Below are 54,711 nucleotides of genomic sequence, written 5' to 3' on the forward strand. Positions count from 1 at the left end.
CGCGCCCCCGTAATGGATTTGCTTCTTCTCGCACCCTTGACGTAATGTTGCATTCATCGACGCGGGGTGGAGCAGCTCGGTAGCTCGCTGGGCTCATAACCCAGAGGTCGCAGGTTCAAATCCTGTCCCCGCTACTGAAGGCCGAGGGCCGGAATCCGAAAGGGTTCCGGCCCTCGGTCGCGTTCGCGGGTGCAGGCCCGTGCAAAGAAACAGGCCCCGGCGTCCAGCCGGGGCCTTCTCCTTTATGTGAGGTGGGTCACGCCTTCGCGCAGTCCGGGCAGAGGCCGCGGTAGGTGACTTCGACGTCCGAGACGGTGAAGCCGAAGCGTTCCGTGTCGGGGAGGTCGGCCAGGGGGTTGCCGGAGGGGTGGACGTCGCGGATGGCACCGCAGCCCGCGCAGACCAGGTGGTGGTGCGGCCGGTGCGCGTTCGGGTCGTAGCGCTTGGCGCGCTTGTCCGTCGACACCTCCAGCACCTCGCCGAGCGACACGAGCTCGCCCAGCGTGTTGTAGACGGTCGCTCGGGAGATCTCCGGCAGCTTCGCGACCGCGCGGGCATGGACCTCGTCGGCCGTGAGGTGAACGTGCTCGCCGTCCAGGACCTCGGCCACGACACGACGCTGCGCGGTCATCCGCCATCCGCGTCCGCGCAGCCGTTCAAGAAGGTCACTCATGAGACCAGCCTAACAGCAAGGGGGACCAGGTCCCGACCCGGTGTGAAGTTAGATGCTTATTTGACTTAGACAATGTCCATTGTAGGATCGGGAACGGCTTTGGCCAAGGGACAGGACAAGCAAGTGAAGGCGCAGGAGGCCCACGTGACTCAGGGACCGCTTACGACGGAGGCCGGTGCCCCGGTCGCCGACAACCAGAACAGCGAGACCGCGGGCATCGGCGGCCCCGTACTCGTGCAGGACCAGCTCCTGCTGGAGAAGCTCGCGCACTTCAACCGCGAGCGCATCCCGGAGCGGGTCGTGCACGCCCGCGGCGCCGGCGCCTACGGCACCTTCACGGTGACCGCCGACGTCACCCCGTACACGCGCGCCGCCTTCCTCTCCGAGGTCGGCAAGCAGACCGAGGTGTTCCTGCGCTTCTCGACGGTGGCCGGCAACCTCGGTGCCGCGGACGCCGTACGCGACCCGCGCGGCTTCGCGGTGAAGTTCTACACCGAGGAGGGCAACTACGACCTCGTCGGCAACAACACCCCGGTGTTCTTCATCCGTGACGCGATCAAGTTCCCGGACTTCATCCACACCCAGAAGCGCGACCCGTACACGGGCAGCCAGGAGGCGGACAACGTCTGGGACTTCTGGAGCCTGAGCCCGGAGTCCACGCACCAGGTGACCTGGCTGTTCGGCGACCGCGGCATCCCGGCGTCGTACCGTCACATGGACGGCTTCGGTTCGCACACCTTCCAGTGGAACAACGAGGCCGGCGAGGTCTTCTGGGTCAAGTACCATTTCAAGACCGACCAGGGCATCAAGAACCTGACCGCCGAGGAGGCCGAGATCCTCGCGGGCAAGGACCCCGACTCGCACCAGCGCGACCTGCGCGAGGCCATCGAGCGGGGCGAGTTCCCGAGCTGGACCGTGGGCGTGCAGATCATGCCGGCGGCGGACGCGGCGACGTACCGCTTCAACCCGTTCGACCTGACCAAGGTGTGGCCGCACGCGGACTACCCGGTGATCGAGATCGGCAGGCTGGAGCTCAACCGCAACCCGCGGAACATCTTTGCGGAGGTGGAGCAGAGCATCTTCTCGCCCGCGCACTTCGTGCCGGGTATCGGGCCCTCGCCGGACAAGATGCTCCAGGGCCGGCTGTTCGCGTACGGGGACGCGCACCGCTACCGCGTCGGCATCAACGCCGACCACCTGCCGGTGAACCGCCCGCACGCCACCGAGGCGCGCACCAACTCCCGTGACGGCTACCTGTACGACGGCCGGCACGGCGGCGCGAAGAACTACGAGCCCAACAGCTTCGGCGGCCCGCAGCAGACCGGCCGTGCGCTGTGGGAGCCGGTCGCCGTCACCGGGGGCACCGGCAACCACGTCGCCCCCGTGCACGCCGAGGACGACGACTTCGTGCAGGCCGGCAACCTGTACCGGCTGATGGCGGAGGACGAGAAGGAGCGCCTGGTCGCCAACCTGGCCGGGGCCATGGCCGGTGTCTCGCGCGAGGACATCCTGGAGCGGGCGATCGGCAACTTCCGCAAGGCGGACGAGGACTTCGGCAAGCGGCTGGAGGTCGCGGTCCAGGCCCGTCGCGGCTGACACCAGCGCTGGATCGCCTGCCGAGGCGCGGGCCGGACCTCCCTGTGGGGGTCCGGCCCGCTGTCGTGTCCGGGGACGGGGACGGGGTGATCAGGGGACGGGTGACCAGGGGACGGAGGGTCGGGGGACGGAGGGTCGGGGGAACGGGGATCAGGCGGGGATCCGCTGCCGCGCGGGGGCCCAGCAGCGGATGATGTCGCGGACCGAGACGATGCCGGCCGGACCGCCCTGGTCCAGGACGATCAGGTGGCGGAAGCCGCCATGGGTCATGGCGGTCGCCGCCTCCTCCAGGGTCCAGGACGGCGCGGCGAACACGACGTCGGTGGTGGTGTGGTCGTGGGCGCGTTCCGTGTCGGGGTCCTGGCCGAGGCCGAGGGAGTTGAGGACGTCGCGTTCGGTGAGGATGCCGAGCCCGCCGGCGTCGGGGTCGAGGACCACGGCCGCGCCCACCTTGCGGGCGGACATGAGAGCGGCGGCCTGGCGAAGGGTGTGGTGGGGGCCGATGGTGAGGACCATCGTGCTCATGGCGTCACGGACGAGCATGGAAGAGAGCCACCTCCTGGGGGTCTCCCACCCCTTTGTTCATTGCTTCACAAGTTCACAAGGGGTGGGACTCTCAGAGTGGCAGGCAAAGAACGGGTCAACAAGGGGGCGTGCACGGGCCTTTGAGGGCGCGTGAGGCAGTACGTCGCGTATCAGTCGCGCCGGTTGAGATACCCCAGCAGCTCGTCGTGGAGGAGACCGTTCGACGCGGCCGCGTTGCCGCTGTGCGGGCCCGGACGGCCGTCGAGGCCGGTGAAGGTGCCGCCGGCCTCCGTCACCACGATGGCGTTGGCCGCCATGTCCCACAGGGACAGCTCCGGTTCCGCGCAGATGTCCACGGAGCCTTCGGCGACCATCATGTACGGCCAGAAGTCGCCGTACGCGCGCGTGCGCCAGACCTCGCGGGTGAGGTCCAGGAAGCCGTCCAGGCGGCCCTGCTCCTCCCAGCCGGAGAGGGAGGAGTACGCGAAGGAGGCGTCGGCGAGGCGCGAGACGCCGGAGACGTGGATGCGGGTGGCGGAGGAGAGGCTGCGGCCCGTGTACGCGCCGTGGCCCTTCGCGGCCCACCAGCGGCGGCCGAGGGCGGGGGCGGAGACGACGCCGACGACGGGGTGGTAGCCGCCCTCGCCGGCCTCCATCAGGGCGATGAGGGTGGCCCAGACCGGGACGCCGCGTACGTAGTTCTTGGTGCCGTCGATGGGGTCGATCACCCAGCGGCGGGGGCCGGTGCCCTCGATGCCGTACTCCTCGCCGAGGATGGCGTCCCTCGGGCGGGCGCGCTGGAGCTGGCCGCGGATCAGTTCCTCGGCAGCCTTGTCCGCCTCGCTCACCGGGGTCATGTCCGGTTTGGTCTCGACCTTGAGGTCGAGGGCCTTGAAGCGGTCCATGGTCGCGGCGTCTGCCGCGTCCGCGAGGACGTGGGCGAGGCGGAGGTCGTCGAGGTAGTCCGGCATGGGACGAACCTATCTGGCGGTGGTGGTACGGGGCCACTGCGGCCGGAGTGTGGACAGCGGGGGTGGGTGGGGCCGGCCGGGGGTGGGGTGCGCAGCCCGGCGCGACGGGGTGCCGTTGCGCCCACCCGTGCCGCCCCGCGGCACGACTGCCCGCAACGGCGGGGCTGCAACGCCCCGAGGGGCGCGGGGAACTGCGCGACCAGCCACCCACGCCCCGCACCCGGCGCGTCACCGCAAGCCCCACTCGCCACCGCTCGCCCCGCACCCGGCACCTCACCGCAAGCCCCCACTCGCCACCGCTCGCCCCGCACCGCATGCGCCCCCGCACCGTTTCGCGCCCCCTTGACACTGTCCCAAACCCCGTCAAATCTGGGCCGAGAGCCGGACCCGGGGAGGCGAGGATGCCTGCAGCGCGGGAGTCTCTGCTGGAGGCCGCGTACGCGGCACTGACGCGTCGGCCGTGGTCCGCGGTGCGGATGGTGGACGTGGCGGCGGCCGCCGGAGTGTCCCGGCAGACGCTGTACAACGAGTTCGGCAGCAAGGACGGACTGGCGAGGGCCCTGCTGCGGCGGGAGGCCGACGGCTACCTCGCCGGTGTCGAGCGCGCGCTCGCCACCGCCCCCGGCACCCGCGAGAAGCTGACCGCGGCCGCCGAGTGGACCACCGCGCTGGCCCGCGAGAACGCGCTGGTCCGGGCCATGCTCACCGGCTGCTGGAGCGAGCGGCTGCCCGCGCCCGCGCTCACCGCCGTGCCCTCCGCCTCGGCCCTGCCCGCCCAGCGCCGGGCGGACGGCCCGCTGCCCTCACCCGGCGACTTCGTGACGCTGGTCCGCGACCGCGCCGTCGCCGCCCTCACCGGCCCCGGCGGTCACCACCGCACCCAGCAGGAGGCCGACGACCTGGCCCGCTCCTGCGAGCTCGCCGTCCGCCTCGCCCTGTCCTGTGTCGCCGCGCCGCCCGGCGAGGGAGGCGTCGCCGACCTGGTGCGTGGCGCCCTGCACGCCGTATGACCGGGTCCCTCAGTGCGACGACCCCGACAGCTGCAGCCCGATGACCCCCGCGATGACCAGGCTGATCGAGACGATCTTCAGGACGGAGACCACGTCGCCCAGGAACGCCATGCCGTAGATCGCCGTGCCCGCCGCGCCGATGCCCGTCCACACCGCGTACGCCGGGCCGACGTCGAGCTTCCGCAGGGACAGGGTCAGCAGGCCGAAGCTGCCCAGGGCGAAGACGGCGAAGGCGATGGTCGGCCAGAGCCGGGTGAAGCCGTGCGACAGCTTCAGACAGACGGCGAAGCCGGTTTCGAGCAGCCCTGCCACGATGACCAGCAGCCACGCCATGTGCTGTCCTCCCGTAACTCCGCGTCCCGCGATGCTGTGTGACCGCTTGTCAGGCTGTGCTCGCTCTTGGGGTCCGGCTTTTGTGATTATGCCCTCGCCGGAGCGTTGTGGAGTCGCACAACGCGGAGCTCAGTCGCCTTCCTTGCGCTCGCGGGTGGCCAGCAGCCTGCGCAGCGAGTACAGCCGCGCGGGATCGGCGTGGCCCTCGGCCACCCAGGCGTCCAGCGCGCAGTCCGGCTCGTCGTGGCTGCACGCGCGGGGGCATCCCTCGGTGCCGGGCTCCAGGTCCGGGAAGGCGTGGATGACCCGTGACGGATCGACGTGGGCGAGGCCGAAGGACCGTACGCCCGGAGTGTCGATCACCCAGCCCTCGGCGCCGGCCAGGGGCAGGGCGAGGGCCGAGGTGGTGGTGTGCCGGCCGCGGCCCGTGACCGCGTTGACATGGCCGGTCAGGCGCCTGCGCTCCTCCGGGACCAGCGCGTTCACCAGGGTCGTCTTGCCGACGCCCGAGTGGCCCACGAAGGCCGTGATCTTGCCGTCCAGATGCTCGCGCACCCGGTCGGCCGCGCCGCCGGACTCCAGTTCCTCGCGGCTGGTGACGACATAGGGGATGTCGAGCGCGCCGTACAGCTCCAGCAGCTTGTCCGGCGGGGCGAGGTCCGACTTGGTCATCACCAGCAGCGGGGTGAGGCCGCCGTCGAACGCCGCCACCAGGCAGCGGTCGATCAGCCGGGGGCGGGGCTCCGGGTCGGCGAGGGCGGTGACGATCGCCAGCTGGTCGGCGTTGGCGACGACCACCCGCTCGAACGGGTCGTCGTCGTCGGCCGTGCGGCGCAGCACCGAGGTGCGCCCCTCGATGCGCACGATCCGCGCGAGGGTGTCCTTCTTGCCGGACAGATCGCCCACCAGCGCCACCCGGTCGCCGACCACGGCGGCCTTTCGGCCCAGCTCGCGGGCCTTCATGGCCGTCACGGGCCGGTCGTCGACCAGGCAGGTCAGCCGGCCCCGGTCGACGGTGAGGACCATGCCCTCGGCGGCGTCCTCGTGCTTGGGCCGGATGTTGGTCCGCGGCCGGTTGCCCTTGCGGTTGGGGCGCTGGCGGATGTCGTCCTCGTCGGTGTGCTTGCCGTAGCGGCGCATGGTCTTTCCCCGCGTCCCTACGCCCCGAGCATCCCGGTCCACAGTTCGGGGAAGTCCGGCATCGTCTTCGCCGTCGTCGCCACGTTCTCGATCTGCACGCCCTCCACCGCCAGGCCGATGATCGCGCCCGCGGTCGCCATCCGGTGGTCCTCGTACGTGTGGAAGACGCCGCCGTGCAGCGGGCGCGGGCGGATGTGCAGGCCGTCGGCGGTCTCGGTGACATCGCCGCCGAGCTCGTTGATCTCCTTGGTGAGCGCGGCCAGCCGGTCCGTCTCGTGCAGCCGCAGATGGGCCACGCCCCGCAGGGTGGAGGGGGAGTCGGCGAGCGCCGCGACCGCCGCGATGCCGGGGGTCAGCTCGCCCACCTCGCCGAGGTCCACGTCGATGCCGTGCACGGCACCCGAACCGGTGAACACCAGACCGTAGTCGGTCAGCTCGCAGGAGCCGCCCATCTCGGTGAAGATCTCGCGCAGCCGGTCACCCGGCTGGGTGGTGCGGGCCGGCCAGTCCGGGATCAGCACCTTGCCGCCGGTCACCAGCGCCGCCGCCAGGAACGGCTGGGCGTTGGACAGGTCCGGCTCGATGACCAGGTCGCGGCCGAGCAGCGCGCCGGGCGTGACGCGCCAGACGTTGGGCTCACCGCCGGACTCGGGCGTGTCGACCTGGGCGCCGACCGCGCGCAGCATGTCCACCGTCATCCGGATGTGCGGCATCGACGGCAGGGTGGAGCCGGTGTGCCGCACCTCGACGCCCTGGTTGTACCGCGGGCCGGACAGCAGCAGGGCGGAGACGAACTGCGACGAGGAGGAGGCGTCGATCTCCACCGGACCGCCGTCCAGGGCACCGCCGCCGTGCACGGTGAGCGGCAGCGCGCCCCGGCCGTCGTCGTCGATCCGGGCGCCGAGGACCCGCAGGGCGTCGATGACGCCGTTCAGCGGGCGCTCGTACGACCTCGGGTCGCCGTCGAAACGGATGGGGCCGTCGGCCAGCGCCGCGACCGGCGGCAGGAACCGCATGACCGTGCCGGCGTTGCCGACGTCCACCGTGGCCGGGCCGTGCAGCGCGGCCGGGATGACCCGCCAGAACTCACCGGTGCCGTCGGGGCCGACGCCCTCCTCGATGCCCACGCCCATCGCGCGCAGCGCGCCCGCCATCAGCAGGGTGTCGCGCGAGCGCAGGGGGCGGCGCAGCCAGCCGGGCTCGCTCGCCAGAGCGGCCAGCACCAGGGCGCGGTTGGTGACGGATTTGGACCCCGGCACGTGGACCGTCGCGTCGACGGCCGCGCTCGCGGTGGGGGCGGGCCAGAGGGCGGTTTGTGCGGGGGTTAGGGACATGGGTCCACTCTATAAGGCGGGCGTTCGGTGGGTCGTCCTGCGTCACACCGTCAGCAGCCACCTGCCGCCGCCCATCAGCGAGCACAGCGACACCGCGTGGAAGAGGAAGAGCCAGAGAGCCGCCGGGGTGTGCGTCAGACGGGCCAGCTGGTCGGCGTCCGAGTCGCCCGCTCCGCCTCCGGCGCGCTTCGACTGGAGTTCGAAGGCCGGGCGCACTCCGCCGAGGAGCAGGAACCAGACCGCCGCGTAGGCGAAGGCCGCCTGGATCTGGGGCCCGGCCAGCCAGGAGACGAGGACGAACACCGCTCCCGTGAGCACCACGGTCAGGACGCCGTAGGCGTTGCGGATCATCACCAGCATCGCCAGCAGCAGGGCCGTCGCCAGCCACAGCAGCAGCGTGATGCGGCCGGAGGCGAGCAGGGCGGCGCCGCCGAGGCCCATCAGGGAAGGGGCGGTGTAGCCGGCCGCCGCCGTGAGGATCATGCCCAGGCCGTACGGCTTGCCCCGGCTGACGGTGAGGCCGCTGGTGTCGGAGTGCAGCCGTATGCCGGTCAGCCGGCGGCCGGTGAGCAGCGCGACCAGGCCGTGGCCGCCCTCGTGGGCGATGGTGATCGCGTTGCGGGCCACGCGCCAGAGGCCGGACGGGACGACCACCGCGAGGGCGGCGACGCCGGTCGCGATCACCACCCACAGGTCCGGGTCGGACTGGGTGCCGACCAGCTCGTCCCAGAGCGAGGTCGCTGTGCTGCTGTCCATGTTTCCGGGCTGCTCCCTGTGTCGCGGCGGAGTCTGGCAGTGTGGCACGTATGTGCGGACGGTATGCAGCGAGTCGTAGGCCCGAGGATCTCGCCGGGATCTTCGAGGTGGAGAAGTGGGAGCCGGAGGAGACGCTGGCGCCCGACTACAACGTGGCGCCGACCAAAGAGGTCTACGCCGTCCTCGACCGCCCCCTGAAGGACGCGGAGGACCCGCGTCCGGTTCGCCAGCTGCGCAAGCTCAAGTGGGGGCTCGTGCCCTCCTGGGCCAAGACGCCCGAGGGCGGCGCCCGGATGATCAACGCGCGCGCGGAGACCGTGCACGAGAAGCCCGCCTTCCGCCGCGCCTTCGCCGCCCGGCGCTGCATCCTGCCCGCCGACGGCTACTACGAGTGGGTCACCGGCAAGCAGGAGCGGGAACTGGAGGTCGAGGGCAGGAAGAAGCGGCCGCGCAAGCAGCCCTACTTCGTCCTTCCCGCCGACGGGTCGGTGTTCGCCATGGCCGGGCTCTACGAGTTCTGGCGCGACCGCACGCTGCCCGACGACCACCCGCAGGCATGGTGGGTGACCTGCTCGGTCATCACCACCGAGGCCGAGACGAGCCCCCTGGCCGTGGCCCCCGCCGAGGGCCCGCACGCCCTCGCCGAGATCCACCCGCGGATGCCGCTGATGCTCACCCCGGACCGCTGGGACGCCTGGCTCGACCCCGCCCGCACCGACCCCGACGCCCTGCGGGAGCTCCTCGCGCCCCCGCCGGCCGGCCTGATGCGCGCCTACCCGGTGTCCACCGCCGTCAGCAACGTCCGCAACAACGGCCCGGAGCTGCTGAAGGAGCTGGAGGGACCGGAAGAGGGCACACTCTTCTGACGTGACCCAAGAGATCACCGAGATCATCGGCACCGACGCCGGGGACGCCCGCGTCACCTGGCACAGGGCGAGGAAGCCCCGGCTCGTCCTCGCCGCCGGCCATGGCGCGGGCGGCGGGATCGAGGCACGCGACCTCCGGGCGCTGGCCGCCGCCCTGCCCGCGCACGGCGTGAGCGTCGCCCTGGTGGAGCAGCCCTGGCGGGTGGCCGGCAAGAAGGTCGCCCCCGCCCCGAAGACCCTGGACGCCGGCTGGCGGGGCATCTGGCCCGCGGTGAGCAGGGCCGGCCTGCCGGTGATCTCCGGTGGCCGCTCCGCCGGGGCCCGCGTCGCCTGCCGTACCGCCACCGAACTCGGCGCCGCCGCCGTGCTCGCCCTCGGCTTCCCGCTGCACCCGCCCGGCAAGCCCGAGAAGTCCCGCGCCGAGGAACTGCTCGGCGCCGGGGTGCCCACCCTGGTCGTGCAGGGCGGCAACGATCCGTTCGGCAAGCCCGCGGAGTTCCCCGAGGGCGCTCATGAGCTGGTCGAGGTTCCCTACGGCGATCATGGTTTCGCCGTGCCCAAGCGGGCGCCCCTCACCCAGGAGGAGGCGCTGACCGTGATCACCGACGCGGTCGTCGAGTGGAGCCGGTCACTGGGCTGAACGCGCGGGAATGCGGACGCCCCGGCCTTGGTTGAGCCGGACAGATGTGCAGGAGCAGCCCGGCACGTCACCGTCGTAGGAGAGGAAGTCCGCCGCATGGGTTCGACCTTCTGCCCGCCCGCCTCCCGCCACCACGCCGTGGACGGGCTGCGCCCGGCAGAGTCCGATTCGAGCCGCAGCAGCCGCGCCGACCTGGACTGGACGGTGCTGCCCGCGGCCAGGACCGCTCCTATTCGGGCGGCGGCGGGTGGGGACAGTCGTCTATTCTCCGATTCCAGTGGGGCCGGTCTCGGTCCCGCCCGGGATCTTGAGGAGGTGGGTCCGGTCACTGGGACCGACGCAGGGACCGACAACGGCCAGGCGGAGCTGCCCGAGGGCCAGGGCATGAGCGCGGAGACGAGCGACGAGTCGGCCGCGGAGCGCAGCGCGCGCTTCGAGCGGGACGCGCTCGAGTTCCTCGACCAGATGTACTCGGCCGCGCTGCGCATGACGCGCAACCCGGCCGACGCCGAGGACCTGGTGCAGGAGACGTACGCCAAGGCGTACGCGTCCTTCCACCAGTTCCGTGAGGGCACCAACCTCAAGGCGTGGCTGTACCGGATCCTCACCAACACCTTCATCAACTCGTACCGCAAGAAGCAGCGCGAACCGCAGCGCAGCGCGGCCGAGGAGATCGAGGACTGGCAGCTCGCCCGCGCCGAGTCGCACATGTCGACGGGTCTGCGCTCCGCGGAGTCGCAGGCGCTCGACCACCTGCCCGACTCGGACGTGAAGGAAGCACTTCAGGCGATCCCCGAGGAATTCCGCATCGCCGTCTATCTCGCGGACGTAGAGGGCTTTGCGTACAAGGAGATCGCGGACATCATGGGGACACCCATCGGTACGGTGATGTCCCGGCTGCACCGGGGCCGCCGTCAACTGCGCGGCATGCTGGAGGACTACGCCCGTGAGCGCGGGCTGGTCCCGGCCGGCGCCGGAGAGTCGAACGAAGCGAAAGGCTCGGGCTCATGAGCTGCGGAGAGCCGCACGAGACGGACTGCAGTGAGGTCCTCGATCATCTCTACGAGTTCCTCGACCGTGAGATGCCCGACACCGACTGCACCAAGTTCGAGCAGCACTTCCGGGAGTGCTCGCCGTGTCTGGAGAAGTACGGCCTGGAGCAGGCCGTGAAGAAGCTGGTCAAGCGGTGCTGCGGGCATGACGACGTGCCCACCGACCTGCGCGCCAAGGTGCTGGGGCGGCTCGATCTGATCCGTTCCGGGCAGGCCGTGCCCGAGCACGACGTCACCGCCACCCCGCAGGAGTCCTGACCGCGGGTCGGCCCCGCGGTCACCCGAATGTGCTAATCCGAGGGCCTTCCGCCCTCGGACGCCCCCTTCCCCACCTAGGCTCCGAGCCGGGTTCAGGCATGGTCATGCCCGGGGAGGGGCGTCATGGAGGCGATTCCGGGACGGGCGCGCGCCTACGTCGGCTGTGCCGTCCTCGTCGCTCTGAGCGCTCTGCTGCCGCTGCCGGCCGTGCGCACGCCCTGGTGGGCGGTGGCCCTGCTCGCCGTGCTCTACGCCGCCGGGGAGCGGATCGCCCGCCGGTCCTTCGCCGGCACCTTCTACCCCGTGCTGCTCGCCGGGGCCTTTCTGCTGCCGCCGCCGGCCGCCGCGCTCGTCGCGGTGCCCGGAGCGCTGCTGTCGCACGCCGAGCAGCGGCCGGTGGCGCTGCGCCGGATCTGGCGGGCCGCCCGGCTGGTAATCGCCGTGTGGGCCGCGGCCCGCGTGCACTGGGCGCTGGGCGGCCGGGACGCCGTCGTCGGCTCCGACCTGCCCTACGCGCTGGTGCCCGCCGGGGCCGCCGTCGTCGTCTTCTGCCTGGTGCTGACCGTCCTGGACGGCGGCATGCGGGTGCTGGCCGAACTGGTGCCGCCGCGCCGGGCCTGGCGTGGGCTGTTCGCGCGCTCCCTGGCGCCCCTCGGGGTGCACGGACTGGCCGGGCTGATGATGGCCGTGCTGTGGCGCAGCCCCTACGGGCCGGTCGCCGCGCTGCTGGTGCTGCTGCCGATGTGCGTGTCCTGGTGGGTGTTCGCCCAGTACCACCGGGAACGGGCCGCCCATCAGGCGACCATCCGCGCCCTCGTGCAGGCCGTCGACATCAAGGACGGCTACACCCGCGGGCACAGCGAGCGCGTCGGCCAGGCGTCGATGATGATCGCCCGCGAGCTCGGCATGGACGACGAGCGCGTGGAGATGCTCCGGTTCGCCGGGATCCTGCACGACGTCGGCAAGCTCGGCGTGCCCACCCGGCTGCTGCGCAAGGACGGGCCGCTCACCCCCGAGGAACGCCGGGTGATCGAGCTGCACCCCGAGTACGGCCACGAGATCGTGCGCGGCATCTCCTTCCTCGGCGAGGCCCGGGCCGCCGTGCTCCACCACCACGAGCGCATCGACGGCAGCGGCTACCCCTACGGGCTCGTCGGCAGCCAGATCCCGGAACCCGCACGGGTCGTCGCCGTCGCCGACGCCTTCGACGCGATGACCTCCACCCGCTCCTACCGCCGGGCCCGCCCCGTGGAGGCCGCCCTGGCCGAGCTGGAGCGGTGCGCCGGCGCCCAGTTCGACCCCCGGATGGTCGCGGCCCTGTGCCGGGCGCTGCGCCGGGAGGGCTGGCATCCGGCGGTCACCGCCGACGAGCCGCAGCCGCCGCGGCCCCGGGCGCCCGCCGGGGGACGGACGGGGGCCCACCGGTGAACCCCCGGCGCCCGCCCGCCCTGCTCGTGTCCGTGCACGGCGGTGCCGCCGTCCTCGCCGCGGTCTGCCTGGCCGTCACCCTCCGGGACGGGCTCGTCGAGCGGCCGGCCGCGGTCGCCTTCGGGGCGCTGATCGTGCTGGGGGAGCTGGCCCGGTGGACCGGCGCCCGGGTGCGCGAGCCCGCACCGCTCGGGGCCGCCGGGGCGCTGTCGTACGCGCTGCTCGGGGAGAACGCCGACCGGCCCACCACGCACGGGGTCGCCCAGGTCGTCAGCGTCGTCCTCGCCGCCGTACTGCTCGGCGCGGTGCCGCACATCGCGCGCGGACGCGGGCCGACCGCCGACCAGCTGGCCCGCCGGGTGCTCACCGTGGGATTCGCCGCCGTGTGCTTCCAGCCCCTGTACAACCAGGGCGTGTTCGACGGCTGGAGCGGCCCCGCCCATGTGCTGCTGCTCCTCGGACTGCTCGCCCTGACCGCGCTGTGCGACGCGGTGCTCGCGGCCGCGCTGGCCCGTTCCCGCACCGGCTGGCCCTTCGCCCCGCTGCTGCGCGACGAGCTGCGGGCCATGCCGGGCGTCGGCTCCGCCGTCGTCGCCACCGGCGTGGTGATGGCCCTCGCGGTCGCCGTCGCCGGCCTGTGGGCGCTGCCCGTGCTCAGCCTGCCGCTGCTGCTCACCCAGCTGTCGCTGCGCCGCTACGCCGCGGTGCGGACCACGTACCGGCAGACCATCGCCTCCCTCGCCCGGGCCACCGAGATAGCCGGGTACACCCCCGTCGGCCACGCCCACCGGGTCGCGGCGCTCAGCGTGGCCGTCGGACGGGACCTGGGCCTGTCGGGGCCGGAGCTGACGGTCCTGGAGCACGCCGCCCTGATGCACGACATCGGCCAGCTCAGCCTGGTCGACCCGGTCCCGGGCGGCGCCACCGCCTGTCTCCCCGCGGCCGAGCAGCGCCGCATCGCGCTGCTCGGCGGGGCCGTCGTCCGGCAGACCGGGGTGGACGCGGCCGTCGCCGTGGTCGTCGAGCGGCAGGCCGACCCCTATCGGGAGCAGCCGCTCGCCGCGCGGATCGTGCGGGCGGTCAACGCCTACGAGGAGAAGGCCCAGGGCGCCGGTCCTGGCGGGCCGCTGACGGCGCTGGAGGAGCTGCGGCTCGGGACGGCCGGGGACTATGCGCCGGATGTGGTCGAAGCGCTGGGCCGGGCGCTGGCCAGGGACTGTCTGACCCTGCCCGTGACGGGGTAACCCATGGGTAATGAGCGCCCTTGTGGCCGTACGTGGTTGGATGCGAAGGAGAGAGAGTGTCCGGGGGCACTGGCCGGCCCACCGCACGGAACTGGCAGGCGGGAATCGTGAGGATCTTCGGCAAGGGACGGCACCGGCCCTCCGCCTCCTGGCGGCAGGCCACCGACCGCGCGTTCACGCTGATCGGCGACGGCCGCTACGAGGACGCGGGAGCGCTGCTGACACGCGCGGCCGATCTGGAGCCGTGGCTGTCGGAGTCCTGGTTCAACCTCGCCCTGCTGCACAAGTTCCGGCACGACTGGGAGCAGGCCCGAACGGCCGGGCTGCGGGCGGTGGCCCTGCTGGACCGGGAGACCGGGGCACCCGACTGGTGGAACGTGGGCATCGCGGCGACGGCCCTGCAGGACTGGCCGCTGGCCCGGCGCGCCTGGCAGGCGTACGGGCTCCATGTGCCGGGAGGCGCCGCCGACTCCGGTGAGCCCGTCGGGATGGACCTGGGCAGCGCGGCGGTGCGCCTGTCGCCGGAGGGCGAGGCCGAGGTCGTGTGGGGGCGCAGGCTCGATCCGGCCCGGCTCGAAGTCCTCTCGATCCCGCTGCCGTCCTCGGGGCGGCGCTGGGGTGAGGTCGTGCTGCACGACGGGGTTCCGCACGGGGAGCGGACCACGTCGTCCGGGCACGCCTATCCCGTCTTCGACGAGATCGAGCTGTGGGCGCCCTCGCCGGTGCCGACCTGGGTGGTCCTGCTGGAGGCGGCGACCGAGGCGGACCGGGACGCGCTGGAGCAGCTCGCGGCGGACGCCGGGTTCGCCGCGGAGGACTGGTCGTCCTCGGTGCGGCTGCTGTGCCGGATGTGCTCGGAGTCGCGGATGCCGGCGGACGAGGGGGACGGGGAGCATCTGGATCCGCATGATCACAGCGAGCCGGGGCATCCCGGTCCGCTGGGGCACCGGACGGACGGGCAGCTGTGGGTGCCGGAGCGGGAGTGCGGCGTGGCCGCGCCGGCTTCGCTGGTACGGGGGCTGCTGGACGGGTGGGTCGCCGACAGCCCGGACTCCAGGGACTGGCGGGATCTCGAAGAGGTTTGCTGAGCGAGCCCGACAGCACCTTTAGGCTGTACTCGCATCATTTTCTCCAGCTTGCAGGAAGGCGTACGTCGGTCATGGCGCAGCAGGACACCGATCAGCAGCACGGCGGCGTGCTCCCCGTGGACGACGAGGGCTTCGTCATCGACACCGAGGACACCGAGGCGCGGGAGAAGGCGTGGCGTGAGGCGGGGACCTCGCGGCCGATCACGGTCGTCGGGAACCCGGTGCTGCACAAGGAGTGCGAGGACGTCACCGAGTTCGGCGAGGAGCTGCGGCAGCTGGTCGCGGACATGTTCGCCAGCCAGCGCACCGCCGAGGGCGTCGGGCTCGCCGCCAACCAGATCGGCGTGGACAAGAAGGTCTTCGTCTACGACTGCCCGGACGACGAGGGCGTGCGGCACGTGGGCGTGGTCTGCAACCCCAAGCTGGTCGAACTGCCCGCGGACAGGCGCCGATTGGACGACAGCAACGAGGGCTGCCTGTCGGTGCCGACGGCGTACATGCCGCTCGCGCGTCCGGACTACGCCGAGGTGACCGGGCAGGACGAGCAGGGCAACCCGATCAAGGTGCGCGGCACCGGCTACTTCGCCCGCTGCCTGCAGCACGAGACGGACCACCTGTACGGCTACCTCTACATCGACCGCCTCTCCAAGCGCGACCGCAAGGACGCGCTGCGGCAGATGGCCGAGAACGAGCCCCGCTACCCGGTGGTCGCCAACGACTGATCCCAGGAGCCCCAACGGACGGCGCCCGTCCGGGAGTTGATCCCGGGCGGGCGCCGTCCGTCTTCTCCCGTTCGTCTGTCCTTCGCACGTCCGATCCCATAGCACCGGATCCTGATCCACAACAGTCACACATGGGGTGCGTCACGGCATGCCGGGGTAGTGAATGGAGCAAATCCGTTCCCAGAACGGTCAGTTGTGGTGCTGAATGGGAAGTGCGGGGATACGCAACGGCGCACGCCCGGCACAGCGGGAGGGGTGTGCGCGCTCTGGTCGGCTGAGAGGGGTTTGTTCGTGTCTTCTTTCCCACACGGCACCACATCGACGACGGCGCTCGCGGTACCACCATCACTCTCTCTGCCGGTGATCGAGGCAGCCTTTCCCCGGCAACTGCACCCGTATTGGCCCCGGCTGCAGGAGAAGACCCGCACCTGGCTGCTGGAAAAACGGCTCATGCCCGCCGACAAGGTGGAGGAATATGCCGACGGCCTGTGCTACACCGATCTCATGGCCGGGTACTACACCGGCGCGCCCGACGCGGTCATGCAGGCGATAGGGGACTACAGCGCGTGGTTCTTCGTCTGGGACGACCGGCACGACCGTGACATCGTCCACGGCCGGCCCGCCGCCTGGGAGCGGCTGCGGCAGCGCCTGCATGTGGCTCTGGACTCCCCGGCGGCCCATCTGCATCACCCGGACCCGCTGGTCGCGGGGTTCGCCGACAGCGTCCAGCGGCTGTACTCGTTCCTGCCGCAGACCTGGAACGCGCGCTTCGCCCGGCACTTCCACGCGGTGATCGAGGCATACGACCGGGAATTCCACAACCGCACCACCGGAACCGTTCCCACGGTCGAGGAATACCTCGCCCTGCGCCGGCTCACCTTCGCCCACTGGATCTGGACCGATCTGCTGGAGCCGAGCGCGGAACTCGAACTCCCGGACCACGTGCGGAAACACCCCGCATACCGGCGGGCGGCACTGCTCAGCCAGGAATTCGCCGCCTGGTACAACGACCTCTGCTCCTTGCCCAAGGAAATAGCGGGCGACGAGGTCCACAATCTCGGAATCAGTCTCATCACCCATGAGGGGCTGACGCTCGAAGAAGCGGTCGTGGAACTGCGGCGGCGCGTGCTGGAGTGCATCGACGAATTCGTCGTCGCCGAACGTGAGGCGCAGCGCTTCGCCGACCGCCTCGCCGACGGCACCGTACGGGGAAAGGAACTGAGCACTGCCGTACGCGCTTGCCTGGGAAATATGCGGAACTGGTTCAGTTCCGTGTACTGGTTCCACCACGAGTCCGGCCGGTACCGGGTCGACAGCTGGGACGACCGCACCACACCCCCGTACGTCAACAACGAAGCGGTAGGTGAGAAATGACCGTCGAGTCCGTGAAGCCCGCGGAGACCGAAGTCCCCGAACTGCTCGACCCGCCCCTCGCCGGGGGCGGGGTCCCGCTCCTCGGCCACGGCTGGCAGCTGGTCCGCGACCCCTTGAGCTTCATGTCCCGGCTGCGCGAGCACGGTGACATCGTGCGGCTGAGGCTCGGGCCCAAGACGGTCTACGCCGTCACCACCCCGGACCTCACCGGCGCCCTCGCCCTCAACCCCCACTTCAAGATCGACGGTCCCCTGTGGGAGTCCCTGGAGGGCCTGCTCGGCAAGGAGGGCGTGGCCACCGCCAACGGACCGCGCCACCGCAGGCAGCGGCGCACCATCCAGCCCGCCTTCCGGCTGGACGCGATACCCAACTACGGCCCGATCATGGAGGAGGAGGCGCACGCCCTCACCGAGCGCTGGCAGCCGGGCGGCACGATCGACTGCACCCCCGAGTCGTTCCGGGTGGCCGTGCGCATCGCCGCCCGCTGTCTGCTGCGCGGCGACTACATGGACGAGCGCGCCGAGCGGCTGTGCAACGCCCTCGCGGTCGTCTTCCAGGGCATGTACCGGCGGATGGTGGTGCCGCTCGGCCCGCTGTACCGGCTGCCGCTCCCGGCCAACCGCGAATTCAACCGCGCCCTGGCCGATTTGCATCTCCTCGTCGACGAGATCGTCGCCGAGCGCCGCGCATCCGGTCAAAGGCCCGATGATTTGCTGACGGCATTGCTGGAGGCGAAGGACGACAATGGCGACCCCATCGGGGAACAGGAGATCCACGACCAGGTCGTCGCGATACTCACCCCCGGAAGCGAAACCGTGGCGTCCACGATCATGTGGTTGCTCCAGGTACTGGCGGAACACCCGGAGCACGCCGCCAAGGTGCGCGAGGAAGTTGAATCCGTGACCGGTGGCGTCCGTCCGGTCGCATTCGGCGACGTCCGCAAGCTCACGCACACCAACAATGTCGTCGTCGAGGCCATGCGTTTGCGGCCCGCCGTATGGATATTGACGCGGCGGGCGGTCACCGACACCGAACTCGGCGGCTATCGCATTCCGGCCGGAGCCGACATCGTGTACAGCCCGTACGCGATCCAGCGCGATGCGCGTTCCTACGAGCACCACCTCGACTTCGACCCCGACCGCTGGCTTCCGGAACGCGCCAAGGAGGTACCGAAATACGCCATGAGCCCGTTCAGCGTCGGCAATCGGAAGTGCCCGAGCGACCACTTCTCGATGGCCCAGCTGACGCTGATCACGGCGGCCCTGTCCGCCAAGTACCGCTTCGAGCAGGTGCCGGGCTCGGACGACGCCACCCGGGTGGGCATCACCCTGCGTCCGCAGAAGCTGCTGCTGCGGCCGGTCCCGTGGTGAGCCCTCAGGCCGCCCGCGGGCCCCGGAACGTCCGCCGGTACGCCTGGGGGGTGACCCCCACCGCGCGGACGAACTGATGCCGCAGCGCGGCGGCCGTGCCGAACCCGGTGCGCCCCGCGATCGCGTCCACCGTCTCGTCCGTCGCCTCCAGCAGGCGCTGCGCCAGCAGCACCCGCTGGCGCAGGATCCAGCGGTAGGGAGTCGTCCCCGTCTCCTGCTGGAAGCGACGGGCGAAGGTGCGCGGGGACATGTGCGCGCGCTCGGCGAGCTGCTCGACGGTGACCTCCTGGTCGAGGTTGCGCTCCATCCAGGCGAGCACCTCGCCGACCGTGTCGCAGGCGGTGGCCGGCAGCGGCCGCTCGACGTACTGCGCCTGGCCGCCGTCGCGGTGCGGCGGGACGACCATGCGGCGGGCGATGGCGTTGGCGACCTCGGGGCCCTGCTCCTTGCGGACCAGATGCAGACAGGCGTCGATGCCGGCCGCGGTCCCGGCGGAGGTGATCACCGGGTCGTCGTCGACGTAGAGGACGTCCGGCTCGATCCGGGCCCGCGGATGGCGGACGGCGAGCTCCTGGGTGTGCCGCCAGTGCGCCGTGCACCGCCGTCCGTCCAGCAGGCCCGCGGCGCCCAGCACATAGACGCCGGAACACACGCTCAGCACGCGCGCGCCGCGCTCCACGCCCTGGCGCAGCGCCTGAAGCAGCTCCGGCGGGAACTCCCGGTCGGGGTAGCTCCATCCGGCCGGCACGGCGATCAGATCCGCCGACTCCAGCCGTTCGAGCCCGTGCTCGACCCGGAGGGAGAACCCGGTGGTCGTGCGCACCTCGGCCCCCTCCGCCGAGGCCACGGCGAAGTCGTACACCGGCAGCCCGTCGTCACTGCGGTCGATGCCGAACACCTCGCACACGACCCCGAGCTCGAAGGGCTGCACCCCGTCCATCACCACGGCGGCCACGTTCGTCAGCATGCCGCCAGTGTGCCGTGCGGCTGGCAGGAAATCGAGGGTGTGTGGCAGTCCTGCCACTGCCAGGAGTGTTCCTTAAGAACGATGCTTACTCCCATGAACGCACTCATGGATTACGCGGGAGTCGCCGTCCTCTTCCTCCTCCTCGCCGGCCCGGCGCTCGTGGGCTGGGCCCACGAACGCCGGATCGACCGTGAACTGCGGGACGCCGAGGGTCAGAAGTCCTCGTCCAGGTCCACCGTGCCCTCCACGGCGACCTGGTACGCGGACGGGCGCCGCTCGAAGAAGTTGGTCAGCTCCTGAACGCCCTGGAGCTCCATGAAGGAGAACGGGTTCTCCGAGCCGTACACCGGCGCGAAGCCCAGGCGGACCAGCCGCTGGTCGGCCACGCACTCCAGGTACTGCCGCATCGACTCGGTGTTCATGCCCGGCAGGCCGTCACCGCACAGATCGCGGGCGAACTGCAGCTCGCACTCGACGGCCTCCCGCAGCATGTCGGTGACCTGCTGCTGGAGCTGGTCGTCGAAGAGCTCCGGCTCCTCCTTGCGGACGGTGTCGACCACGTCGAACGCGAACGACATGTGCATCGTCTCGTCGCGGAACACCCAGTTGGTGCCGGTCGCCAGGCCGTGCAGCAGACCCCGGCTGCGGAACCAGTAGACGTACGCGAAGGCGCCGTAGAAGAACAGGCCCTCGATGCACGCGGCGAAGCAGATCAGGTTCAGCAGGAAGCGGCGGCGGTCGGCCTGGGTCTCCAGCCGCTCCAGCTTCTCGACCTCGTTGATCCACTTGAAGCAGAACTCGGCCTTCTCGCGGATGGAGGGGATGTTCTCCACCGCGTCGAAGGCGGCCGCGCGGTCGTCCGGGTCGGGCAGATAGGTGTCGAGGAGCGTCAGATAGAACTGGACGTGCACGGCCTCCTCGAACAGCTGCCTGCTCAGGTACAGGCGCGCCTCGGGGGAGTTGATGTGCTTGTACAGCGTCAGGACCAGGTTGTTCGCCACGATCGAGTCACCCGTCGCGAAGAACGCGACCAGGCGGCCGATCAGGTGCTGCTCGGCGGGCGTCAGCTTCGCGAGGTCGGCGACGTCCGAGTGGAGGTCGACCTCCTCGACGGTCCAGGTGTTCTTGATGGCGTCCCGGTAGCGCTCGTAGAAGTCCGGGTAGCGCATGGGGCGCAGGGTCAGCTCGAAGCCCGGGTCGAGGAGATTGGCGTTACGTTCGGACATCACTGGCATGCCTCGCAGGACTCGGGGTTCTCAAGGGAGCAGGCGACCGCTTCGGGGTCGGTGGCCTGCTGGACGGGGATCGTCTTCTCAGGCTGGGCCTGGGCCTGGGCGGCGCGGGCGATGCGGGTCGCCGGGCGCGAGCGCAGGTAGTACGTCGTCTTCAGCCCGGACTTCCAGGCGTAGGCGTACATCGAGGAGAGCTTGCCGATGGTCGGCGTCTCCATGAACAGGTTCAGGGACTGCGCCTGGTCCAGGAACGGCGTACGGGCCGCCGCCATGTCGATCAGGCCGCGCTGCGGGATCTCCCACGCCGTGCGGTACAGCGCGCGCACGTCCTCCGGGATCCACGCGAAGCCCTGCACCGAGCCGTTGGAGTCGCGCAGCGCCTCACGGGTGCGGGCGTCCCACACGCCGAGGTCCTTCAGGTCCTGCACCAGGTAGGAGTTGACCTGGAGGAACTCGCCGGACAGCGTCTCGCGCTTGAACAGGTTGGAGACCTGCGGCTCGATGCACTCGTACACGCCGGCGATGGAGGCGATGGTCGCGGTCGGCGCGATCGCCAGCAGGAGGGAGTTGCGCATCCCGACCTCGGCGATACGCGCCCGCAGCGCGTCCCAGCGCTCCGGCCAGGTCAGCTCCACGTCGTAGTGGTCGGGGTGCAGCACGCCCCGGGCGGTACGGGTCTTCTCCCAGGCCGGCAGCGGGCCGTTGCGCTCGGCGAGGTCGGCGGACGCCTCGTAGGCGGCGAGCATGATGCGCTCGGCGATCCTCGTGGACAGCGCCTTCGCCTCCGGGGAGTCGAAGGGCAGGCGCAGCTTGAAGAAGACGTCCTGCAGACCCATCGCGCCCAGGCCCACCGGGCGCCACTTGGCGTTGGAGCGGCCGGCCTGCTCGGTCGGGTAGAAGTTGATGTCGACGACGCGGTCGAGGAAGGTGACGGCGGTGCGGACGGTGGCGTCCAGCCGCTCCCAGTCGATGTCTCCCCCGGTGACGAACGCCCCCAGGTTCACCGAACCCAGGTTGCACACCGCCGTCTCGCCGTCGTCGGTGACCTCCAGGATCTCCGTGCAGAGGTTGGAGGAGTGGACGACATGGCCGGGCAGCGCCGTCTGGTTGGCGGTGCGGTTGGCGGCGTCCTTGAAGGTCATCCAGCCGTTGCCGGTCTGCGCGAGGGTGCGCATCATGCGGCCGTACAGATCGCGGGCGGCGATGGTCTTCTTCGCCAGACCGGCGGCCTCGGCCTTGCGGTACGCCTCGTCGAACTCCTCGCCCCACAGGTCGACCAGCTCGGGCACGTCGGCCGGGGAGAACAGGCTCCACTGCTGGTCGGCGTTGACCCGGCGCATGAACTCGTCCGGGATCCAGTGGGCGAGGTTCAGATTGTGCGTACGGCGGGCGTCCTCACCGGTGTTGTCCCGCAGCTCCAGGAACTCCTCGATGTCGGAGTGCCAGGTCTCCAGGTACACCGCGGCCGCGCCCTTGCGGCGCCCGCCCTGGTTCACGGCCGCGACGGAGGCGTCGAGGGTCTTCAGGAACGGCACGATGCCGTTGGAGTGGCCGTTGGTGCCGCGGATCAGCGAACCGCGGGAGCGGATGCGGGAGTACGACAGCCCGATGCCGCCGGCGTGCTTGGAGAGGCGGGCGACCTGGTGGTAGCGGTCGTAGATGGAGTCCAGCTCGTCGAGGGGGGAGTCGAGGAGGTAGCAGGACGACATCTGGGGGTGCCGCGTGCCGGAGTTGAACAGGGTGGGGGAGGACGGCAGGTAGTCGAGGCGGCTCATGAGCCCGTAGAGCGCGCCGACTTCGTCGACCGAGCGGGTCGTGTCGTCCTCGGCGAGGCCGCAGGCGACGCGCAGCAGGAAGTGCTGGGGCGTCTCGACGACCTTGCGGGTGATCGGGTGCCGCAGGAGGTAGCGGCTGTGCAGGGTGCGCAGGCCGAAGTAGCCGAAGCGGTCGTCGGCGGCCGGGTCGACCAGCGCGTCCAGCCGCTCGGCGTGCAGCCGTACGAACTCCGCGGTGCGGTCGGCGATCAGCCCCTCGCGGTGGCCGACCGCCACCGACTCGGTGAAGGAGGTGACACCCTGCGAGGCGGCCTCGGCGGCGATGGAGAGGGTCAGCAGCCTGGCTGCCAGCCTGGAGTAGGCGGGGTCCTCGGAGATGAGGCCGGCGGCCGCCTCCGTGGCCAGCTCGCGCAGCTCCGCCTCGTCGGCCCGGGCGGACCGGCCCCGCAGCGCGGCGGCGGCCACGCGTCCGGGGTCGGCGTCGGGCAGGTCGGCGGTCAGCTCGGTCAGGGTCCGCAGCAAGGCCGTACCCGGAGCGTCCTCGTCGGCGGGGACGGCTGAAGCCGGATCTGCTGGCGCGATGGTCACGTGGGGCTCTCCCTGGCTCGGCCGGGGCCTCTCGCGAGAGCGGGGCGGGCAGCACGAGCGCACGGGGCGTCGCGTCCACCGGCCCATTCCACGAGGCCCGGACGTCGGGGCACCCGACCGGTCGGTCGGGGCCACTGTCGGCAGGTCCTCGGACTGACGCTTATGCATGCATAAGTACACCGTTGCGGGACAGTTCCGGATTCGCACCGGATTCCCCTGCGGCGACAGCGAGCATGAGCATACATCTAGTGCCGGGCGTGGGTGACGCCCCCATATGTTGTGTCGTCGCTGACTTCAGTGCGTCAACTGGTAGGTGAGGAGAGTGAAGTCGTCGCCCGCGATCGGCTGCCAGTCGCGTTCCGGTACGCGGACGAAGCCCAGGCGTTCGTAGAGGCGGTGGGCGGAGCGCATACCGGGCTGGGTCGACAGGACGACGCCGTGGCCCACGGCGCCGGCGCGGTCGACGCACGCCTGGACGAGGGCCTGGCCGACGCCTCTTCCGCGGGCCGCGGGGGACACGGCGAGCATGCGGATCTCGGACTCGCCGGGGCGGGCGAGGTCGGCGAGGGGGCCGGGGGCCGGTACGAAGGTGGCGGTGCCGAGCAGGTGGCCGCCGTCCGTCGCGACCAGGACGTCGGCGGCGGTGGCCCGCTTGGCGACGTCCCTCAGCTCGCCGAGGTACCAGTCGCTCGCGGGGAAGCGCAGGAGGTCGTCGTGGAGATAGGCCCGTGCGGTGAGCTCGCCGATCTCTGCGTATTCGGTGGGGTGCGCTGCGCGGATCCGGATGTCCATGTGCGTGAGTGTGTACGACAGCGGGCCGCCGTGGTGGGGTGATCTCGGCGGCCCGCTGCGGGGTGGTCGTGGTGGCGCGCGCCCACCGGGCGGCGGGGTCCCGTCCCGCGCTCCGGGGGTGTCTCAGTGCGCGGAGTTCAGAGGCAGCTCCTGTTTCACTCCCGGATCGCCCGCGTCGGCCGTGTAGTCCTCCGGCTTGGTCTCGTCGATGCCCTCGGGGGCCTTGACCGCCTTCAGGACGAAGGTGAGGGCCACGGTGACCGCGAGGTTGAGGACGAAGGCGGTGAGGCCGATGTAGCCGATCTCACCGATGCCGGGGATCTCCTTGGTGGAGCCGCCGAAGTGCTTCTGGGTGGGGGAGGAGACGCCGTAGGCCGCGACGGTGCCGTAGACCATGCCGACCGCCCAGCCCGCCAGCAGCGCCCAGCGGTGGAACCAGCGGGTGAACAGGCCGCCGACCAGGGCGGGGAAGGTCTGGAGGATCCAGATGCCGCCGAGGAGCTGGAAGTTGATCGCGACCGTCTTGTCCATGGTGAGGACGAAGGCCAGGGCGCCCACCTTCACCAGCAGGGAGACCAGCTTGGAGACCTTGGTCTCCTGCTCCGGCGTCGCGTCCGGCTTGATGAAGTCCTTGTAGATGTTGCGGGTGAAGAGGTTCGCCGCCGCGATGGACATGATGGCCGCCGGGACGAGCGCGCCGATGCCGATCGCCGCGAAGGCGACGCCCGCGAACCAGTCCGGGAACATGTCCTCGAACAGCTGGGGGATCGCCAGCTGGCCGTTCTCCACGGTGACCCCGGCCGCGATCGCCATGAAGCCGAGCAGCGCCAGCAGACCGAGCATCAGGGAGTACAGCGGCAGGATCGTGGTGTTGCGGCGGATCACCTCACGGCTCTTGGAGGAGAGCGTCGCGGTGATCGAGTGCGGGTACATGAAGAGGGCGAGCGCGGAGCCGAGCGCCAGCGTCGCGTAACCCCACTGCCCGGCCTCGGGCGGGATCAGACCGCCCTTGCCCGACGACGAGAACTTCTCGTCCGCCGCGGCGAAGATGTCGTCGAAGCCGCCCAGCTTGATCGGGATGTAGATGATCGCCACCGCGATGACGAGGTAGATCAGGGTGTCCTTCACGAACGCGATCAGCGCGGGCGCCCGCAGCCCGGAGGAGTAGGTGTAGGCGGCCAGCACACCGAAGGCGATGAACAGCGGCAGGTCCTTGATGAACCAGTGCGTGTCCTCGCCGCCGCCGACGCCCATCACGTCCAGCACCGCCTGGATGCCGACGAGCTGCAGCGCGATGTACGGCATCGTCGCCAGCAGGCCGGTCAGCGCCACCGCGAGCGACAGGCCCTTGGAGCCGAAGCGGCCGCGCACGAAGTCGGAGGTGGTGACATAGCCGTGCTTGTGGGAGACCGACCACAGGCGCGGCAGGAACGTGAAGATCAGCGGGTACACCAGGATCGTGTACGGCACCGCGAAGAAGCCGGCCGCGCCCGCCGCGTAGATCGCCGCGGGGACGGCGACGAAGGTGTACGCCGTGTAGAGGTCGCCGCCCAGCAGGAACCAGGTGATCCAGGTGCCGAACGACCGGCCGCCCAGGCCCCATTCGTCGAGGCTGTGCTCGTTCTCGGCCCTGCGCCAGCGCGCGGCGAGGAAGCCCATGACCGTGACGGCCAGGAAGAAGAAGATGAAGACGGCGAGTGCCACGCCGTTCACGCCGTCCTTCACCGGGAGTCACCTCCCCGGCGGGCACGCTGGTCGCGCTGCCACAGCTTGTACGCCACCGCGGTCAGCGCCGTCGAGATGACCACCCAGGCCATCTGGTACCAGTAGAAGAACGGGATGCCGGCGAGTGCCGGGTCGGCCTTGGCGTACGAGCCGACCCACAGCATGGCAACGAACGGCGCGAACAGGCAGAGGCCGATGACGACGCGCAGGGGCGTCACCACCGGACCTCTGTTCTCTTCCGGGTCTTGCGACATCGGGCGACTCCGTCCCCTCACTGATCACCTGCGGTAATGGGCTGGCAATCTAGGTCACGGTGTCGTGTGAGCGGAACCCCTCGTCCCGTATATCGGTGCCGCCTTTACAAAGTCGCTACTCGGCCGGCCGCTTCAGCCTGGCCACGAACTTGTAGCGGTCGCCGCGGTACACCGAGCGCACCCACTCCACGGGTTCGCCCTGCCGGTCGAAGGAGTGCCGGGAGAGCATCAGCATCGGCAGGCCCACGTCGGTGCCGAGCAGGCCGGCCTCGCGCGGGGTGGCCAGCGAGGTCTCGATGGTCTCCTCGGCCTCGGCGAGATGGACGTCGTAGACCTCGGCGAGGGCGGTGTAGAGGGACGTGTACTTGACCAGGGAGCGGCGCAGCGCGGGGAAGCGCTTGGCGGACAGATGGGTGGTCTCGATGGCCATGGGCTCGCCGTTGGCCATGCGCAGCCGCTCGATGCGCAGCACGCGGCCGCCCGCGGTGATGTCCAGGAGCGTGGCGAGGCGGTCGTCGGCGGTGATGTAGCCGATGTCCAGCAGCTGGGACGTGGGTTCCAGGCCCTGGGCGCGCATGTCCTCGGTGTAGGAGGTCAGTTGCAGCGCCTGGGAGACCTTGGGCTTGGCCACGAAGGTGCCCTTGCCCTGGATGCGTTCGAGGCGGCCCTCGACGACCAGTTCCGAGAGGGCCTGGCGCACGGTGGTGCGGGAGGTGTCGAACTCGGCGGCCAGCGTGCGCTCGGGCGGGACGGGCGTGCCCGGCGGCAGCGTCTCCGTCATGTCGAGCAGGTGCTTCTTCAGGCGGTAGTACTTGGGCACGCGCGCGGTACGGACACTCGTCCCACCCTCGTTCTCCGCACTGCTGACGTCGGTGCTCATGCTCTGCCTTCCCGGCTCCGGTGCCGAAGCGACCGACATACCCATCGGCCGCGGCTCACATCGTGGCACGGCTTCGTGGGTGGGTGACCTGACTGGGCGTCCTCCACACGCTCCGTGATCTCTCTGTATACCCGTGGGGCCCCCGTTGGTCTAGTCCAGCGCGCCGCTCCGGCCCAGTGGTCCAGTGGCGGTGGTCCGTCCGTTTGGTCGCTTGCGGAATGAAAGGTCCCTGCATATCTCGGTCCCATCACGGACGCCTGGAGCCCGCTTGAACACCCTTGACAGCCCTATTGGTCTGGGCCAAGCTCCGGGTACTGGTCTACACCATTGGTCCAGGTCCCGGCCCCACGGACGGTTCGCACGGCGTTGACGCCATCACCGCGGGGACGAGGGGGGTTTGTGGCATCCCTGAGGAGGGTGGCGTGAAGCGCAAGCTGGTAACCGCGATCGGTGTCGCGGGCATGATGATCTCCATCGCGGCGTGCGGGGGCAGCGACGACAACGGCAGCGACGGCGGCAAGGGCGGCGACGCCAAGGAGCTGACCGTCTGGCTGACCGTCGATGCGCAGAACAACTGGCCCGAGCTGGTGAAGGCCGCCGACGACGCGGTCGCCGAGAAGCACCCCGGCATCAAGATCAAGCACGAGTACTACGGCTGGCCGGACAAGAACGCCAAGCTCGACGCCGTCCTCGCCACGGACAAGGCCCCCGACGTCGTCGAGATGGGCAACACCGAGATGCTCCCGTACGTCGTCAAGGGCGCGTTCGCCCCGGTCGACCCGGCGAAGTTCGACAACTCCGGGGCATGGCTGGACGGCCTCAAGGACTCGGTGACGTACGAGGGCAAGACCTACGGCGTGCCCTACTACGCGGGCGGCCGCGTGGCCAACTTCCGCAAGGACGTCTTCGCCGAGGTCGGCGTGAAGGCGGCGCCGAAGACCTACAAGGAGCTCATCGCCGCCCTGGACAAGGTCCAGAAGAAGCAGGGCGACAAGTTCAGCGCCTGGTACCAGCCCTCCCGCGACTGGTATGCGGCCATGTCCTTCGTCTTCGACGCCGGCGGCGCCATCGCCAAGGAGGAGGGCGGCCAGTGGAAGGCCAGCCTGTCCTCGCCGGAGTCGATCAAGGGCCTGAACGAGTTCAAGAAGGTCCTCGACACCTACATGCACGGCGACAAGACCAAGGACGAGGCCGACCGCTACATCGTCTACGGCCAGGGCAAGTCCGGCATGATCTTCGCCCCGGCCTGGGAGGGCGCGACCGCCGCCGACCCGAAGAACGACAAGACCGGCAAGCTCAAGGGCAACGTCGAGAACTTCGTGATGCCCGGCCCGTCCGGCAAGAACCTCCCCGTCTTCCTGGGCGGCTCCGACCTCGCCATCCCGGTGAAGTCCGACGCGCAGGACGTCGCCGCCGAGTGGATCAACGCCTTCACCGGCGCCTCCGGTCAGAAGGGCCTGATGGCCAAGGGCAACCTGCCCAACAACAAGACCGACCTCGCCACCCTGAAGAACGACCCGGCCACGGCCGTCCCGGCCACCGCGGCCGAGTCCAGCTGGTTCGTCCCCATGGCCCCCGGCTGGGGCCAGGTCGAGAAGGCCCAGGTCCTGCAGACGATGCTGCAGTCCATCGCCACCGGCAAGAAGTCGGTCGAGGACGCCGCGAAGGAAGCGGACGCCGCGATCGACAAGGTCATCAACACCAAGTGACCTGAGGCGGGGCTCCGTTCACGGGCGGGGCCCCGCCTTCTTTCCGTAGGACCTGTAGGGCCAGAGGTACCGCCAAGGAGCGCGCGATGAGTGCCGACACGACCACCCCTGCCAAGGTGCCGCCGCCGCGGCAGGCACCGCCGCCGGCCGCACCGGAGCGGCCCCGCGCGAAACGGACGTACGGCCCGGCCGCCACCGCCTGGCTGCTGCTCGCGCCCTGTCTGCTGATCCTCGCCCTGGTCATGGGCTATCCGCTGGTCCGCCTGGTCACCCTCTCCTTCCAGAAGTTCGGCCAGCCCCAGCTGTGGGGCTTCCAGCCCGCGGAGTCGGTGGGCTTCGAGAACTTCTCCAAGGTGCTCGGCGACAGCGAGTTCTGGACCGTCGTCCTGCGCACGATCGTCTTCGCGGCCGGCGCGGTGATCTTCACCATGGTCATCGGCATGCTGATCGCCCTGCTGCTCCAGCGGGTCTCCGGCTGGGTCAAGACGCTGATCAACATCGCGCTGGTGGCCAGTTGGGGCATGCCCGTCATCGTCGCGACCACCGTCTTCAAGTGGCTCTTCGACACCGACTACGGCATCCTCAACGCGATCCTCAGCAAGCTGCCCGGCGTCGACATGATCGGCCACAACTGGTTCGCCAGCGGCCCCCAGGGCCTGGCCGTGATCATGCTGCTCGTGGTCTGGGGAGCCGTGCCCTTCGTGGTGATCACCCTCAGCGCGGGACTCACCCAGGTCCCCAAGGAGCTGGAGGAGGCCGCACGCCTCGACGGCGCCGGCGCCTGGGGTGTGTTCCGCTACGTCACCCTGCCCATCCTCAAGCCGATCATCGTGATGCTCACGACCCTGTCGGTCATCTGGGACATGGGCGTCTTCCCCCAGGTGTTCGTGATGCGCAACGGCCACCCGGAGCCGGAGTTCCAGATCCTCAACACCTACTCCTACGACCGCGCGTTCGTGGTCAACGACTACGCGCAGGGCTCGGCGATCGCCCTGATCACCGTGGTGCTGCTGCTCGGTGTGGTCGCCGTGTACATGCGTCAGATGCTGAAGATCGGAGAGGTCGAATGAGCGCGGTCGTCACCAAGGGCGCCGATTCCGGGACCTCCCGCAAGCGCTCCAAGCTCGGCTGGAACCTCGTCGGCCTGTTCGTCTTCGCCGTCGCCGGCTTCCCGGTCTACTGGATGCTCAACACCGCGTTCAAGCCGGCCGAGGACGCCATCGACCCCGACCCCAGTCTGTTCCCGACCGGTCTGACGACGTCCAACTTCAGCCGCGCGCTGGACATCGCCGACTTCTGGGGGCCCGTGGGCCGCAGCCTCTTCGTCTCCGTGGTCGTCGTCCTGATCGGCATCGTGGTCGGCCTGCTCGCCGCCCTCGCGATCTCCCGGTTCGCCTTCCGCGGCCGCAAGATCGTCATCGTCGGCATCCTCGCGGTCCAGATGGTCCCGCTGGTCGCCATGATCATCCCGGTGTTCCTGCTGCTCAACGACCTCGGGCAGTACGACAGGCTCACCGGCCTGATCATCACGTACCTGACCTTCGTCCTCCCGTTCACGGTGTGGACCCTGCGCGGCTTCATCGTCAACATCCCCAAGGAGCTGGAGGAGGCCGCGATGGTCGACGGCTGCTCCCGCACCGGCGCCTTCGTCCGCGTCGTCTTCCCGCTGCTCGCCCCCGGCCTCGTCGCCACCTCCGTCTACGGCTTCATCCAGGCATGGAACGAGTACCTCTACGCCCTGATGCTGCTCAGCCAGCAGAACCAGACCGCCACCGTCTGGCTCGGCAACTTCACCACCAAGCACGGCACCGAGTACGCCCCGATGATGGCCGGCGCCACCATGATGGCCGTGCCGATCGTCGTCCTCTTCCTCCTCGTCCAGCGCAAGATGGCCGCGGGTCTCACCGCCGGCGCCGTGAAGGGATAACGCCATCCGATGACGACATTCGCCAGCGGCATCGACACTCTGACCCGTGACGCGCTGACGGTCCTCCAGCCCGGCTTCCCCGGCACCACCGCCCCCGACTGGCTGCTGCGCCGTCTCGGCGAGGGCCTGGCCTCCGTCGGCCTGTTCGGCCGCAACATCGCCTCGCCCGAGCAACTGGCGGCGCTGACCGCCCAGTTGCGCGCCGAGCGGGACGACGTCCTGGTCGCCATCGACGAGGAGGGTGGCGACGTCACCCGCCTGGAGGTGCGCACGGGATCGAGCTTCCCCGGCAACAACGCCCTCGGCGCGGTCGACGACACCGACCTGACCCGCGAGGTCGCCGCCGAACTCGGCCGTCGGCTCGCCGCCTGCGGCGTCAACTTCAACTGGGCCCCGTCCGCCGACGTCAACTCCAACGCCGACAACCCGGTCATCGGCGTCCGCTCCTTCGGCTCCGACCCGCAGCTGGTCGCCCGGCACACCGCGGCCTATGTGACGGGCCTGCAGTCGGCCGGCGTCGCCGCCTGCACCAAGCACTTCCCCGGGCACGGCGACACCAACGTCGACTCCCACCACGCCCTGCCCCGCATCGACGCCGACGCCGCCACGCTGGCCGAGCGCGAACTGGCCCCGTTCCGCGCGGCGATGGCCGCCGGCACCCGCGCCGTGATGAGCGCCCACATCCTGGTCCCGGCCCTGGACCCGGAGCACCCGGCGACGCTGTCCCGCCGCATCCTCACCGGTCTGCTGCGCGACGAGCTCGGCTACGACGGCCTCATCGTCACCGACGGGATGGAGATGCAGGCCATCTCCTCCACCTACGGCATCGAACGCGGCAGCGTCCTCGCCGTCGCCGCCGGAGCCGACGCCATCTGCGTGGGCGGCGGCCTTGCCGACGACGAGACCGTACGCCGTCTGCGCGACGCCCTCGTCACCGCCGTCCGCACCGGGGAACTCCCCGAGGAACGCCTCGCCGACGCCGCGGAACGCGTCCGCAGGCTGGCCCGCTGGACGGCGGCGGGCGCCGGGGGAGCGGCCGGGGGCGCCGACCCCGAGATCGGCCTGGCCGCCGCCCGCCGCGCCCTGCGCCGCACCGGCGCGAGCGCCTTCACCCCGCTCACCCAGGCGCCCTACGTGGCCGCCTTCACGCCGGTCGCCAACATCGCCGTGGGCGACGAGACCCCCTGGGGAGTGGCAGCGGAACTCTCGGGGCTGCTCCCCGGCACCGAGGCGGGCACCCACACCGGCGAGGACGCCGGCCAGGCCGCCCTGAAGGCGGCGGGGGAGCGCAGGATCGTGGCACTCGTCCGCGACGAACACCGCCACCCCTGGATGTCCACGGCCCTGGACACCCTCCTCCGCGAACGCCCCGACACGATCGTGGTGGAGATGGGCCTCCCGCAGGCCCCGCCGAGAGGCGCCCTCCACATCGCCACCCACGGAGCGGCCCGCGTCTGCGGCCGAGCCGCGGCGGAGGTCATAGCGGGCGCATAGCCCCTGCACGACCGAAGGCGCCGGTTCCCACGGGAGGGGAACCGGCGCCTTCTTGGCGTGCCGGGAGGGGGCGCACCTGAGGGGCGCGGGGAACTGCGCGACAAGCCACAGACACCCCGCACCCCGAAGACAGGAGAACCGGCAGACGAATCCGCTAGATCCCCTGCCACTCCGGCTTGTTGGCATACGTGTGCCGGAAGTAGTCCGCCAGCTTCAGCTTGGACGCGGCGGCCTCGTCCACCACGACGGTCGCATGCGGATGCAACTGCAACGCCGACGCCGGGCACACCGCCGCGACCGGCCCCTCCACCGTCGCCGCCACGGCGTCGGCCTTGCCCTCGCCCGTCGCCAGCAGCACCAGATGCCGCGCCTCCAGGATCGTCCCGATCCCCTGGGTGATCACATGGTGCGGCACCTGCGCGATGTCCCCGTCGAAGAACCGCGCGTTGTCCACCCGCGTCTGCTCGGTCAGCGTCTTGATCCGCGTCCGCGAGGCCAGCGACGAGCACGGCTCGTTGAACCCGATGTGCCCGTCCGTCCCGATCCCGAGCAGCTGGAGATCGACCCCTCCGGCCCCCGCGAGAGCCCTGTCGTACGCCTCGCACGCGGCCTGGACGTCCTCCGCCGTACCGTCCGGACCCATGAAGGACTCCATCGGGATGCCCAGCGGCTCCAGCACCTCGCGGCGCAGCACCGAGCGGTAGGACTCGGGATGGTCGGCGGGCAGCCCGACGTACTCGTCGAGCTGCGCGATCCTCGCCCGGGAGGCGTCCACGGCACCGGAGCGCACCTTCGCCGTCAGCGCCTGGTAGATGGGCAGCGGGGTCGAGCCGGTGGCGACGCCGAGCAGGGCGTCGGGCTTGCGTCGGAGCAGTTGCGCCATGGCCTCGGCGATGAGCTCGCCACCCGCTGCGGCGTCCGGAACGATGACAACTTCCACGCTGGCCTGCCGTTCTGAGGAGGGGGCTGGAGGAGGGCCCGGTAGGACTATGTGGTTTAGACCAATCTAACAGAATCGGCCAGGCGTGCCCATGCGGTTCAGGGGCGCGGCAGCCGGGGGAGCCGGGCCAGCGTCCCGCTGCGGGCGCGCGCCCAGATCTCCACCGGATCGAAGCCGTCCGACTGCCAGGTCGTCGTCCTCAGGGTCCCCCTTCCCCGGTACGCGCGCATGATCTCGACATGGGGCGGCCACCCCACGAACCCCCGCAGCGCCTCCTCGTCCCGCCAGACCGCCACGGCCCCGCACCGGCGTGCGGCGGGCCGCACCCACAGCCACATTCCGTGCGCCCCCTCCAGCTGCGGCCACCCGAGGGCGAGCCGCCGAGCGGCGCGGTACACCCCGGGCAGGTCCCTGAGCGTGCCGAGGCGGAAGTCGGTCACGCTCACCAGGACCGGGCCGCGCCGCTCGTGGTCGGGCCCGGGCGTCCAGGCCGATCGCCGCAGTTTCATAAGCATGTGCCTACGATCCGCGTGTGCCTATGTTTTTGTCAACGGTACGTTGATCGCCATGAACGCTGGCCCCTCGCAAGCCCCCCGGCCCGACCTGGCCGCGCTGGTCGTCCCGCTGGGACGCGCCCTGCTGGCCGCCGAGCGTCCGGTCCTGGACGCCCACGGCCTGACCCTGTGGGCGTACGCGGTGCTCTCCCACCTCGACGAGACGCCGGTGCGCACCCAGGCCGCGCTGGCCGAGGCCATCCACGCCGACAAGACCCGGATCATCGCCGTCCTCGACGATCTGGAGTCGCGCGGTCTGCTGACCCGCCGGCCCGACCCCGAGGACCGCCGTGCCCGTCTGCTCTCCCTCACCCCCGAGGGCCGCCGCCTCAGGGACACCGTCCGGGCCGCCGTCCAGGAGGGTGAGGAGCGCCTCCTCGGACGGCTCCCCGCCGCCGACCGCGCGGCCTTCCTGCGCAGCCTGAACACCCTGTACGAGCTGAGCCGGTCCCGCCCGGAGGGCTGACCCCGTCGCACCGGTTCGGCGGCGCTACGGCATCGAGCCCCCCGTCGCGTCCAGCCAGTGCCCCGTCACCCAGCGGCCGTCGTCCGAGGCGAGGAAGGCGACGGCGTCGGCGATGTCGGCGGGAGTGCCGACCCGGCCGAGCGCCGAGAACCCGGCGGCGCCCTGCCACGCCTCGTCGCTCGCGCGCAGCCAGCCGGCGTTGATGTCGGTGTCGACGATGCCGGGCGCGACGGAGTTCACCGTGATGCCCCGAGGTCCCAGCAGCTTGGCGAGGTCACGGGTGAGGACGTCGAGCGCGCCCTTGGTCATGGCGTAGGTCATCACCTGGGGCATCAGGGCCGTACGGGAGAGGCCGGACGATATGTTCACGATCCGCCCGCCGTCCCGCAGGCGGGTGAGCCCCTGCTGGACGAGGAAGTGCGGCGCCTTCACATTGACCGCGAAGAGCCGGTCGTACTCCGCCTCGTCGATCTGCTCGAAGGGGCGGGACGTCCCGATCCCCGCGTTGTTCACCAGGATGTCCAGCCCGTCCGCGTGCCGGTCGAACTCCTCCCACAGGCGCGCCGCGTCCCCGGGCACGCCCAGTTCGGCGCCGATCGCGAAGGCCGACCCGCCGGCCTCCTCGATCGCGGTCACCGTCTCCTTCGCCGCCGCCTCGTTGCTGCCGTAGTGCACGGCCACCCGCGCCCCGTCACGCGCCAGGCGCTCGGCGATGCCCCGTCCGATCCCCCTGCTCGCCCCCGTGACGAGTGCGGTCCTGCCTGCGAGCACGCCCATGAGCGCGCCCCCCTTCCCTCGGGCCGATTTCTCTAGCGGTCGTTACAGAAAGAACCGTACAGCACACCGCCGACATTTCTCTAGCCCCCGCTATAAAATGCACCCCATGGTGAGCACCCCCCGATCCGCCTCCACCCCGAAGCCCCGCGGCCGCCCCCGCTCCTTCGACCGCGAGACGGCGCTGGAGAAGGCGATCATGGCGTTCTGGGCACACGGCTACGAGGCCACGTCCGTCTCCGACCTCACCCGCGCCATGGGCATCGGCGCCCCCAGCCTCTACGCGGCCTTCGGGGACAAGCAGGCCCTGTTCGCCGAGGTGGTGGAGAGGTACGGGGAGCGCTACGGCGCCTTCCCCCTGCGCGCCCTCACCGAGGAGCCCACCGCCCGGTCCGGGGTCGAGCGCGTCCTGCGGGAGGCGGCCGTGGAGTTCACCGAGCCCGGCCGACCGCACGGCTGCCTGGTCATCCACGCGGCCACCAACTGCACCACGCCGGAGGTGGAGGAGTCCCTGCGCAAGCGGCGCAACGCCAACATCGCCGCCATAGAGAGCCGGATCCGGGCGGACATCGCCGCGGGGGAGCTGCCCGCCGACACCGACGCCGCCGCGCTCGCCCGGCACACCGGAGCGGTCTTCCAGGGCATGTCGCAACAGGCGCGGGACGGCGCCAGCCGCGAAGAACTTCAGGCGCTCGCCGAAATTGCCCTGTCCATCTGGCCCCGTAGCTGAGCCCGGCGGGTTAGGCTGCCGCCGACAACATAAACATGTTCCGACGCATGGACACGTCCAATGGTCTAGTCCACAATGGCGTCAAGGGAACGAGCACGACAGACAAGCCTCCGTCTTCCCCGCACAGGAGGACGGAACGAGGAACCGGCGGCTCTCTGCCCTGACTGCCCCGGCTCCTCACCTTCGGCCGACGGGACCGCACACCCCCCGGCCGTTGCTGCTCCGGGCTGCGGTGCCGGGAGGGTTGAGGGTCCCTCCCAGGCGCCGCGGCCCGCGGGTGTCTTCGGGGCCGTACGAGACCGCGTATTTCAGCGCCGTACAAACCCCCAGGTACGCTCCAAGACGTGCCCTCCATGAACGAACTGGTCCGCCAGCACACCGCCCTCGACGACTCCGACCTCGAGTGGCTCCATCTGCTGGTCTCGGAGTGGCAGCTGCTCTCCGACCTGTCCTTCGCCGACCTGGTCCTGTGGGTCCCCACCCGCGACGGCACCCGCTATGTCTCCGTCGCCCAGATGCGGCCGAACACCGGCCCCACCTCCTACCAGGACGACATGGTCGGCCACCTCGTGCCGCGCGGCCGCCGCCCGATGCTGGACGCGGCGCTCGACGAGGGCCGGATCGTGCGCGAGGGCGACCCCGAGTGGCGCGAGGAGGTCCCCGTACGGGTCGAGTCGATCCCCGTACGACGCGAGGGCCGCGTCCTCGGTGTCATCGCGCGCAACACCAACCTGCTCACCGTGCGCACCCCGAGCCGGCTGGAGCTGACCTACCTCCAGTCCGCCTCCGACCTCGCCCAGATGATCGCGGCCGGCGCGTTCCCGTTCCCGAACCAGCAGGTCGACATGGACGCCTCGCCCCGCGTGGGCGACGGCCTGATCCGGCTCGACGCCGACGGCATCGTCCAGTACGCCTCGCCCAACGCGCTGTCCGCCTACCACCGCCTCGGTCTCGCCGCCGACCTGGTCGGCCAGGACCTCGGCCAGACCACCGCCGAACTCGCCCCCACCCGCGGCCCGGTGGACGAGGCGCTCGCCAAGGTCGCCAGCGGCTGGGCGCCGCGCGAGTTCGAGATCGAGTCCAGCGACGGAGTGATCCAGTTCCGGGCCATCCCGCTCAAGCCCAAGGGCACCCGCATCGGTTCCCTCGTGCTGCTCCGGGACGTCACCGAACTGCGCCGCCGCGAACGCGAGTTGATCACCAAGGACGCGACCATCCGGGAGATCCACCACCGGGTGAAGAACAATCTCCAGACGGTCGCCGCCCTGCTGCGCCTCCAGGCCCGCCGTATCGAGTCCGAACGCGGCCGCGCCGCCCTCGAAGAGGCCGTACGCCGGGTCGGCTCGATCGCGATCGTGCATGAGACGCTGTCCCAGAACCTGGACGAGCGGGTGGAGTTCGACGAGATCGCCGACCGTGTCCTCGCGATGGTCGCCGAGATCTCGCCGGGCAAGGTCACCGGCCGGCGCACCGGCCGCTTCGGCATCCTGGACGCCGAGGTCGCCACCCCGCTGTCGATGGTCCTGACCGAGGTGCTGCAGAACGCGCTGGAGCACGGCTTCCGCGAGGGCGACACCGGCACCGTCGAGGTCTCGGCGGTCCGCGGCGGTACGACGAAGGAGGCCCGCCTCCTCGTCACCGTCCAGGACGACGGCGTCGGCCTGCCGCCCGGCTTCGACGCGCGCACTGCCGGAAACCTCGGCCTGCAGATCGTACGGACCCTGGTGGAGGGCGAGTTGGGCGGCAGCTTCGACATGGTCCCGGCGCCGGAGCGCGGCTGCCAGGTGATCCTGGACATTCCGGTGCGGGCGCAGAAGTAGGCGCATCGGGGAAACGGGCCCACGGTGACGTGGGCCACCGCGAAGCCGGTCACCAGGTGCACCGCCGGGCACAGCAAAGAGCCCCGGACCATCCAGTGGTCCGAGGCTCGTGCTCGCTGCTGCTGTTGTGTTAGCGCATCGGGGGTACTGCGCGCTGCGTGCTCGGGGGCGGCGCCGGCGTACTCGCTGTCGGTGGTGTGACGCCGACAGGTACACGCGCCGCCAAGCTCAGCCAGCGGGGTGGGTGTGTCAGGCGGAGGCCTGACGGGCCCGGTTGCGGGCGGCGCGGCGCTTCATGGCGCGGCGCTCGTCCTCGCTGAGACCACCCCAGACGCCGGAGTCCTGACCGGACTCGAGCGCCCACTGCAGACACTGCTCGATCACCGGGCAGCGACGGCAGACGGCCTTGGCTTCCTCGATCTGCAGCAGCGCAGGACCGGTGTTGCCGATGGGGAAGAAGAGCTCGGGGTCTTCCTCGCGGCAAACGGCGTTGTGACGCCAGTCCATGGCTGCTACCTCTCCTTGGTATGACTGTGCAGGATGCTTGTGAATGTGAACGCTTTCACGAATCCCTCAACAAGGGAAGGGCCGACCGCCAGGTTCCCTGGCGTGGTCCTTGGTTTTGAGAGGGGTTCCGGTGATCTGTGCTAGCCGGTGTTGCGGGCTGTCCCGATCGCCACGTAGAGACTCGCAAACCTCAGCGGCGGATACAACCCCTTCCGGAAAGTTTTTTTTGATTCCTCGGTGTCGACTAGGTCACAGCCGTACTTCCATGGGGTGGATCCTGGCCTAAACGTTCGAGTGAAAGGACTTTAGCCCCTTCTGCTCACACAATCACACGCAGTGCACGGCGTACACCTGTGAACGTCACGCTGGTACGCAGCCCCAGATGGTCACCGTCCATCTGGAGGGGCAGCGGGACCTTCGAATGCAAGGTGAACTCACTCAGATCGTGCAGCGAGACCGCGTGCTTCCCCTGGGGTCCGCGCTCCGGGGACGAAGTGAGCAACTGGGTCGCATACCGGGCAACCGCGGCCGTGGACAGCCGGCTGAGGCCGAGTACGTCGAGGCCGGTATCGAACGACGCCTTAGGCGACGCGTACACCGGACGATTGCCCAGATACGTCCACGGGGACGTGTTGCAGACTATGGACAGCACCAGATCGCTCACCGGCTCCTCGCCGGGCGCCTCAAGCGTGATCGTGCCGTGTCTGCGGTGCGGCTCACCCAGGAACTGACGCAGGGCCTGGCGGATGTAGAGCGCGTGCGTCGATTTCTTGCCGCGCTCACGCTGCTGCTCGACGCGGCCGACCACACCGGCGTCGAAGCCGAGGCCCGCGTTGAAGGTGAACCAGCGCGCCGGCACCCCTTCGTCCTCGGTGCCCGGCGTGCCCGAGGTCAGTCCGAGCCCGACCGTGCGTTCGCTGCCCTCGCGCAGGGCGTCGAGCAGGGCGCCGGTCGCCTCGACCGCGTCGTTGGGCAGGCCGAGGGCGCGGGCGAAGACATTGGTGGAGCCACCGGGGACCACCGCGAGACCCGGCAGATGCTCGGGGTCGGGGCCGGCGTGCAGCAGGCCGTTGACGACCTCGTTGACCGTGCCGTCGCCGCCGAGGGCCACCACCAGGTCGATGTCGTCGCTCTCGGCCGCCAGCCGTCCGAGGTCGCGCGCATGCCCGCGGTACTCGGTGGTCACCGCCTCCAGCTTCATCTCACTGGCGAGGGCATGGATCAGCACATCGCGCGTACGTGCGCTTGTGGTGGTTGCCGCCGGATTGACCACGAGAAGTGCACGCATGCGTTGCACACTACCTACTGGGCGGTACCGAGCCCAGACCGAGGTCTGGATCAGATCAGACAAACAGGCGTGAACCTCGACACGGGCGCCGGGGCGGTGGCCGCTACCCTGCTGGGGTGACCAGTGAACAGACCCCCACCACCACGGACGTCACCGGCCCTCGTCCCCGGCGGCTGACGTACGCCGCAGCACTTGCCGGGCTGGAGGGGCTCGCGCTGGTGATCGGCGGCGTCTGGATCCTCGTCCTCGGGCTGAGCGGCGACGCCGACAACCGCCGGCAGGCCGTGACCGGCGGCATCACGCTGCTCGTCATGGCCCTGCTGCCGCTGATCGCCGCACGGGGCCTGCTCGCCCGGCGCAGCTGGAGCCGAGGGCCCGCCCTCGTCACCCAGCTCATGGCCCTGCCGGTGGCCTACAACCTGCTCCAGGCCGACAGCATCGCCATCCCGGCCGGCATCGTCCTCGGGGTCGTCGCCGTGCTGTCCCTCTCCCTGCTGCTCCACCCGGACACCCGGGCGGCGCTGGGCATCGAGAACCCGCGCGGCGCGGAGAAGTGACGCCCAGGGGGTGTCCGCGTGTGCGGTACACCCCCGGTGGGACGTCCGGGACACCCCCCGGTGGGACGTCCGGTCAGCCGCGGCCGATCCCATGGCCGGACCCGGCCTTCACCGACCGCGGCCGGCCCCCTCGCCTCGGCCTTCCGTCAGGCCCGGCCTTCCGTGAGGCGCGGGCGGAGCCTTCGTCACTCCTCCACCAGAAGCTTCTCCCGCAGCTGGGCCAGTGTGCGGGCCAGCAGCCGGGAGACGTGCATCTGGGAGATGCCGACCTCCTGGGCGATCTGGGACTGGGTCATGTTCCCGAAGAACCGCAGCAGCAGGATCCGCTTCTCGCGGGGCGGCAGATCCTCCAGCAGCGGCTTGAGGGACTCGCGGTACTCGACGCCCTCCAGCGCCTCGTCCTCCGCGCCCAGGGTGTCCGCGACCGCCGGGGACTCGTCGTCGGTGTCGGGGACGTCCAGGGAGAGCGTGGAGTACGCGTTGGCCGACTCCAGCCCCTCCAGGACCTCCTCCTCCGAGATCGCCAGCTTCTCGGCGAGCTCGTGCACCGTGGGCGAGCGGCCGTGCAGCTGGGACAGCTCCGCCGTGGCCGTCGTCAGCGACAGCCGCAGCTCCTGGAGCCGGCGCGGCACACGGACCGCCCAGCCCTTGTCGCGGAAGTGCCGCTTGATCTCGCCGACGACCGTCGGGGTGGCGTACGTCGAGAACTCCACGCCCCGGTCGGGGTCGAACCGGTCGACCGACTTGATCAGGCCGATGGTGGCGACCTGGGTGAGGTCGTCCAGCGGCTCGCCGCGGTTGCGGAAGCGGCGGGCCAGATGCTCGACGAGCGGCAGATGCATGCGGACCAGCCGGTTGCGCAGCTCCGCGTACTCGGGGCTGCCCTCCTTCAGCTCGCGCAGCTCCAGGAACAGTGCGCGTGCCCCGCTGCGGTCCTGCGGGTCGTGGTGCGCGCCCGGTGCGGCCGGGGTCTGGTCCTCGGAATTTCGCTCGTGCTCGCTCATCGTCCCGCCCGTCGCCCTCTTTCGAGCCCTCGCCTCCCGGACCGGGCGGACCCCGTCGCGCCCCTGCTCGGGCGTGCTCCGTGCGGCGCCGGCCCCGACGCCGTCGCCCTGCCGCCCGTCGCCGCCGGTCGCCGGGGACGGCTCCTCCGGATGCGGCCGGGCCTGCTCGGGGATGCCGTCGATACCGTCGGCCGTGCGCCGTGCACCGTCCGGGCCGGGCTGTCCGGGCCGCCCGGACGTCCCGGTCCGGCCGGCCTGTCCGAGGCCCTCGGCCGCGCTTGAGAAGGGGCTGGCCCCGTCGTCGGTCGGCAGCTCCCGTGTGACGCGCTCTTCGTCCCGCACCGGCCCGTCCCCGTCCCTCACGCCGGCCCGGGTCCCGCGCCGCGCTGTTTGTAGAGGCTGATCGAAACGGTTTTGTCCTCGTCCACCGCCGAGGAGACCTTGCCCGCGAGGGCGGACAGCACGGTCCAGGCGAAGGTGTCGCGCGAGGGGGCGTGGCCGTCCGTGGTCGGTGCCGAGACGGTGACTTCGAGCGAGTCGTCGACGAGGCGGAAGACACAGCTGAGCACGGAGCCGGGCACGGCCTGCTGGAGCAGGATCGCGCATGCCTCGTCCACCGCGATGCGCAGGTCCTCGATCTCGTCGAGGGTGAAGTCCAAACGGGCCGCGAGTCCGGCCGTGGCCGTCCGCAGCACCGACAGGTAGGCACCCGCGGCCGGCAGCCGGACTTCCACGAAGTCCTGGGTTGCGGGCTCGCCTGCGATCTGGGACACCCTCACCTCCAAGGTGGTACAAGCTGTTCGGAGCCGAGGGATCGCCCCCCGGGGTAACGCGATGTGTGGTTCAGCGGTGACGCTATCGCGCTCTCGACCGTACTGTCCCCGGGACCCCAACCCCCTGGCGTCACTCACAGTAAACCTCTGTATACGCTCCGTGTCTAGGGGTTCGGCGGGCCCAAATGGGAAGAGCGTGCGCCGGGTTGACGTACCCAGACGTCAGAGAGTCGAACCGTCCCGCTCCAGGGTCACACGAGATGCCCCGGAGGTCACACGAGTACGTGGTCCTCGAAGCACCAGCGCCAGTCCTCGCCGGGCTCGAAGGTGCGCATCACCGGGTGGCCGCTCTCCTTGTAGTGGGCGGTGGCGTGCCGCCCCTGCGAGGAGTCGCAGCAGCCGACATGGCCGCAGGTCAGGCACAGCCGAAGCTGCACGGGGTGCGTACCGGCCGCCCGGCACTCCGGACAGGTGTCGGTCAGCGGGCCCGGTTCCGGGTGCGGCAGCGCGTCGGCGTGCGTGCACTGTTTCATGATTGCCAGGTTACGACGGGCGTGCGCATGACCGCGCGGAAAAACGAGGGTGGGCGAGGACCATGGACGTGATGCCACTGCTGTTGCTGGTCGCGGGCAGCGCGGCGGTGGCGGGAGCCGCCCGCCGCACCCCCGTACCGGCACCGCTGCTGCTGGTGGCCGCGGGCCTCGCCCTGTCGTACGCCCCCGGCGTGCCCGACTACCACCTCGACCCGCACATCGTGCTGCCGCTCATGCTGCCGCCGCTGCTGTACACCGCCGCCATCGACAGCTCCTACCTCGATCTGCGCGCTCAACTGCGGCCGGTGACACTGCTGTCGGTGGGCTATGTGCTGTTCGCGACCTTCGCGGTCGGCTGGGCGGCCTATCTGCTCATCCCCGATCTGCCGCTCACCGCCGCGCTGGTGCTGGGCGCGGTCGTGGCCCCGCCGGACGCCGTCGCGGCGACGGCCGTGGCGCGCCGGGTGGGACTGCCGTCCCGGATCACCACGATCCTTCAGGGCGAGTCCCTGGTGAACGACGCCACCGCCATCACCGCCTACCGCGTCGCCGTCGCGGCGGCCGTCGGGGAGGGGGCGAGCTGGGCCGGGGGAGTGGGCGAGTTCCTGGTGGCGGCGATCGGCGGCATCGGCATCGGACTGCTGCTGATGGTGCCGCTGCACTGGCTGCGCACCCACCTGAAGGAGGCGCTGCTCCAGAACACCCTCTCGCTGCTCATCCCGTTCGTCGCCTACGCCGTCGCCGAGCAGGTGCACGCCTCCGGTGTGCTCGCCGTCGTGGTCGTCGCCCTCTATCTCGGACACCGCGCGTGGGAGGTCGACTTCGCCACCCGCCTCCAGGAGGAGGCGGTCTGGAAGATGGTCGCCTTCGTCCTGGAATCCTCGGTGTTCGCGCTCATCGGCCTGCAACTGCCCGTGGTGCTGCGCGGCCTCGGGGAGTACGAGGGCGGCGACGCCGCCTGGTACGCGGTGGCCGTCTTCGTCGTCGTGGTCGCGACCCGGTTCATCTGGGTGTACCCGGCGACCTTCCTGCCCAGAATGCTGTCCGCGCGGATCCGCAAGCGCGAGGACAACCCCACCTGGAAGGGCGCGTTCATCATCTCCTGGGCCGGCATGCGGGGCGTGGTCTCGCTCGCCATCGCCTTCTCCATCCCGGTGACCATGGAGGGCGAAGAACCCTTCCCCGGCCGCAATCTGATCCTCTTCCTCACCTTCACGACCGTCATCGGCACCCTCGTCGTCCAGGGCCTCACCCTGCCCCCGCTGATCCGCCTGCTGAAGCTCCCCGGGCGCGACGTACAGGCCGAGACGCTCGCCGAGGCCAACGCCCAGGCGCAGGCGTCCCGAGCCGCCGAACAGCGCCTGGACGACCTGCTGGCCGACGAGCGCAACGCCCTGCCGGGCCCCCTCGCCGACCGCCTGCGCACGGTCCTGGAACGCCGCCGCAACTCCGTCTGGGAACGCCTCGGCCAGCCCAACCCGGTCACCGGCGAGACCGCCGACGACACCTACCGCCGCCTGTCCCGCGAGATGATCGGCGCCGAGCGCGAGGTCTTCGTCAAGCTGCGCGACCTGCGCTACATCGACGACGAGATGCTGCGCACCCTGCTGCGCCGGCTGGACCTGGAGGAGGCGGCGGCGTTCCGGGAGGCGAGCTGAGCCCGAGCGGCCGGGCGGCTCAGGGGAAGGGGCGGCCGGTGACCACGGCCGCGAGGGTCGTCCCGCGCGCGAAGGCGCCCTCCTCGGTGAGCGTCAGCAGTCCGTAGAGCGACTTGGCGACATACAGACGCTCCACGGGCAGTCCGTGCCGGTCCTCGAAGTCCTCGGCGAAGGCGTCCAGCTCCGGTGTCGTACGGGCGTAGCCGCCGAAGTGGAAGCGGTCGTCCAGCGACCAGTCACCGCGTGGCCCGCCGAAGGCCCGCCGCTGAAGGGCCCGTATCTCCTCCCCGAGGAAGCCGCCCCTGAGCACGGGCACGCCGATCACGCGCGCGTGAGGGCCGAGGCCCGCGGCCAGTCCGGCGAGGGTGCCGCCCGTGCCGCAGGCGACGGCCACCACGTCCGCGTGGCCGCGCAGTTCCTCGCCGAGCGCCGTACAGCCGCGGACCGCGGCCGCGTTGCTGCCGCCCTCCGGGACGACGTACGCGCCCTCGGCGTGCGCGGCGCGCAGGATCGCCGCGAGGACGTCGGGCTCGGTCTTACGGCGATATGTCGTCCTGTCGACGAAGTGCAGCCGCATGCCGTCGTCCGCGCACCGGGCCAGGGAGGGGTTCAGGGGCCGTCCGGCCAGTTCCTCGCCGCGCACCACGCCCACGGTGTCCAGCCCGAGCAGCCGGCCCGCGGCGGCGGTGGCCCGCAGATGGTTGGAGTAGGCGCCGCCGAAGGTGACCACCGTACGGCCCGCCGCGGCCCGGAGGTTGGGCGCCAGCTTGCGCCACTTGTTGCCGATCAGCTCCGGGTGGATCAGGTCGTCCCGCTTGAGCAGCAGCCGCACACCGTGCCGCTCGAACCGCGCGTCCACCACCTCGTCCAGCGGCGAGGGCAGCCGGGGGCGCAGAGCCGCGAAGACATCGGAGCCGGTCACCGCCTCATTGTCGGTGAGGACGGGGAGGCGGGGCGAGAGGGGGCGGTGGGAACCGGGCGGGAGGGGGTCGGCTGCGGGGGGCGGTGGGAGTCGGGGTGCGAGGAGGGGTGTGTGAAGGCGGTCCTGATCAGCGCCGGGCCTGCCCAGACCGCGTCCCTTGGCGGCGGGAGCCGGCGGTTGGGGCTCGCGCGGCGGGAGCCGGGTGGGAAGGGGGCGGGCGCGTGAGTCAGGGCGAGAGGAGGGACTGGCCGCGGGGGTCGGCGGCAGGGGGGCGCCCCGGTGGGAGCCGGAGCGAGAGGAGGGGGTGGCGGCGCGAGTCGGCGGCTGGGATCGGGTGGCGGGAGCCCTGCGCAGCAGACGGCAGGCCCCCAGCGGCGGGTTTCGGCGCTGTCTTCCTCGGGGCCGGTCAGCGCCGGGGACGGCGAGATCACTCTCGCGTGGGTCCGTGGGGGAGCGGGACTGACTCTGATGCGCGGCCGTTGCGGCGCACGGGTGACGGGTGGCCGCTTCGGCTCGCCCGGCTGCCGGAAGGCAAGGATCGTTTCTCCACGTCGGCCGCGATACGGCGATAGCGGAGCGAACGGGACGTGAGAGCCCCAGTGTTCCCAGGACAGGGGCGATCCATTCCCGCTCGTTCGTGTAATAGCACGGATACATTCCGTGATGGAAGGCTTCTCGCGGAGATCGGTGCCCCAAGCAGAGCGCTGTCGGGGCGGGACCCGGGAGGTCATTTCCTTATGTCGGTAGGCGAAGAGGTCCGCACGGAGCAGGACAAGCCGCAGCAGAGTCTCGGCACCGCGGCTGCGCGGAACCTGGCCACTACCACCAAGTCCGTGCCGCAGATGCAGGAGATCAGCTCCCGCTGGCTGCTGCGCACCCTGCCGTGGGTCGATGTGCACGGCGGCACGTACCGGGTGAACCGGAGGCTCACGTTCGCCGTCGGAGACGGACGTGTCACCTTCGTGAAGACCGGCGACCGGGTGGAGGTCATCCCGGCGGAGCTGTGCGAACTGCCGGCCCTGCGGTCCTACGAGGACGTCGAGGTGCTCGCCGAGCTGGCGCAGCGCTGCCGTCAGCACGAGTACGCGCCGGGCGAGGTGATCGCCCCCTTCGGCAGCCCGACCGACGAGGTCTACCTGCTCGCCCACGGCCGCGCCGAGAAGGTCGGTGAGGGCCCCTACGGCGACGACGCGGTGCTGGGTGTCCTCGCCGACGGGGCCTACTTCGGCGAGGCCGCGCTGCTCAGCGCCGACGCCATCTGGGAGAACACCGTCCGCGCGGTCACCGCGTGCACCGTGCTCATCCTCTCCCGGCAGGACGTCGACCAGATCGCCGAGCGCTCGGACTCCCTGCGCGAGCACCTCCAGGAGCAGCGGTCGATCCCGCCGCAGCCCACCAACAAGTACGGAGAGAAGGTCGTCGAAGTGTCAGCGGGCCACTCCGGCGAGCCGGACATCCCGCACACCTTCGTCGACTACGAGGCCAAGCCGCGCGAGTACGAGCTGAGCATCGCCCAGACCGTGCTGCGCATCCACACGCGCGTGGCCGACCTGTACAACCAGCCGATGAACCAGACCGAGCAGCAGCTGCGGCTCACGGTCGAGGCGCTGAAGGAGCGCCAGGAGCACGAGCTGATCAACAACCGCGACTTCGGTCTGCTGCACAACTGCGAGTACGACCAGCGCATCCAGCCGCACGACGGCGTGCCCAGCCCGGACGACATGGACGAGCTGCTGAGCAGGCGCCGCAGCACCAAGCTGTTCCTCGCCCACCCGCGCGCGATCGCCGCGTTCGGCCGTGAGCTCAACAAGCGGGGGCTCGTCCCGGAGACGATCGACATCGGCGGCAACCGCATCCCCACCTGGCGCGGTGTGCCGATCTACCCGTGCAACAAGATCCCGATCACCGAGGCCCGCACCACGTCGATCATCGCCATGCGGACCGGCGAGCAGGACCAGGGCGTGATCGGCCTGCGCCAGTCCGGCATCCCGGACGAGATCGAGCCGAGCCTGTCCGTGCGGTTCATGGGCATCAACGAACAGGCCATCATCAAGTACCTGGTGACGGCCTACTACTCGGCCGCGGTGCTGGTGCCCGACGCGCTCGGTGTGATGGAGAACGTCGAGATCGGCCGCTGGCGGTGACCCCTTCCGGCCCGACGGTGCCGTGCGCCCGCCCCTCCGGGTGGGCGCCCCCGGGGGGTTCCCGCGCGGGCTCCGACAGGGGGAGCCCGTGGCCGAGTTCATGACGGAGACCAGGCCGCGCCTCGGTGGGGCGCGGCGCGCCGGGGAGGGGCGGGGTTCCATCGGGAGCGAGACGGAGGGGGCCGGGGGCCGCGGCGATGCGGAGAGCGCCGGGGGCCGCCCGGAGGTGCCCGGCGCGCTCGACGTGCAGGAGGCGGGGGCCATCCTGGCGCGGACGCGGGAGTCGGTGGATCCGGCGCTGCGTGCCGCTCTCGACTCGCTGCCCACCGCGATGCGCCGGGTCGCCCGGTACCACTTCGGCTGGGAGCACGCGGACGGCACCCCCGCGGCCGACAACTCCGGCAAGGCGATCCGCCCGGCGCTGGTCCTCACCGCGGCGGCCGCGCTCGGCGGCCCCGCGGCGCGGGCGGCGGCCGTGCGGGCGGCGGCGGCCGTGGAGCTGGTCCACAACTTCACACTGCTGCACGACGACGTGATGGACCGCGACACCACACGCCGGCACCGGCCCACCGCGTGGACGGTCTTCGGAGAGGCGGAGGCGATCCTCGCCGGGGACGCGATGCAGGCCCTGGCGCTGCGGCTGCTCGCGGAGGATCCGCATCCGGCGTCCGCGACCGCGGCCGCACGGCTCGCGGCGTGTGTCGTCGAGCTGTGCGAGGGCCAGCAGGTGGACACGGCGATGGAGCGGCGGTCGCCCGCCGACGTCCGCCTCGACGAGGTGCTCGCCATGGCCGAGGCCAAGACCGGGGCGCTGCTGGGGTGTGCGTGTGCGCTCGGCGCGCTGTACGCGGGCGTGGCCGAGGAGGACGTCGAGGCGCTGGACGCGTTCGGCCGCGAGGCCGGGCTCGCCTTCCAGCTCATCGACGACGTGATCGGCATCTGGGGCGACCCCGGACGCACCGGCAAGCCGGCCCGCGCGGATCTCGCCGCGCGCAAGAAGTCGCTGCCGGTGGTGGCGGCGCTGACCTCCGGTACGGCGGCCGCGGCGGAGCTGACGGCTCTGTACGAGGTGCCGTACGACCGGGGCGGCCGGGACGACCGGGACGACCGGGACGGCCGTGGTGCCCGGGGCGGCCAGGATGCCCAGGACGACCTGAACGACCTGGAGCGCACCGCCCTAGCCGTCGAACGGGCCGGAGGCCGCGACTGGGCCCAGGCCGAGGCGGCCGACCGGATGTCCCGCGCGATGTCCGAACTGGCCCGCGCGATCCCGGACCCGGAGACGGCCGGGGGACTCCTCTCCCTCGCGGAGTTCGTCACCCGCCGCACGAACTGAGCACACGGACGGGCAGCGGCGGGGCGCCCGGGCCTCAAGGACCCGGCCCCACCCGGCCGTTGCCGCCTCTCTGCCCGGCCCGTCCCCCCGGTCCGCCCCCCTCCCCGGCCCGGCCCCCGCCCCCGCTAGGCTCAACGCCCGTACGATCAAGGTCGGTTGAGAGGTGCGGGGCATGGGCGTGGCGATACGGGTGGCTCGGGAGGACGACCGGGAGGCGGTCGTGGGGCTGCTGGACCGGGCCTTCCAGGACGACCCGGTGAGCGGCTGGGTGTTCCCGGGCGAGGAGTACCGCCGTACGACGCATCACCGGCTGATGGCGGCGTTCACCGACATCGTGCTGGCCGACGGACGGATCGACATCACGGAGGACGGCGCGGCGTGCGCGCTGTGGCTGTCGGTGCCCGCGGAGGCCCACGAGGAGGACGAGGCCGGGTTCGCCCAGCTGCGGGAGGCCGTCGATCCGGCCAATGAGCGGGTGGAGCTGATCGGGCGGCTGACCGCCGGGATCCACCCCTCCGGACGGGCGCACGAATACCTCTGGATGATCGGCGTCGACCCCGCCCACCAGGGCCGCGGCCTCGGCACTGCGCTCGTCGAGCACGTCCTGGAACGCTGCGACCGCGACGGCCTGCCCGCCTATCTGGAGGCGAGCAACGCCCGCAGCCGCGCACTGTACGAACGGCTCGGCTTCACGGTCCAGGGCGCCGCGCTGGCGCTGCCGGACGGTCCGCTGATGTGGCCCATGTGGCGCGAGCCGCACGGCGCGTAGACGGAATGCCTTCCCTCACTTTCCCCGGGAACCGCTAAACCCCTTGAACCACTCCAAGTGAAGTACTACAACTGACGGAGTCAACGCGGCAGCCAACGAAACGAGACCCGCTTGCGCAAGCTCACGTACTTCATCGCCTGCTCCATCGACGGTTTCATCGGTGACCCCTACGGCGATGCCTCGGCGATGTTCGCCTACCTCGACGAGGAGTACATGACGTACCTCGCGACGGAGCACCCCGATACCCTGCCCGCCCCGGCGCGCAAGGCCCTCGGCATCGAGGACCTGCCCCTGAAGCGGTTCGACACCGTCGTCCAGGGCTGGGCCAGCTACGAGCTGGGTCTGCGGGAGGGAATGACCCGCCCCTACGCCCAGTTGCGCGAATACGTCGCCTCCCGCACCCGGCAGTCTCCCGACCCCCACGTCGAGATCATCTCCGAGGACCTCGTCGGCAAGGTCAGGGAACTCAAGGCCGAGGACAGCGAGTTCGACATCTACCTGTGCGGCGGCGCCACGGTCGCCGGTGAACTCTTCGACGAGATCGACGAGCTGGTCATCAAGACCTACCCGATCGTCTACGGCGCCGGTATGCCGATGTTCAGCACCGCCCACTCCCTCACCGACTTCGCCCTCGATTCGGTGCGCGCCCTCGCCAACGGCGTGGTGGTGCGGACGTACAGCAGGAAGCGCTGAGCCCCGCTCCGCCCTACCCTGAAGGCATGGACAGCGAAGAGCACGCCTGTCCCGTCTGCGGACAGCCCGTCGAAACGGTGGTCCGGCGCCACAAGACGCTGGGCGCATGGGTGCCGAAGTGGGTGCCCGGTCCGTGCCTGAACCCCCGGTGCGGGGCATACGCCCCAGGGGGCGACGAGCACGGCCGGCGGCCCGAGCGGCCGGAACAGCCTTCCCCGGCCTCCCCGGCTTCCCCGGCCTCCCCGGTCCCGACGACCATGACCACCGCCCCGCGCACGGAGAAGACCTGACCCGATCCCGCCCGGAGAAGATGCGTCGAGCCCGGTGTCGAGAATCCCCGGCCAGGCTCCGACGCACCCGTGAGAGCCGCCCCGACCACTCGCCGGCCGAGCGGCTAGCGTGGGCCCATGCCCGAACAGCCGTACATCCTCCACATCACCGAGCGCTCCCTGTGGGACGCGGCCCGCGAGCGCGGCACGTACGAGATGTCCACTCGTGGACGCACCCTCCAGCAGGAGGGCTTCATCCACTGCTCCACCCGCGAGCAGCTTCCCAAGGTCGCCGCGTTCCTGTACGGCGCCCACGACGGCCCCGACGAGCTGGTCGTCCTGGTGATCGACCCGGCGCGGCTGGACGCGCCGCTGCGGTACGAGGCCCCCGAGCCCGGAGGCGAGGAGTTCCCGCACGTCTACGGTCCCGTGCCGGTGGAGGCCGTGGTGGGCGTGGAGCCGTGGGCGTGAGCCGGTTATGGCGGCGGATCGTCCTGTGCTGGGTGGTCCTGGTGGCCGTCGCGGGCGGGCTCACCCTGTGGCTCCAGGACTCGGTGCAGCCGCCGCCGCAGACCCGCTGGGAGGAGTCCCGCACACCGGCGCCGTTGCCCACCGACCTGTCCTGCCCCCCGTCCGAGGCCGACTACGTCGTCTGCGCCTACGCCACCCTCCACGTCAGCCCCTGAACCCCTGACGCTCCGGCAGTCCGCCGGTCTCCGGGTCCCGGCCGGTCAGGCAGTAGGTGCCGCCGGCCGGGTCGCGCATCACCGTCCAGTGCCCGCCGCGGGCCACGGACTCGGCACCCAGCCGTTCGTGCCGCTCACGGGTGGCGTCGATGTCCGCGCAGGCCAGGTCGAGGTGCGCGGAGGCGGGCCGCTCGGTGCCCAGGCGCTGGAGCAGCAGCCGTACGGGCAGTCCGGGCAGCGGCGTGAGCACATGGAACTCGGGCAGCGAGCCCGGCGCCGACCCGCACTCGGGCAACAGGCCGGTCCAGAAGGCGACTTCGGTGTCGTAGGCCGAGGGCGGGACGTCCAGGCAGATCTGGTCCAGGCGGCTGCCGTGCACCACGGGCGGCCGGACGGCCTCGCCGTGCCAGGGGACCGCGCAGAACAACTGCCCGGCGGGGGAGAGCAGTACGGCCCACCCGTCGTGCTCGGCGGCCAGGTCCGCGCCGAGCCGCAGCGCGTCCCGTACGAAGCCGGTGACGTCCTCGACGGCGAAGTCCGGATGCGCGCCCCCGTCGCCCGACACGACCCCCTGGATCTTCACGCAGGGGTCGGCACCGTCCGGCAGCAGGGTGGTGAACTCCTTCAGATCCCCCCGGAGTTCGGACAGCCGCGTGTCCGTCACGGCGGTCCAGAACGCGCACGCCTCCTCGAAGCGGGCGGCGGGGCGGTCGGCGAAGGCGTACGTCCAGCGGATGCTCATGCGGCGATCGTAGGGGGGAAACCCTCCCGAGCAGGGCGTCTCGTCGCGAGGCCGGCTGCCGAGCAGGGCGTTTCATCGCGAGACCGGCCCCCGAGCAGGGCGGCTCACCGTGCGGGCCGCTCCATGAAGCGCAGCATGTTCCCGGCCGGGTCGCGGAAGGCGCAGTCGCGCACGCCGTACGGCTGGTCCATGGGCTCCTGGATCACATCGGCGCCCGCCTCGCGCACCCGGTCGAACAGGGCGTCGCAGTCGGCGGTGGTGAAGTTGACCCCGCGCAGCAGGCCCTTGGCCAGCAGCACGGCCATCGCCTCCTTGTCGGCGGGGGAGGCGTCCGGGTCGGCGGCCGGCGGCTCCAGGACGATCTCCACGTCCGGCTGGAGCGGCGAGGACAGCGTCACCCAGCGCATGCCCTCGAAGCCGACGTCGTTCCTGACCTCCAGGCCGAGGACGTCCCGGTAGAAGATCAGCGCCTTGTCGTGGTCGTCGACGGCGATGAAGCACTGCCTGAGTCTGAGGTCCATGACCTCACGCTAGGACGGCCCGCGCCGCGGCGCACGGTGTGGCCGCGTGTACTTGCGGGCCACGCACGGCGGGATCACCGCGCTGTCCTCGTGCGAACGCGCCCGGTAGGCGCTCGGCGTCTCCCCGACCAGCTCCGTGAAGCGGGCGCTGAAGGATCCCAGCGAGGTGCAGCCCACCGCCATGCACACCTCGGTCACCGTCAGGTCGCCGCGCCGCAGCAGCGCCTTGGCCCGCTCCACGCGGCGCGTCATGAGATAGCCGTACGGGGTCTCGCCGTACGCCGCGCGGAAGCTGCGCTGGAAGTGGCCGGGGGACATCAGGGCGGTGGCCGCGAGCGCCGCGATGTCCAGCGGCTCGGCGTACTCGCGGTCCATACGGTCCCGTGCCTTGCGCAGCCGGACCAGGTCGTCCCTGTTCACGCCTTCAGCATGGCACGGGCGGGCGCGTCCCCGGTGCCCCCGGTGCCCCCGGTGCCCCCGGCGCCCCCGGCGTCCTCGCCGTGCTCGGCGTCCCAGCGGGCGCGGGCCTCGGTGATGGCCGGGGTGTGGACGCGGGACCAGTCGGCGAGGCTCTCGACGACCCCGGCGAGGCTGCGGCCGGTGGCGGTGAGGGCGTACTCGGTCTGCGGCGGGATCGTCGGATACACCGTGCGCTCCACCAGGCCGTCCCGGCACAGCCGCCGGGTCGTCACGGTCAGCATGCGCTGGGAGATGCCTGGGATCGCGCGCTGGAGCTCGCGGAACCGCCGTACACCCTTGGCGAGTTCGACCAGGACCAGCACCGACCACTTGTCCCCGATGCGGTCCAGGACGTCCCGGATCCCGCAGTCGTCGTCCCCGCACGGGCCGTGCGCGGCCTCGGGGGTGGTTACCGCGGTGTGCCCCACGGACATGAAAGTGCCTCCTTACGCCGGGCTCCGCGGCGGGCGAAGCTGGCGGTATCGATCATCCGATCCAACCATCCCTGCTGCGGAGGCATTTCATGATCCTGGTGACCGGCGCGTCCGGAGCGCTCGCGGGACTCGTCCTGGACCGGCTGAAGGCGGCCGAAGCGGCGGGCGGCCCCGAGGTGATCGCCGGTACGCGCGCGCCGGGCCCGGGGGCCCGCCGGGTGGACTTCGACGATCCGGCGTCCCTCGGGGAGGGTTTCGCGGGCGTCGACGTCCTGGTGTTCGTCTCGGCCGGGTACGCCGAGGACGACGTGGTGATGGCCCGGCACGGGGCGGTCGTCGAGGCGGCCGCTGCGGCGGGCGTACGACATGTGATCTACACCAGCCTGGCCGGTTCCGGCGAGCGCATCACCCTGTCCGTCGCCCACCGCTGGACCGAGGAGCGCCTGGCCGAGGCCCCCTTCGCGACGACGGTGCTGCGCAACGGGCTGTACGCGGAGGTCCCGCTGTGGCTCGCCCTCGCCGCGTCCTGCGCGTCCCCCGCCGACACCGGCGTCCTCGCCGCCCCCTTCGGCGACGGCCGCGTCTCGCTGGTGGCCCGCGAGGACCTGGCCGACGTCACCGCCAAGGTGGCCCTTCAGGCGCACGCCGACGGCAGCCACGCGGGCAAGGTGTACGAACTGGAGGGCGTCGAGTCCCTGCACGGCGACGACATCGCCGGGGTCCTCACCGAGGCACTGGGACGGCCGGTGCGCTACGAGCCGACGGCCCTGTCCGACGTACGCGAACCCCTCGCCGCGAACGGCCAGCTCCCCTACCAGATCGGCCACACCGTCTCCATCTTCGCCAACCACCGCGCCGGCTGGCTCACGGCCGACCACAGCGACCTCCCCGCCCTCCTGGACGCCCCGCCCCGGCCGGTGCGCCCGCTGGTGGCGGCGGCGGTGGCCGGGGCATGACGAAGGGGCCCGGCCGGTGATGTCCGGTCGGGCCCCTTCGGCCTCAGGCTGATGACCCGCGGTGGTGCACCGACCGCCGGTCAGGAGCGGTTGCCCCTGGTCAGGCCTTCTTGGTCTCCCAGAAGATCTTGTCGATCTGGGCGATGTAGTCCAGCGCCTTCTGGCCGGTGGCCGGGTCGGTGGACGCCTTGGCGGCCGAGAGGGCCTTCAGGGCGTCGTTGACCAGCTGGTGCAGCTCCGGGTACTTCTCGAAGTGCGGGGCCTTGAAGTAGTCGCTCCAGAGCACCGACACGTGGTGCTTGGCGAGCTCGGCACGCTGCTCCTTGATGACCGTGGCGCGCGCCTGGAAGTGCGGGTCGTCGTTGGCGGCCATCTTCTCCTGGACGGCCTTCACCGACTCCGCCTCGATGCGGGCCTGGGCCGGGTCGTACACACCGCAGGGCAGGTCGCAGTGCGCGCTGACCTTGACCGTGGGGGCAAACAGGCGGGAAAGCATGGAGCGTTCCTTCCTCGTGATCGTCTTCTCAGGTGGGACATTACTCCCTGAGGGACGGGTTTTCGCGAGTGCCCCCATGGGCTTAGGACAAAAGTCCAGGGTCAGACTGAGACTGGTGGAGGAAGGACCGGGGAGGTGCCGGGTGATGCCGGAGCTGTCGCAGGAGCCCGAACGCAGCGGTGGGCTGCTGCCCTTCGGACTGGCCGAGGTGACCGGGCCGTCGATGGTGCCCACGCTGTACCACGGCGATCGGCTCGTCGTGCACTACGGCGCCCGCGTCAAGCCGGGTGACGTGGTCGTCCTGCGCCATCCGTTCCAGCAGGACCTGCTGGTCGTCAAACGGGCCGTGGAGCGCCGTGAGGGCGGCTGGTGGGTGCTGGGGGACAACGCCCGGGCCGGGGGCGACAGCACCGACTACGGCGTGGTGCCCGAGGAGCTGGTCCTGGCCCGCGCTCGTCTGCGCTTCCGGCCGCGCAACCCGGGTCAGCGGGGGCCGTTGGCGGTGCTGCGCTGGGCGCTGTCCGCCGCCAGGCCGGTGCTCGCGTCCGGGCCGGGGCGGTCGGCCTCCTGGCGCTTGCGGGCGCGGTAGGCGGCGACGTTGGCGCGGGTGGCGCAGCGGTCGGAGCAGTAGCGCCGGGAGCGGTTGGTGGAGGTGTCCAGATAGGCGTTGCGGCAGGGGGTCGCCTCGCACAGACCGAGGCGGTCGACGCCGTACTCGGTGAGGTGGAAGGCCAGGCCCATCGCGGCGATGGCGGCGTAGCCCGCGGTCGCGTTGGAGGGATGGTCGGCCAGATGCATGTGCCACAGGGGGCGGCCGTCGTCGTCCCGGAAGTCGTGGCCGGAGATCTGGGGGCTGACCGGGAACTCCAGCAGCAGTGAGTTCAGCAGGTCCACGGCGAGGGTCTCGTCGCCCTGGTCCGCCGCCTCGAAGACCGCGCGCAGCCTCGCCCGCACCGA

General features: G+C 71.2%; 59 protein-coding genes, 1 tRNA gene and 1 riboswitch (1 of these 61 cut by a window edge). Of the genes, 31 read left to right on the forward strand and 29 right to left on the reverse strand.

All coding sequences use genetic code 11. The features are described 5' to 3' along the window. Nucleotides 1-60 precede the first annotated feature (60 nt). A tRNA-Met gene (locus ACSU6M_RS22710) sits at nt 61-134 on the forward strand. Nucleotides 135-256: 122 nt separating this feature from the next. Here the strand turns inward: ACSU6M_RS22710 and ACSU6M_RS22715 are convergent. Next, complete coding sequence (locus tag ACSU6M_RS22715) at nt 257-673, reverse strand: Fur family transcriptional regulator (protein WP_437071827.1); 417 nt, start codon at nt 671-673, stop codon at nt 257-259. 144 nt (nt 674-817) lie between these two features. Between ACSU6M_RS22715 and ACSU6M_RS22720 the strand changes: the two genes are divergently transcribed. After that, entirely contained in the window at nt 818-2,269 is a 1,452-nt protein-coding gene (locus ACSU6M_RS22720) for a catalase (RefSeq protein ID WP_437071828.1), read from the forward strand. A gap of 150 nt (nt 2,270-2,419) precedes the next feature. Here the strand turns inward: ACSU6M_RS22720 and ACSU6M_RS22725 are convergent, their stop codons facing one another. Next, nucleotides 2,420-2,812, reverse strand: coding sequence for a CBS domain-containing protein (locus ACSU6M_RS22725; RefSeq protein ID WP_437071829.1), 393 nt, complete (start codon nt 2,810-2,812; stop codon nt 2,420-2,422). 152 nt (nt 2,813-2,964) lie between these two features. Beyond that, on the reverse strand, nt 2,965-3,765 hold the full coding sequence (hisN, locus tag ACSU6M_RS22730; RefSeq protein ID WP_437071831.1) for a histidinol-phosphatase: 801 nt from the start codon (nt 3,763-3,765) through the stop codon (nt 2,965-2,967). A gap of 401 nt (nt 3,766-4,166) precedes the next feature. Here hisN and ACSU6M_RS22735 point away from each other — a divergent pair, with 401 nt between their 5' ends. Next, nucleotides 4,167-4,775 (forward strand): TetR/AcrR family transcriptional regulator, encoded by a 609-nt coding sequence (locus ACSU6M_RS22735; protein WP_437071833.1) that lies wholly within the window; start codon nt 4,167-4,169, stop codon nt 4,773-4,775. 9 nt (nt 4,776-4,784) lie between these two features. Here the strand turns inward: ACSU6M_RS22735 and ACSU6M_RS22740 are convergent, their stop codons facing one another. The 4 genes from ACSU6M_RS22740 to ACSU6M_RS22755 all read right to left on the reverse strand — a co-directional run bounded on the left by ACSU6M_RS22740 (nt 4,785) and on the right by ACSU6M_RS22755 (nt 8,338). Continuing rightward, nucleotides 4,785-5,108 (reverse strand): DMT family transporter, encoded by a 324-nt coding sequence (locus tag ACSU6M_RS22740; RefSeq protein WP_437071834.1) that lies wholly within the window; start codon nt 5,106-5,108, stop codon nt 4,785-4,787. 129 nt (nt 5,109-5,237) lie between these two features. Further along, the gene (gene rsgA / locus ACSU6M_RS22745; RefSeq protein ID WP_437071835.1) at nt 5,238-6,248 is read right to left on the reverse strand and encodes a ribosome small subunit-dependent GTPase A; all 1,011 of its coding nucleotides are present in this window, start codon (nt 6,246-6,248) and stop codon (nt 5,238-5,240) included. Between the two features lie 17 nt (nt 6,249-6,265). After that, nucleotides 6,266-7,582: a 3-phosphoshikimate 1-carboxyvinyltransferase gene (aroA, locus tag ACSU6M_RS22750; RefSeq protein WP_437071836.1), complete on the reverse strand. Its 1,317-nt coding sequence runs from the start codon at nt 7,580-7,582 to the stop codon at nt 6,266-6,268. A gap of 42 nt (nt 7,583-7,624) precedes the next feature. Then, nucleotides 7,625-8,338, reverse strand: coding sequence for a M50 family metallopeptidase (locus ACSU6M_RS22755; protein WP_437071837.1), 714 nt, complete (start codon nt 8,336-8,338; stop codon nt 7,625-7,627). Between the two features lie 50 nt (nt 8,339-8,388). Here ACSU6M_RS22755 and ACSU6M_RS22760 point away from each other — a divergent pair, with 50 nt between their 5' ends. The 10 genes from ACSU6M_RS22760 to ACSU6M_RS22805 all read left to right on the forward strand — a co-directional run bounded on the left by ACSU6M_RS22760 (nt 8,389) and on the right by ACSU6M_RS22805 (nt 18,380). Beyond that, nucleotides 8,389-9,204, forward strand: coding sequence for an SOS response-associated peptidase (locus ACSU6M_RS22760; protein ID WP_437071839.1), 816 nt, complete (start codon nt 8,389-8,391; stop codon nt 9,202-9,204). A gap of 1 nt (nt 9,205) precedes the next feature. Further along, a complete protein-coding gene (locus tag ACSU6M_RS22765; protein ID WP_437071840.1) occupies nt 9,206-9,844 on the forward strand; it encodes an alpha/beta hydrolase family protein in 639 nt (212 codons plus the stop codon). Between the two features lie 315 nt (nt 9,845-10,159). After that, nucleotides 10,160-10,855: an RNA polymerase sigma factor SigR gene (gene sigR, locus ACSU6M_RS22770; protein ID WP_437071841.1), complete on the forward strand. Its 696-nt coding sequence runs from the start codon at nt 10,160-10,162 to the stop codon at nt 10,853-10,855. Then, nucleotides 10,852-11,154 (forward strand): mycothiol system anti-sigma-R factor, encoded by a 303-nt coding sequence (gene rsrA, locus ACSU6M_RS22775; protein ID WP_437071842.1) that lies wholly within the window; start codon nt 10,852-10,854, stop codon nt 11,152-11,154. The genes sigR and rsrA overlap by 4 nt, the downstream gene beginning before the upstream one ends. 123 nt (nt 11,155-11,277) lie before the next feature. Next, nucleotides 11,278-12,582, forward strand: a complete 1,305-nt coding sequence (locus ACSU6M_RS22780) for an HD domain-containing phosphohydrolase (RefSeq protein WP_437071844.1) — start codon at nt 11,278-11,280, stop codon at nt 12,580-12,582. Further along, a complete protein-coding gene (locus ACSU6M_RS22785; RefSeq protein WP_437071845.1) occupies nt 12,579-13,826 on the forward strand; it encodes an HD-GYP domain-containing protein in 1,248 nt (415 codons plus the stop codon). Before ACSU6M_RS22780 ends, ACSU6M_RS22785 begins: the two co-directional genes overlap by 4 nt. Before the next feature lie 107 nt (nt 13,827-13,933). After that, nucleotides 13,934-14,914, forward strand: coding sequence for a tetratricopeptide repeat protein (locus ACSU6M_RS22790; protein ID WP_437075309.1), 981 nt, complete (start codon nt 13,934-13,936; stop codon nt 14,912-14,914). Nucleotides 14,915-14,985: 71 nt separating this feature from the next. Next, the gene (gene def / locus ACSU6M_RS22795) at nt 14,986-15,636 is read left to right on the forward strand and encodes a peptide deformylase (protein ID WP_437071846.1); all 651 of its coding nucleotides are present in this window, start codon (nt 14,986-14,988) and stop codon (nt 15,634-15,636) included. A 291-nt stretch (nt 15,637-15,927) separates the two neighbouring features. Continuing rightward, nucleotides 15,928-17,010 carry an epi-isozizaene synthase gene (gene cyc1, locus ACSU6M_RS22800; protein WP_437071848.1) on the forward strand — a complete coding sequence of 361 codons (1,083 nt, stop codon included), beginning with the start codon at nt 15,928-15,930 and terminating at the stop codon, nt 17,008-17,010. After that, nucleotides 17,007-18,380 (forward strand): bifunctional albaflavenone monooxygenase/terpene synthase, encoded by a 1,374-nt coding sequence (locus ACSU6M_RS22805; protein ID WP_437071849.1) that lies wholly within the window; start codon nt 17,007-17,009, stop codon nt 18,378-18,380. The genes cyc1 and ACSU6M_RS22805 overlap by 4 nt, the downstream gene beginning before the upstream one ends. A gap of 4 nt (nt 18,381-18,384) precedes the next feature. On the opposite strand, the gene ACSU6M_RS22810 is transcribed toward ACSU6M_RS22805, so the two are convergent. The 7 genes from ACSU6M_RS22810 to ACSU6M_RS22840 form a co-directional block, all read right to left on the reverse strand. After that, nucleotides 18,385-19,347 (reverse strand): GlxA family transcriptional regulator, encoded by a 963-nt coding sequence (locus ACSU6M_RS22810; protein WP_437071850.1) that lies wholly within the window; start codon nt 19,345-19,347, stop codon nt 18,385-18,387. Nucleotides 19,348-19,559: 212 nt separating this feature from the next. Further along, complete coding sequence (locus tag ACSU6M_RS22815) at nt 19,560-20,573, reverse strand: ribonucleotide-diphosphate reductase subunit beta (RefSeq protein WP_437071851.1); 1,014 nt, start codon at nt 20,571-20,573, stop codon at nt 19,560-19,562. After that, a complete protein-coding gene (locus ACSU6M_RS22820) occupies nt 20,573-22,942 on the reverse strand; it encodes a ribonucleoside-diphosphate reductase subunit alpha (protein WP_437071853.1) in 2,370 nt (789 codons plus the stop codon). Before ACSU6M_RS22820 ends, ACSU6M_RS22815 begins: the two co-directional genes overlap by 1 nt. Before the next feature lie 122 nt (nt 22,943-23,064). Next, nucleotides 23,065-23,183: riboswitch (cobalamin riboswitch) on the reverse strand. Nucleotides 23,184-23,236: 53 nt separating this feature from the next. Then, nucleotides 23,237-23,734 carry a GNAT family N-acetyltransferase gene (locus ACSU6M_RS22825; protein ID WP_437071854.1) on the reverse strand — a complete coding sequence of 166 codons (498 nt, stop codon included), beginning with the start codon at nt 23,732-23,734 and terminating at the stop codon, nt 23,237-23,239. Nucleotides 23,735-23,857: 123 nt separating this feature from the next. Next, a complete protein-coding gene (gene mctP / locus ACSU6M_RS22830) occupies nt 23,858-25,459 on the reverse strand; it encodes a monocarboxylate uptake permease MctP (RefSeq protein WP_437071856.1) in 1,602 nt (533 codons plus the stop codon). Next, nucleotides 25,456-25,713: a DUF3311 domain-containing protein gene (locus ACSU6M_RS22835; RefSeq protein WP_437071858.1), complete on the reverse strand. Its 258-nt coding sequence runs from the start codon at nt 25,711-25,713 to the stop codon at nt 25,456-25,458. Before ACSU6M_RS22835 ends, mctP begins: the two co-directional genes overlap by 4 nt. Before the next feature lie 115 nt (nt 25,714-25,828). Then, a complete protein-coding gene (locus ACSU6M_RS22840; RefSeq protein ID WP_437071859.1) occupies nt 25,829-26,593 on the reverse strand; it encodes a GntR family transcriptional regulator in 765 nt (254 codons plus the stop codon). Between the two features lie 422 nt (nt 26,594-27,015). On the opposite strand from ACSU6M_RS22840, the gene ACSU6M_RS22845 reads away from it, so the two are divergent. The 4 genes from ACSU6M_RS22845 (at nt 27,016) to ACSU6M_RS22860 (ending at nt 31,723) form a co-directional block, all read left to right on the forward strand. Then, nucleotides 27,016-28,302: an extracellular solute-binding protein gene (locus tag ACSU6M_RS22845; protein ID WP_437071860.1), complete on the forward strand. Its 1,287-nt coding sequence runs from the start codon at nt 27,016-27,018 to the stop codon at nt 28,300-28,302. 86 nt (nt 28,303-28,388) lie between these two features. Further along, complete coding sequence (locus tag ACSU6M_RS22850; RefSeq protein WP_437071861.1) at nt 28,389-29,372, forward strand: carbohydrate ABC transporter permease; 984 nt, start codon at nt 28,389-28,391, stop codon at nt 29,370-29,372. Further along, the gene (locus tag ACSU6M_RS22855) at nt 29,369-30,229 is read left to right on the forward strand and encodes a carbohydrate ABC transporter permease (RefSeq protein ID WP_437071863.1); all 861 of its coding nucleotides are present in this window, start codon (nt 29,369-29,371) and stop codon (nt 30,227-30,229) included. Before ACSU6M_RS22850 ends, ACSU6M_RS22855 begins: the two co-directional genes overlap by 4 nt. 9 nt (nt 30,230-30,238) lie before the next feature. Then, the gene (locus ACSU6M_RS22860; protein WP_437071865.1) at nt 30,239-31,723 is read left to right on the forward strand and encodes a glycoside hydrolase family 3 protein; all 1,485 of its coding nucleotides are present in this window, start codon (nt 30,239-30,241) and stop codon (nt 31,721-31,723) included. Nucleotides 31,724-31,877: 154 nt separating this feature from the next. On the opposite strand, the gene nagB is transcribed toward ACSU6M_RS22860, so the two are convergent. Continuing rightward, on the reverse strand, nt 31,878-32,663 hold the full coding sequence (gene nagB, locus ACSU6M_RS22865; RefSeq protein WP_437071866.1) for a glucosamine-6-phosphate deaminase: 786 nt from the start codon (nt 32,661-32,663) through the stop codon (nt 31,878-31,880). 98 nt (nt 32,664-32,761) lie between these two features. Next, entirely contained in the window at nt 32,762-33,178 is a 417-nt protein-coding gene (locus ACSU6M_RS22870; RefSeq protein WP_437071868.1) for a hypothetical protein, read from the reverse strand. 52 nt (nt 33,179-33,230) lie between these two features. Here ACSU6M_RS22870 and ACSU6M_RS22875 point away from each other — a divergent pair, with 52 nt between their 5' ends. After that, nucleotides 33,231-33,683 (forward strand): MarR family winged helix-turn-helix transcriptional regulator, encoded by a 453-nt coding sequence (locus ACSU6M_RS22875; protein ID WP_437071870.1) that lies wholly within the window; start codon nt 33,231-33,233, stop codon nt 33,681-33,683. 24 nt (nt 33,684-33,707) lie between these two features. Here the strand turns inward: ACSU6M_RS22875 and ACSU6M_RS22880 are convergent, their stop codons facing one another. After that, nucleotides 33,708-34,460, reverse strand: a complete 753-nt coding sequence (locus ACSU6M_RS22880; RefSeq protein WP_437071872.1) for an SDR family oxidoreductase — start codon at nt 34,458-34,460, stop codon at nt 33,708-33,710. A gap of 97 nt (nt 34,461-34,557) precedes the next feature. Between ACSU6M_RS22880 and ACSU6M_RS22885 the strand changes: the two genes are divergently transcribed. After that, nucleotides 34,558-35,187: a TetR/AcrR family transcriptional regulator gene (locus ACSU6M_RS22885; RefSeq protein ID WP_437071874.1), complete on the forward strand. Its 630-nt coding sequence runs from the start codon at nt 34,558-34,560 to the stop codon at nt 35,185-35,187. Nucleotides 35,188-35,531: 344 nt separating this feature from the next. Beyond that, a complete protein-coding gene (locus ACSU6M_RS22890) occupies nt 35,532-37,007 on the forward strand; it encodes a PAS domain-containing sensor histidine kinase (RefSeq protein ID WP_437071876.1) in 1,476 nt (491 codons plus the stop codon). Nucleotides 37,008-37,256: 249 nt separating this feature from the next. On the opposite strand, the gene ACSU6M_RS22895 is transcribed toward ACSU6M_RS22890, so the two are convergent. Together ACSU6M_RS22895 and ACSU6M_RS22900 are read right to left on the reverse strand one after the other, a co-directional pair. Beyond that, nucleotides 37,257-37,514 carry a WhiB family transcriptional regulator gene (locus ACSU6M_RS22895; RefSeq protein ID WP_003992873.1) on the reverse strand — a complete coding sequence of 86 codons (258 nt, stop codon included), beginning with the start codon at nt 37,512-37,514 and terminating at the stop codon, nt 37,257-37,259. A gap of 319 nt (nt 37,515-37,833) precedes the next feature. Continuing rightward, nucleotides 37,834-38,802, reverse strand: coding sequence for a diacylglycerol/lipid kinase family protein (locus tag ACSU6M_RS22900; protein ID WP_437075310.1), 969 nt, complete (start codon nt 38,800-38,802; stop codon nt 37,834-37,836). 116 nt (nt 38,803-38,918) lie between these two features. Here ACSU6M_RS22900 and ACSU6M_RS22905 point away from each other — a divergent pair, with 116 nt between their 5' ends. Beyond that, a complete protein-coding gene (locus ACSU6M_RS22905) occupies nt 38,919-39,359 on the forward strand; it encodes a hypothetical protein (protein ID WP_437071878.1) in 441 nt (146 codons plus the stop codon). 185 nt (nt 39,360-39,544) lie between these two features. Here the strand turns inward: ACSU6M_RS22905 and ACSU6M_RS22910 are convergent, their stop codons facing one another. From ACSU6M_RS22910 to ACSU6M_RS22920, 3 genes are all read right to left on the reverse strand, one after another. Further along, the gene (locus ACSU6M_RS22910) at nt 39,545-40,705 is read right to left on the reverse strand and encodes a SigB/SigF/SigG family RNA polymerase sigma factor (RefSeq protein WP_437071880.1); all 1,161 of its coding nucleotides are present in this window, start codon (nt 40,703-40,705) and stop codon (nt 39,545-39,547) included. A gap of 17 nt (nt 40,706-40,722) precedes the next feature. Further along, nucleotides 40,723-41,136 (reverse strand): anti-sigma regulatory factor, encoded by a 414-nt coding sequence (locus ACSU6M_RS22915; protein WP_004925829.1) that lies wholly within the window; start codon nt 41,134-41,136, stop codon nt 40,723-40,725. A 272-nt stretch (nt 41,137-41,408) separates the two neighbouring features. Next, nucleotides 41,409-41,669, reverse strand: coding sequence for a UBP-type zinc finger domain-containing protein (locus tag ACSU6M_RS22920; RefSeq protein WP_437071882.1), 261 nt, complete (start codon nt 41,667-41,669; stop codon nt 41,409-41,411). Nucleotides 41,670-41,731: 62 nt separating this feature from the next. Here ACSU6M_RS22920 and ACSU6M_RS22925 point away from each other — a divergent pair, with 62 nt between their 5' ends. Beyond that, nucleotides 41,732-43,327 (forward strand): Na+/H+ antiporter, encoded by a 1,596-nt coding sequence (locus ACSU6M_RS22925; protein WP_437071884.1) that lies wholly within the window; start codon nt 41,732-41,734, stop codon nt 43,325-43,327. A 19-nt stretch (nt 43,328-43,346) separates the two neighbouring features. On the opposite strand, the gene ACSU6M_RS22930 is transcribed toward ACSU6M_RS22925, so the two are convergent. Continuing rightward, a complete protein-coding gene (locus ACSU6M_RS22930; RefSeq protein ID WP_437071886.1) occupies nt 43,347-44,249 on the reverse strand; it encodes a 1-aminocyclopropane-1-carboxylate deaminase/D-cysteine desulfhydrase in 903 nt (300 codons plus the stop codon). Between the two features lie 737 nt (nt 44,250-44,986). Between ACSU6M_RS22930 and ACSU6M_RS22935 the strand changes: the two genes are divergently transcribed. From ACSU6M_RS22935 to ACSU6M_RS22965, 7 genes are all read left to right on the forward strand, one after another. Then, the gene (locus tag ACSU6M_RS22935; RefSeq protein WP_437071888.1) at nt 44,987-46,393 is read left to right on the forward strand and encodes a family 2B encapsulin nanocompartment shell protein; all 1,407 of its coding nucleotides are present in this window, start codon (nt 44,987-44,989) and stop codon (nt 46,391-46,393) included. An 88-nt stretch (nt 46,394-46,481) separates the two neighbouring features. Continuing rightward, nucleotides 46,482-47,729: a family 2 encapsulin nanocompartment cargo protein polyprenyl transferase gene (locus ACSU6M_RS22940; protein ID WP_437071890.1), complete on the forward strand. Its 1,248-nt coding sequence runs from the start codon at nt 46,482-46,484 to the stop codon at nt 47,727-47,729. 172 nt (nt 47,730-47,901) lie between these two features. Further along, nucleotides 47,902-48,498 carry a GNAT family N-acetyltransferase gene (locus ACSU6M_RS22945; protein WP_437071892.1) on the forward strand — a complete coding sequence of 199 codons (597 nt, stop codon included), beginning with the start codon at nt 47,902-47,904 and terminating at the stop codon, nt 48,496-48,498. Between the two features lie 111 nt (nt 48,499-48,609). After that, nucleotides 48,610-49,191 (forward strand): dihydrofolate reductase family protein, encoded by a 582-nt coding sequence (locus tag ACSU6M_RS22950; RefSeq protein WP_437071894.1) that lies wholly within the window; start codon nt 48,610-48,612, stop codon nt 49,189-49,191. Nucleotides 49,192-49,217: 26 nt separating this feature from the next. Next, nucleotides 49,218-49,481 carry a hypothetical protein gene (locus ACSU6M_RS22955; RefSeq protein ID WP_437071896.1) on the forward strand — a complete coding sequence of 88 codons (264 nt, stop codon included), beginning with the start codon at nt 49,218-49,220 and terminating at the stop codon, nt 49,479-49,481. 117 nt (nt 49,482-49,598) lie between these two features. Continuing rightward, nucleotides 49,599-49,931, forward strand: a complete 333-nt coding sequence (locus ACSU6M_RS22960) for a DUF952 domain-containing protein (protein WP_437071898.1) — start codon at nt 49,599-49,601, stop codon at nt 49,929-49,931. Then, nucleotides 49,928-50,146: a hypothetical protein gene (locus tag ACSU6M_RS22965; protein WP_437071900.1), complete on the forward strand. Its 219-nt coding sequence runs from the start codon at nt 49,928-49,930 to the stop codon at nt 50,144-50,146. The genes ACSU6M_RS22960 and ACSU6M_RS22965 overlap by 4 nt, the downstream gene beginning before the upstream one ends. Here ACSU6M_RS22965 and ACSU6M_RS22970 read toward each other — a convergent pair. The 4 genes from ACSU6M_RS22970 to ACSU6M_RS22985 form a co-directional block, all read right to left on the reverse strand. Next, on the reverse strand, nt 50,136-50,888 hold the full coding sequence (locus tag ACSU6M_RS22970) for a VOC family protein (protein WP_437071902.1): 753 nt from the start codon (nt 50,886-50,888) through the stop codon (nt 50,136-50,138). The genes ACSU6M_RS22965 and ACSU6M_RS22970 overlap by 11 nt on opposite strands. Before the next feature lie 104 nt (nt 50,889-50,992). Continuing rightward, entirely contained in the window at nt 50,993-51,409 is a 417-nt protein-coding gene (locus tag ACSU6M_RS22975) for a VOC family protein (protein WP_437071904.1), read from the reverse strand. A 9-nt stretch (nt 51,410-51,418) separates the two neighbouring features. Next, the gene (locus ACSU6M_RS22980; protein WP_437071906.1) at nt 51,419-51,829 is read right to left on the reverse strand and encodes a helix-turn-helix transcriptional regulator; all 411 of its coding nucleotides are present in this window, start codon (nt 51,827-51,829) and stop codon (nt 51,419-51,421) included. Next, nucleotides 51,826-52,302 (reverse strand): winged helix-turn-helix transcriptional regulator, encoded by a 477-nt coding sequence (locus tag ACSU6M_RS22985; protein ID WP_437071908.1) that lies wholly within the window; start codon nt 52,300-52,302, stop codon nt 51,826-51,828. Before ACSU6M_RS22985 ends, ACSU6M_RS22980 begins: the two co-directional genes overlap by 4 nt. Nucleotides 52,303-52,391: 89 nt before the next feature. Between ACSU6M_RS22985 and ACSU6M_RS22990 the strand changes: the two genes are divergently transcribed. Next, nucleotides 52,392-53,258, forward strand: a complete 867-nt coding sequence (locus tag ACSU6M_RS22990) for an NmrA family NAD(P)-binding protein (RefSeq protein WP_437071910.1) — start codon at nt 52,392-52,394, stop codon at nt 53,256-53,258. Between the two features lie 100 nt (nt 53,259-53,358). Here ACSU6M_RS22990 and sodN read toward each other — a convergent pair whose 3' ends face one another. Beyond that, entirely contained in the window at nt 53,359-53,754 is a 396-nt protein-coding gene (sodN, locus tag ACSU6M_RS22995; RefSeq protein WP_437071912.1) for a superoxide dismutase, Ni, read from the reverse strand. Nucleotides 53,755-53,899: 145 nt separating this feature from the next. On the opposite strand from sodN, the gene sodX reads away from it, so the two are divergent. Then, nucleotides 53,900-54,343 (forward strand): nickel-type superoxide dismutase maturation protease, encoded by a 444-nt coding sequence (gene sodX / locus ACSU6M_RS23000; RefSeq protein ID WP_437071914.1) that lies wholly within the window; start codon nt 53,900-53,902, stop codon nt 54,341-54,343. Here sodX and ACSU6M_RS23005 read toward each other — a convergent pair. After that, nucleotides 54,238-54,711 carry the 3' portion of a CGNR zinc finger domain-containing protein gene (locus ACSU6M_RS23005; protein ID WP_437071916.1) on the reverse strand. The gene runs 165 nt beyond the window's last position, so 474 of the gene's 639 nt are visible here — the last part of the coding sequence; its start codon lies beyond the right edge, outside the window; it ends in the stop codon at nt 54,238-54,240. The genes sodX and ACSU6M_RS23005 overlap by 106 nt on opposite strands.

This window comes from Streptomyces sp. enrichment culture, assembly GCF_964272895.1.
In the GTDB taxonomy this organism is placed as follows: Bacteria; Actinomycetota; Actinomycetes; order Streptomycetales; family Streptomycetaceae; genus Streptomyces.

Coding starts and splice junctions, on each gene's coding strand:
- ACSU6M_RS22715 (WP_437071827.1), bottom strand. CDS start 673: ATGAGTGACCTTCTTGAACGGCTGCGCGGACGCGGATGGCGGATGACC.
- ACSU6M_RS22725 (WP_437071829.1), bottom strand. CDS start 2,812: ATGCTCGTCCGTGACGCCATGAGCACGATGGTCCTCACCATCGGCCCC.
- hisN (WP_437071831.1), bottom strand. CDS start 3,765: ATGCCGGACTACCTCGACGACCTCCGCCTCGCCCACGTCCTCGCGGAC.
- ACSU6M_RS22735 (WP_437071833.1), top strand. CDS start 4,167: ATGCCTGCAGCGCGGGAGTCTCTGCTGGAGGCCGCGTACGCGGCACTG.
- ACSU6M_RS22740 (WP_437071834.1), bottom strand. CDS start 5,108: ATGGCGTGGCTGCTGGTCATCGTGGCAGGGCTGCTCGAAACCGGCTTC.
- rsgA (WP_437071835.1), bottom strand. CDS start 6,248: ATGCGCCGCTACGGCAAGCACACCGACGAGGACGACATCCGCCAGCGC.
- aroA (WP_437071836.1), bottom strand. CDS start 7,582: ATGTCCCTAACCCCCGCACAAACCGCCCTCTGGCCCGCCCCCACCGCG.
- ACSU6M_RS22755 (WP_437071837.1), bottom strand. CDS start 8,338: ATGGACAGCAGCACAGCGACCTCGCTCTGGGACGAGCTGGTCGGCACC.
- ACSU6M_RS22760 (WP_437071839.1), top strand. CDS start 8,389: ATGTGCGGACGGTATGCAGCGAGTCGTAGGCCCGAGGATCTCGCCGGG.
- rsrA (WP_437071842.1), top strand. CDS start 10,852: ATGAGCTGCGGAGAGCCGCACGAGACGGACTGCAGTGAGGTCCTCGAT.
- ACSU6M_RS22780 (WP_437071844.1), top strand. CDS start 11,278: ATGGAGGCGATTCCGGGACGGGCGCGCGCCTACGTCGGCTGTGCCGTC.
- def (WP_437071846.1), top strand. CDS start 14,986: ATGGCGCAGCAGGACACCGATCAGCAGCACGGCGGCGTGCTCCCCGTG.
- ACSU6M_RS22805 (WP_437071849.1), top strand. CDS start 17,007: ATGACCGTCGAGTCCGTGAAGCCCGCGGAGACCGAAGTCCCCGAACTG.
- ACSU6M_RS22810 (WP_437071850.1), bottom strand. CDS start 19,347: ATGCTGACGAACGTGGCCGCCGTGGTGATGGACGGGGTGCAGCCCTTC.
- ACSU6M_RS22815 (WP_437071851.1), bottom strand. CDS start 20,573: ATGTCCGAACGTAACGCCAATCTCCTCGACCCGGGCTTCGAGCTGACC.
- ACSU6M_RS22825 (WP_437071854.1), bottom strand. CDS start 23,734: ATGGACATCCGGATCCGCGCAGCGCACCCCACCGAATACGCAGAGATC.
- ACSU6M_RS22835 (WP_437071858.1), bottom strand. CDS start 25,713: ATGTCGCAAGACCCGGAAGAGAACAGAGGTCCGGTGGTGACGCCCCTG.
- ACSU6M_RS22840 (WP_437071859.1), bottom strand. CDS start 26,593: ATGAGCACCGACGTCAGCAGTGCGGAGAACGAGGGTGGGACGAGTGTC.
- ACSU6M_RS22850 (WP_437071861.1), top strand. CDS start 28,389: ATGAGTGCCGACACGACCACCCCTGCCAAGGTGCCGCCGCCGCGGCAG.
- ACSU6M_RS22855 (WP_437071863.1), top strand. CDS start 29,369: ATGAGCGCGGTCGTCACCAAGGGCGCCGATTCCGGGACCTCCCGCAAG.
- ACSU6M_RS22860 (WP_437071865.1), top strand. CDS start 30,239: ATGACGACATTCGCCAGCGGCATCGACACTCTGACCCGTGACGCGCTG.
- ACSU6M_RS22870 (WP_437071868.1), bottom strand. CDS start 33,178: ATGCTTATGAAACTGCGGCGATCGGCCTGGACGCCCGGGCCCGACCAC.
- ACSU6M_RS22875 (WP_437071870.1), top strand. CDS start 33,231: ATGAACGCTGGCCCCTCGCAAGCCCCCCGGCCCGACCTGGCCGCGCTG.
- ACSU6M_RS22880 (WP_437071872.1), bottom strand. CDS start 34,460: ATGGGCGTGCTCGCAGGCAGGACCGCACTCGTCACGGGGGCGAGCAGG.
- ACSU6M_RS22885 (WP_437071874.1), top strand. CDS start 34,558: ATGCACCCCATGGTGAGCACCCCCCGATCCGCCTCCACCCCGAAGCCC.
- ACSU6M_RS22895 (WP_003992873.1), bottom strand. CDS start 37,514: ATGGACTGGCGTCACAACGCCGTTTGCCGCGAGGAAGACCCCGAGCTC.
- ACSU6M_RS22900 (WP_437075310.1), bottom strand. CDS start 38,802: ATGCGTGCACTTCTCGTGGTCAATCCGGCGGCAACCACCACAAGCGCA.
- ACSU6M_RS22920 (WP_437071882.1), bottom strand. CDS start 41,669: ATGAAACAGTGCACGCACGCCGACGCGCTGCCGCACCCGGAACCGGGC.
- ACSU6M_RS22925 (WP_437071884.1), top strand. CDS start 41,732: ATGGACGTGATGCCACTGCTGTTGCTGGTCGCGGGCAGCGCGGCGGTG.
- ACSU6M_RS22935 (WP_437071888.1), top strand. CDS start 44,987: ATGTCGGTAGGCGAAGAGGTCCGCACGGAGCAGGACAAGCCGCAGCAG.
- ACSU6M_RS22945 (WP_437071892.1), top strand. CDS start 47,902: ATGGGCGTGGCGATACGGGTGGCTCGGGAGGACGACCGGGAGGCGGTC.
- ACSU6M_RS22955 (WP_437071896.1), top strand. CDS start 49,218: ATGGACAGCGAAGAGCACGCCTGTCCCGTCTGCGGACAGCCCGTCGAA.
- ACSU6M_RS22960 (WP_437071898.1), top strand. CDS start 49,599: ATGCCCGAACAGCCGTACATCCTCCACATCACCGAGCGCTCCCTGTGG.
- ACSU6M_RS22970 (WP_437071902.1), bottom strand. CDS start 50,888: ATGAGCATCCGCTGGACGTACGCCTTCGCCGACCGCCCCGCCGCCCGC.
- ACSU6M_RS22975 (WP_437071904.1), bottom strand. CDS start 51,409: ATGGACCTCAGACTCAGGCAGTGCTTCATCGCCGTCGACGACCACGAC.
- ACSU6M_RS22985 (WP_437071908.1), bottom strand. CDS start 52,302: ATGTCCGTGGGGCACACCGCGGTAACCACCCCCGAGGCCGCGCACGGC.
- ACSU6M_RS22990 (WP_437071910.1), top strand. CDS start 52,392: ATGATCCTGGTGACCGGCGCGTCCGGAGCGCTCGCGGGACTCGTCCTG.
- sodN (WP_437071912.1), bottom strand. CDS start 53,754: ATGCTTTCCCGCCTGTTTGCCCCCACGGTCAAGGTCAGCGCGCACTGC.
- sodX (WP_437071914.1), top strand. CDS start 53,900: ATGCCGGAGCTGTCGCAGGAGCCCGAACGCAGCGGTGGGCTGCTGCCC.